The organism is Sporolactobacillus nakayamae, assembly GCF_900113325.1.
Classification (GTDB): domain Bacteria; phylum Bacillota; class Bacilli; order Bacillales; family Sporolactobacillaceae; genus Sporolactobacillus; species Sporolactobacillus nakayamae.
The window spans coordinates 1-52,428 of the sequence record NZ_FOOY01000026.1 but is presented as its reverse complement, the minus strand read 5'-3'; the positions used below and the strand labels follow the sequence as shown (position 1 = coordinate 52,428).

General features: G+C 43.7%; 57 protein-coding genes and 2 pseudogenes. 25 read left to right on the top strand and 34 right to left on the bottom strand.

Going from position 1 to position 52,428, the window contains the following annotated elements:
- Positions 1-310: 310 nt before the first annotated feature.
- Positions 311-1,069 (bottom strand): SDR family oxidoreductase, encoded by a 759-nt coding sequence (locus BM003_RS14955; protein ID WP_093674455.1) that lies wholly within the window; start codon positions 1,067-1,069, stop codon positions 311-313.
- Between the two features lie 107 nt (positions 1,070-1,176).
- On the opposite strand from BM003_RS14955, the gene BM003_RS14950 reads away from it, so the two are divergent.
- From BM003_RS14950 to BM003_RS14935, 4 genes are all read left to right on the top strand, one after another.
- Positions 1,177-1,551 (top strand): MerR family transcriptional regulator, encoded by a 375-nt coding sequence (locus BM003_RS14950; RefSeq protein WP_028983575.1) that lies wholly within the window; start codon positions 1,177-1,179, stop codon positions 1,549-1,551.
- Positions 1,552-1,785: 234 nt separating this feature from the next.
- Positions 1,786-2,094 (top strand): PadR family transcriptional regulator, encoded by a 309-nt coding sequence (locus tag BM003_RS14945; RefSeq protein WP_281242919.1) that lies wholly within the window; start codon positions 1,786-1,788, stop codon positions 2,092-2,094.
- A complete protein-coding gene (locus tag BM003_RS14940; RefSeq protein ID WP_093674454.1) occupies positions 2,091-2,438 on the top strand; it encodes a DUF1048 domain-containing protein in 348 nt (115 codons plus the stop codon). The genes BM003_RS14945 and BM003_RS14940 overlap by 4 nt, the downstream gene beginning before the upstream one ends.
- Before the next feature lie 8 nt (positions 2,439-2,446).
- Positions 2,447-2,797 carry a DUF1048 domain-containing protein gene (locus BM003_RS14935; RefSeq protein WP_093674453.1) on the top strand — a complete coding sequence of 117 codons (351 nt, stop codon included), beginning with the start codon at positions 2,447-2,449 and terminating at the stop codon, positions 2,795-2,797.
- 266 nt (positions 2,798-3,063) lie between these two features.
- On the opposite strand, the gene BM003_RS14930 is transcribed toward BM003_RS14935, so the two are convergent.
- The 4 genes from BM003_RS14930 to BM003_RS14920 form a co-directional block, all read right to left on the bottom strand.
- Entirely contained in the window at positions 3,064-3,414 is a 351-nt protein-coding gene (locus tag BM003_RS14930) for a DUF2200 domain-containing protein (protein WP_093674452.1), read from the bottom strand.
- A 15-nt stretch (positions 3,415-3,429) separates the two neighbouring features.
- A complete protein-coding gene (locus BM003_RS18140) occupies positions 3,430-3,561 on the bottom strand; it encodes a hypothetical protein (protein ID WP_281242917.1) in 132 nt (43 codons plus the stop codon).
- Positions 3,562-3,670: 109 nt separating this feature from the next.
- Positions 3,671-4,339: a type 1 glutamine amidotransferase gene (locus tag BM003_RS14925; protein WP_093674451.1), complete on the bottom strand. Its 669-nt coding sequence runs from the start codon at positions 4,337-4,339 to the stop codon at positions 3,671-3,673.
- A gap of 243 nt (positions 4,340-4,582) precedes the next feature.
- Entirely contained in the window at positions 4,583-5,581 is a 999-nt protein-coding gene (locus BM003_RS14920; protein WP_093674450.1) for a tRNA dihydrouridine synthase, read from the bottom strand.
- A gap of 265 nt (positions 5,582-5,846) precedes the next feature.
- On the opposite strand from BM003_RS14920, the gene BM003_RS14915 reads away from it, so the two are divergent.
- The 3 genes from BM003_RS14915 to BM003_RS14905 all read left to right on the top strand — a co-directional run bounded on the left by BM003_RS14915 (position 5,847) and on the right by BM003_RS14905 (position 7,427).
- Complete coding sequence (locus BM003_RS14915; RefSeq protein WP_093674449.1) at positions 5,847-6,152, top strand: type II toxin-antitoxin system RelB/DinJ family antitoxin; 306 nt, start codon at positions 5,847-5,849, stop codon at positions 6,150-6,152.
- Positions 6,142-6,465 carry a type II toxin-antitoxin system RelE/ParE family toxin gene (locus tag BM003_RS14910; protein ID WP_093674448.1) on the top strand — a complete coding sequence of 108 codons (324 nt, stop codon included), beginning with the start codon at positions 6,142-6,144 and terminating at the stop codon, positions 6,463-6,465. The genes BM003_RS14915 and BM003_RS14910 overlap by 11 nt, the downstream gene beginning before the upstream one ends.
- A 398-nt stretch (positions 6,466-6,863) precedes the next feature.
- A complete protein-coding gene (locus tag BM003_RS14905) occupies positions 6,864-7,427 on the top strand; it encodes a hypothetical protein (protein WP_093674447.1) in 564 nt (187 codons plus the stop codon).
- 368 nt (positions 7,428-7,795) lie between these two features.
- On the opposite strand, the gene BM003_RS14895 is transcribed toward BM003_RS14905, so the two are convergent.
- The 7 genes from BM003_RS14895 to BM003_RS14865 all read right to left on the bottom strand — a co-directional run bounded on the left by BM003_RS14895 (position 7,796) and on the right by BM003_RS14865 (position 13,560).
- The gene (locus BM003_RS14895) at positions 7,796-9,130 is read right to left on the bottom strand and encodes an amino acid permease (RefSeq protein WP_425441057.1); all 1,335 of its coding nucleotides are present in this window, start codon (positions 9,128-9,130) and stop codon (positions 7,796-7,798) included.
- Between the two features lie 267 nt (positions 9,131-9,397).
- Entirely contained in the window at positions 9,398-9,919 is a 522-nt protein-coding gene (locus BM003_RS18135) for a nucleotidyl transferase AbiEii/AbiGii toxin family protein (RefSeq protein ID WP_177184818.1), read from the bottom strand.
- Positions 9,910-10,335: a nucleotidyl transferase AbiEii/AbiGii toxin family protein gene (locus BM003_RS18130; RefSeq protein ID WP_093674443.1), complete on the bottom strand. Its 426-nt coding sequence runs from the start codon at positions 10,333-10,335 to the stop codon at positions 9,910-9,912. The genes BM003_RS18135 and BM003_RS18130 overlap by 10 nt, the downstream gene beginning before the upstream one ends.
- On the bottom strand, positions 10,292-10,957 hold the full coding sequence (locus BM003_RS14880) for a helix-turn-helix domain-containing protein (RefSeq protein ID WP_093674442.1): 666 nt from the start codon (positions 10,955-10,957) through the stop codon (positions 10,292-10,294). The genes BM003_RS18130 and BM003_RS14880 overlap by 44 nt, the downstream gene beginning before the upstream one ends.
- A 366-nt stretch (positions 10,958-11,323) precedes the next feature.
- On the bottom strand, positions 11,324-12,262 hold the full coding sequence (locus BM003_RS14875) for a tetratricopeptide repeat protein (RefSeq protein WP_093674441.1): 939 nt from the start codon (positions 12,260-12,262) through the stop codon (positions 11,324-11,326).
- 104 nt (positions 12,263-12,366) lie between these two features.
- Positions 12,367-12,909 (bottom strand): hypothetical protein, encoded by a 543-nt coding sequence (locus BM003_RS14870; RefSeq protein WP_093674440.1) that lies wholly within the window; start codon positions 12,907-12,909, stop codon positions 12,367-12,369.
- A 312-nt stretch (positions 12,910-13,221) separates the two neighbouring features.
- Positions 13,222-13,560, bottom strand: a complete 339-nt coding sequence (locus BM003_RS14865; RefSeq protein WP_093674439.1) for an SdpI family protein — start codon at positions 13,558-13,560, stop codon at positions 13,222-13,224.
- 771 nt (positions 13,561-14,331) lie between these two features.
- Here BM003_RS14865 and BM003_RS18280 point away from each other — a divergent pair.
- The 3 genes and pseudogenes from BM003_RS18280 to BM003_RS14840 form a co-directional block, all read left to right on the top strand.
- Positions 14,332-14,489: pseudogene (locus BM003_RS18280) on the top strand (IS256 family transposase); the annotation flags it as partial.
- A gap of 794 nt (positions 14,490-15,283) precedes the next feature.
- Entirely contained in the window at positions 15,284-16,228 is a 945-nt protein-coding gene (locus BM003_RS14850) for an SDR family oxidoreductase (RefSeq protein ID WP_093674437.1), read from the top strand.
- Between the two features lie 529 nt (positions 16,229-16,757).
- On the top strand, positions 16,758-18,293 hold the full coding sequence (locus tag BM003_RS14840; RefSeq protein ID WP_093674435.1) for a multicopper oxidase family protein: 1,536 nt from the start codon (positions 16,758-16,760) through the stop codon (positions 18,291-18,293).
- Positions 18,294-18,731: 438 nt separating this feature from the next.
- On the opposite strand, the gene BM003_RS14835 is transcribed toward BM003_RS14840, so the two are convergent.
- From BM003_RS14835 to BM003_RS14825, 3 genes are all read right to left on the bottom strand, one after another.
- Entirely contained in the window at positions 18,732-19,313 is a 582-nt protein-coding gene (locus tag BM003_RS14835; RefSeq protein ID WP_093674434.1) for a DUF4256 domain-containing protein, read from the bottom strand.
- A gap of 560 nt (positions 19,314-19,873) precedes the next feature.
- Positions 19,874-20,680, bottom strand: coding sequence for a DUF3800 domain-containing protein (locus tag BM003_RS14830; RefSeq protein WP_093674433.1), 807 nt, complete (start codon positions 20,678-20,680; stop codon positions 19,874-19,876).
- Positions 20,681-20,918: 238 nt separating this feature from the next.
- Complete coding sequence (locus tag BM003_RS14825; protein ID WP_093674432.1) at positions 20,919-21,416, bottom strand: helix-turn-helix domain-containing protein; 498 nt, start codon at positions 21,414-21,416, stop codon at positions 20,919-20,921.
- A gap of 132 nt (positions 21,417-21,548) precedes the next feature.
- Here BM003_RS14825 and BM003_RS17735 point away from each other — a divergent pair, with 132 nt between their 5' ends.
- Together BM003_RS17735 and BM003_RS14820 are read left to right on the top strand one after the other, a co-directional pair.
- Positions 21,549-21,713 carry a hypothetical protein gene (locus tag BM003_RS17735; protein ID WP_177184817.1) on the top strand — a complete coding sequence of 55 codons (165 nt, stop codon included), beginning with the start codon at positions 21,549-21,551 and terminating at the stop codon, positions 21,711-21,713.
- Positions 21,710-23,296, top strand: a complete 1,587-nt coding sequence (locus tag BM003_RS14820; protein ID WP_093674431.1) for a recombinase family protein — start codon at positions 21,710-21,712, stop codon at positions 23,294-23,296. Before BM003_RS17735 ends, BM003_RS14820 begins: the two co-directional genes overlap by 4 nt.
- On the opposite strand, the gene rlmD is transcribed toward BM003_RS14820, so the two are convergent.
- The 12 genes from rlmD to BM003_RS14760 all read right to left on the bottom strand — a co-directional run bounded on the left by rlmD (position 23,199) and on the right by BM003_RS14760 (position 37,407).
- Positions 23,199-24,572: a 23S rRNA (uracil(1939)-C(5))-methyltransferase RlmD gene (rlmD, locus tag BM003_RS14815; RefSeq protein ID WP_093674429.1), complete on the bottom strand. Its 1,374-nt coding sequence runs from the start codon at positions 24,570-24,572 to the stop codon at positions 23,199-23,201. The two genes, BM003_RS14820 and rlmD, sit on opposite strands and share 98 nt — an antisense overlap.
- 319 nt (positions 24,573-24,891) lie before the next feature.
- A complete protein-coding gene (locus BM003_RS14810) occupies positions 24,892-25,833 on the bottom strand; it encodes a diacylglycerol kinase (protein ID WP_177184816.1) in 942 nt (313 codons plus the stop codon).
- A 292-nt stretch (positions 25,834-26,125) separates the two neighbouring features.
- Positions 26,126-26,413 carry a hypothetical protein gene (locus tag BM003_RS14805; protein WP_093674427.1) on the bottom strand — a complete coding sequence of 96 codons (288 nt, stop codon included), beginning with the start codon at positions 26,411-26,413 and terminating at the stop codon, positions 26,126-26,128.
- A 70-nt stretch (positions 26,414-26,483) separates the two neighbouring features.
- The gene (gatB, locus tag BM003_RS14800) at positions 26,484-27,920 is read right to left on the bottom strand and encodes an Asp-tRNA(Asn)/Glu-tRNA(Gln) amidotransferase subunit GatB (RefSeq protein ID WP_093674425.1); all 1,437 of its coding nucleotides are present in this window, start codon (positions 27,918-27,920) and stop codon (positions 26,484-26,486) included.
- Positions 27,917-29,377, bottom strand: coding sequence for an Asp-tRNA(Asn)/Glu-tRNA(Gln) amidotransferase subunit GatA (gatA, locus tag BM003_RS14795; protein WP_093674423.1), 1,461 nt, complete (start codon positions 29,375-29,377; stop codon positions 27,917-27,919). Before gatA ends, gatB begins: the two co-directional genes overlap by 4 nt.
- 25 nt (positions 29,378-29,402) lie before the next feature.
- Positions 29,403-29,699 (bottom strand): Asp-tRNA(Asn)/Glu-tRNA(Gln) amidotransferase subunit GatC, encoded by a 297-nt coding sequence (gene gatC / locus BM003_RS14790; protein ID WP_093674421.1) that lies wholly within the window; start codon positions 29,697-29,699, stop codon positions 29,403-29,405.
- A 152-nt stretch (positions 29,700-29,851) separates the two neighbouring features.
- The gene (locus tag BM003_RS14785) at positions 29,852-30,463 is read right to left on the bottom strand and encodes a LysE family translocator (protein WP_093674419.1); all 612 of its coding nucleotides are present in this window, start codon (positions 30,461-30,463) and stop codon (positions 29,852-29,854) included.
- Between the two features lie 10 nt (positions 30,464-30,473).
- Positions 30,474-30,935 (bottom strand): Lrp/AsnC family transcriptional regulator, encoded by a 462-nt coding sequence (locus BM003_RS14780; RefSeq protein ID WP_093674417.1) that lies wholly within the window; start codon positions 30,933-30,935, stop codon positions 30,474-30,476.
- A 178-nt stretch (positions 30,936-31,113) separates the two neighbouring features.
- Positions 31,114-32,307, bottom strand: coding sequence for a CamS family sex pheromone protein (locus BM003_RS14775; protein ID WP_093674415.1), 1,194 nt, complete (start codon positions 32,305-32,307; stop codon positions 31,114-31,116).
- Between the two features lie 13 nt (positions 32,308-32,320).
- Positions 32,321-34,324 (bottom strand): NAD-dependent DNA ligase LigA, encoded by a 2,004-nt coding sequence (ligA, locus tag BM003_RS14770; RefSeq protein WP_093674413.1) that lies wholly within the window; start codon positions 34,322-34,324, stop codon positions 32,321-32,323.
- Positions 34,325-34,730: 406 nt separating this feature from the next.
- Positions 34,731-36,959: a DNA helicase PcrA gene (gene pcrA / locus BM003_RS14765; RefSeq protein ID WP_093674411.1), complete on the bottom strand. Its 2,229-nt coding sequence runs from the start codon at positions 36,957-36,959 to the stop codon at positions 34,731-34,733.
- 160 nt (positions 36,960-37,119) lie between these two features.
- A complete protein-coding gene (locus tag BM003_RS14760; protein WP_093674410.1) occupies positions 37,120-37,407 on the bottom strand; it encodes a YerC/YecD family TrpR-related protein in 288 nt (95 codons plus the stop codon).
- Positions 37,408-37,761: 354 nt separating this feature from the next.
- On the opposite strand from BM003_RS14760, the gene BM003_RS14755 reads away from it, so the two are divergent.
- Positions 37,762-38,325, top strand: coding sequence for an HAD-IA family hydrolase (locus BM003_RS14755; protein ID WP_093674457.1), 564 nt, complete (start codon positions 37,762-37,764; stop codon positions 38,323-38,325).
- Here BM003_RS14755 and BM003_RS14750 read toward each other — a convergent pair.
- Both BM003_RS14750 and BM003_RS14745 read right to left on the bottom strand, forming a co-directional pair.
- Positions 38,292-38,504: a hypothetical protein gene (locus tag BM003_RS14750; RefSeq protein ID WP_093674408.1), complete on the bottom strand. Its 213-nt coding sequence runs from the start codon at positions 38,502-38,504 to the stop codon at positions 38,292-38,294. The genes BM003_RS14755 and BM003_RS14750 overlap by 34 nt on opposite strands.
- Before the next feature lie 103 nt (positions 38,505-38,607).
- Positions 38,608-39,588 carry an L-lactate dehydrogenase gene (locus BM003_RS14745; RefSeq protein WP_093674406.1) on the bottom strand — a complete coding sequence of 327 codons (981 nt, stop codon included), beginning with the start codon at positions 39,586-39,588 and terminating at the stop codon, positions 38,608-38,610.
- A gap of 170 nt (positions 39,589-39,758) precedes the next feature.
- Here BM003_RS14745 and BM003_RS14740 point away from each other — a divergent pair, with 170 nt between their 5' ends.
- The 9 genes and pseudogenes from BM003_RS14740 to BM003_RS14700 all read left to right on the top strand — a co-directional run bounded on the left by BM003_RS14740 (position 39,759) and on the right by BM003_RS14700 (position 44,635).
- Positions 39,759-40,229, top strand: a complete 471-nt coding sequence (locus BM003_RS14740; protein ID WP_093674404.1) for a GNAT family N-acetyltransferase — start codon at positions 39,759-39,761, stop codon at positions 40,227-40,229.
- 12 nt (positions 40,230-40,241) lie between these two features.
- Positions 40,242-40,673: a GNAT family N-acetyltransferase gene (locus tag BM003_RS14735; RefSeq protein WP_093674402.1), complete on the top strand. Its 432-nt coding sequence runs from the start codon at positions 40,242-40,244 to the stop codon at positions 40,671-40,673.
- Between the two features lie 30 nt (positions 40,674-40,703).
- Complete coding sequence (locus tag BM003_RS14730) at positions 40,704-41,129, top strand: GNAT family N-acetyltransferase (protein WP_093674400.1); 426 nt, start codon at positions 40,704-40,706, stop codon at positions 41,127-41,129.
- Positions 41,126-41,320: pseudogene (locus tag BM003_RS14725) on the top strand (DNA topology modulation protein FlaR); the annotation flags it as partial. The gene BM003_RS14730 and the pseudogene BM003_RS14725, both read left to right, overlap by 4 nt.
- 744 nt (positions 41,321-42,064) lie before the next feature.
- On the top strand, positions 42,065-42,391 hold the full coding sequence (locus BM003_RS14720; protein ID WP_093674398.1) for a PadR family transcriptional regulator: 327 nt from the start codon (positions 42,065-42,067) through the stop codon (positions 42,389-42,391).
- Positions 42,391-42,738, top strand: coding sequence for a DUF1048 domain-containing protein (locus BM003_RS14715; RefSeq protein WP_093674396.1), 348 nt, complete (start codon positions 42,391-42,393; stop codon positions 42,736-42,738). Before BM003_RS14720 ends, BM003_RS14715 begins: the two co-directional genes overlap by 1 nt.
- A 9-nt stretch (positions 42,739-42,747) precedes the next feature.
- Entirely contained in the window at positions 42,748-43,122 is a 375-nt protein-coding gene (locus BM003_RS14710) for a DUF1048 domain-containing protein (protein WP_093674394.1), read from the top strand.
- Complete coding sequence (locus tag BM003_RS14705; RefSeq protein WP_093674392.1) at positions 43,106-43,864, top strand: ABC transporter ATP-binding protein; 759 nt, start codon at positions 43,106-43,108, stop codon at positions 43,862-43,864. Before BM003_RS14710 ends, BM003_RS14705 begins: the two co-directional genes overlap by 17 nt.
- Complete coding sequence (locus BM003_RS14700) at positions 43,865-44,635, top strand: ABC transporter permease (RefSeq protein ID WP_093674390.1); 771 nt, start codon at positions 43,865-43,867, stop codon at positions 44,633-44,635.
- 520 nt (positions 44,636-45,155) lie between these two features.
- Here BM003_RS14700 and BM003_RS14695 read toward each other — a convergent pair.
- On the bottom strand, positions 45,156-45,695 hold the full coding sequence (locus tag BM003_RS14695) for a phosphoribosylglycinamide synthetase C domain-containing protein (RefSeq protein ID WP_245734301.1): 540 nt from the start codon (positions 45,693-45,695) through the stop codon (positions 45,156-45,158).
- 403 nt (positions 45,696-46,098) lie between these two features.
- Positions 46,099-47,529: a PTS transporter subunit IIC gene (locus BM003_RS14690; RefSeq protein WP_177184814.1), complete on the bottom strand. Its 1,431-nt coding sequence runs from the start codon at positions 47,527-47,529 to the stop codon at positions 46,099-46,101.
- A 179-nt stretch (positions 47,530-47,708) separates the two neighbouring features.
- Between BM003_RS14690 and BM003_RS14685 the strand changes: the two genes are divergently transcribed.
- The 3 genes from BM003_RS14685 (at position 47,709) to BM003_RS14675 (ending at position 50,415) form a co-directional block, all read left to right on the top strand.
- A complete protein-coding gene (locus tag BM003_RS14685; RefSeq protein WP_093674388.1) occupies positions 47,709-48,722 on the top strand; it encodes a LacI family DNA-binding transcriptional regulator in 1,014 nt (337 codons plus the stop codon).
- Positions 48,715-49,374 (top strand): ribulose-phosphate 3-epimerase, encoded by a 660-nt coding sequence (gene rpe / locus BM003_RS14680; protein WP_093674386.1) that lies wholly within the window; start codon positions 48,715-48,717, stop codon positions 49,372-49,374. The genes BM003_RS14685 and rpe overlap by 8 nt, the downstream gene beginning before the upstream one ends.
- Before the next feature lie 117 nt (positions 49,375-49,491).
- A complete protein-coding gene (locus BM003_RS14675) occupies positions 49,492-50,415 on the top strand; it encodes a ribokinase (protein WP_093674384.1) in 924 nt (307 codons plus the stop codon).
- A gap of 216 nt (positions 50,416-50,631) precedes the next feature.
- On the opposite strand, the gene BM003_RS14670 is transcribed toward BM003_RS14675, so the two are convergent.
- From BM003_RS14670 to BM003_RS14660, 3 genes are all read right to left on the bottom strand, one after another.
- The gene (locus BM003_RS14670; protein ID WP_093674382.1) at positions 50,632-51,525 is read right to left on the bottom strand and encodes an AraC family transcriptional regulator; all 894 of its coding nucleotides are present in this window, start codon (positions 51,523-51,525) and stop codon (positions 50,632-50,634) included.
- A 215-nt stretch (positions 51,526-51,740) separates the two neighbouring features.
- On the bottom strand, positions 51,741-52,088 hold the full coding sequence (locus BM003_RS17985; protein ID WP_093674380.1) for a DUF2178 domain-containing protein: 348 nt from the start codon (positions 52,086-52,088) through the stop codon (positions 51,741-51,743).
- Positions 52,089-52,137: 49 nt separating this feature from the next.
- A partial coding sequence (locus BM003_RS14660) for a transposase (RefSeq protein WP_177184813.1) occupies positions 52,138-52,428 on the bottom strand: 291 nt, incomplete at its 5' end.

Below are 52,428 nucleotides of genomic sequence, written 5' to 3'. Positions count from 1 at the left end.
ATCAATTGGTGAAATGACCAAGAAACAAATGGATCTGTACAAAGAGCTTGGCGTGATGATCCCATCATAGGTATAAATTCACGGGAATGTAGGTTTAATGGAGCAAGATGCAAAACCCGCTCATTTAGCGTTATCTGTAGTTGAGCCATCCTATGAATCTCTCCTTTTAGGACTCTATTCTAACTGAGATCATGGGCTCCGGCTCATTTTCTATGGGAATATCAAGGCGAAGGTGCGATTCTGAATTTTTTTCAAAAGCATTAAAAGCTCCAGGATCTCAGCAAAGGGATCCTGGAGCAGTTTATTTATATCAGGCTTGATCCGTCGGCCGAATGACCACTTCGTTGATCGCCATTCGCCGAGGACTCGTCACGATGAAATGAACCGTATTCGCAATATCATCGGCTTGCAGTTCCTCAACCTTGCCAAACATCTTTTCGAATGCTTCATTTTCGCCAACTCGATGGTCAAAAAGTTCGGTTGCAGTTTTCCCTGGTTCAATAACTGTAAAGCGTATATGTTGGCGCGTATATTCTTGTCGCCAAGCTTCTGTAGCAGCAGTTACAGCAAATTTTGTTGCCGAATAAATCGCAACCTGAGAAGCCGCAAAACGCCCGGCAACTGAAGAAATATTGACAACATCACTGACTTTCCTGTCACTCTTTTCGGCACTCTCTTTTAGGTGCGGCAAAGCAGCTTTAGTCAGATACATTAGGCCACGAAGATTAACATTAACCATCGCATCCCAATCCTTCACCGGGGTTTCAATTGAATCTCCGTTAAGCATAACACCTGCAGCATTAACCAAAATATCCAGCGTGCCAAATTTATCAATCGTTTCGTTAACGACCCGGATTGCTTCATCACTGGACGTGAGATCCGCTTCGATGGGCAACGATTGCCCGTTTGCTTTCTCAATTTCAGTCGCTAAGTCATTTAATCTTTGCTTACGACGAGCGACCAGGACAACGTTACTTCCTGCCGCAGCTAAATTCTTAGCAATTGCTCGCCCGATTCCACTGGATGCTCCTGTAACGATTGCAACTGTCTTTTGTAAGTTTTCTACCATTCTAAAATCCTCTTTTCTTTTGTGAACTTAGTTCTTGATTGAATTCAACGTACACCTTAAAGTAAGGTTTAACGCAAGAGAAAAGTTTACTAGAGCGGAGGAACATGATGAACATCAATGAAGCGAGCCAAAAGACGGGATTGCCTAAATCAACGATACGTTACTATGAAAAACTTAATATCGTTCCACCGATTAAGCGCGATAAAAACGAAGTAAGAATATTCGAGGAAACAGATATCGAGTGGCTATTCTTTGCGAAACAAATGAGAGGAGCCAACGTCTCAATCAAAACCTTAGTGCACTATATCTCATTGTTCAAAGAAGGAGAGGGTTCCATTGAAAGCAGAATTGAACTACTCACTAACGAATTGCTAAAGCTTCAAGAACATATTTCCGGCTTACAAGCAGCCGAGCGCAGTTTAAGCGAAAAAATTGAAAAATATCGTACTCATGTGATTCCTGTTGAAAAAAAGTTAATTTAATGCGGCTAATCATTCTATGAAGAATCCGAGATGCTAAATTTATTCAGATTCATAACGACTTATTTTCCAGAATCATTTTGGACAGCTTCTCCCCCCATCCTTTTTCCTATTATGAGAAAGCATGATCGAGTTGACAAAGCAGCTATTGCGTATTACTATATAGTAGTAGTAAGTGATACTTCATACAAGTCATACTAAATAGCGAAGGTGATTATACTGGAAAACCTAACGGAAATGCTCAAGGGCGTGCTTGAAGGCTGTGTTCTTGAAATTATAAACCGCGGAGAAACCTACGGCTACGAAATCACACGGCGGCTGAACGCGCTCGGCTTCACCGATGTTGTGGAAGGAACGGTCTACACCATTTTGGTGCGGCTTGAGAAGAATAAGCTCGTAAATACAGAAAAAAAACGATCTGATGTGGGACCGCCGCGTAAGTTTTTCGTGCTCAATGACGCGGGGCGCGAGAAACTGCGGAGGTTCTGGGAAAAATGGACGTTCGTATCTTCAAAAATGAATGAGTTAAAGGAGAGAAAACAATGAATTTTTTGGAAAAGGTCACCGGCAGCGACATAACTAAAGAAATGAAATCCTTTGAATCACGAGCCAAAAAACTGCCGGCTGATTACCAAGCGGCATGGGAAGAAATTAAGAACAATCTTTGGTCGCACTCCGATTTCACCGGTCGCAACCTAATACCAATTCTTGATGGTGTGCTTGGTCTTCTCGAGGAGACGGCGGTGGACGGTCAAAGCGTTCAAGGGGTTTTGGGTGACGATATCAAAGGGTTCTGTTCAGCACTAGCCGGTGAAGAAGGAGCAAGGTCTTTTCGCGACAAATGGCGTCGGCAACTCAATAATACGATCGCCAAGAAATTAAGAAAGTAGAGGATAAAATGAGCATACAGGATATCATTCAAGGCAAAAAAGAGTGGCGGGCTCACATGGCACGTGTCAAAGTACTCCCGAAAGATTATCAGATTGTTTATAAAGAAATTCAAAAATATCTCTTTAAAGTCGGCCCTGTTGAACTTTCCGACAGTACGGGCTTACTTTCGGGAATTGTCGATCTATTTGAAGAAGGGGCATCCTTAGGGAAAGGTGTGCTCGAAGTAACCGGCAACGATGTCGCGACCTTTTGCGATGATCTGATCAAAGGTTCAAAAACAAACGCTGACATCTATGAGGAAACTGTTAATCAAGAAGTCAGCAAGGCGATGAAAAAGATTACTGACCCAAAAAAGTAAAAGGGGCGATCAGGATGGAAAAGGCAGTCCAAGTAATGGAGCTGCAAAAGTCCTATAAGATACTTCAAAAGGAGATTTTGCGGTAGATAAAAGCAGTATTTTCGCCCCCGTCATATCACACGCAGCATGGACACCATTCTCACAGTCACGATCATGCCGATTGCACGTTCGACTGCTCTTTGGGGGCACTGTCCCGTTCGCGGGAGCAAGTCAGTATATAGCATTGATTTAAGTCCCGGCATTTCTGGTGGCATAGGTACCTCATCTCAGCTTCTCAAAATCTTCTCCATTGGCTTGCCTTTCGCTAATTCGTCAACCAGTTTGTCAAGCCACCTGATTTTCTGCATGAGTGAGTCTTCGATTTCCTCGACACGATACCCACAAATCACCCCTTTGATTTTAGACGCATTGGGGTTGATTTGCGGCGCATCGGCGAAGAACGTTTCAAAATCAGCGTTCTTGTCAATTTGCTGCGCAAGACCTTTATCGTCATAACCCGTCAACCAGCAAATCACGGCATCTACATCGGCTTTGGATCGCCCTTTGCGCTCCGCCTTTTGAATGTAGAGCGGATAAACTCTCGAAAATGCCATTTTGTATACACGCTCGTTTTTCATAAAGTGTCACTCCCTTTACACACTCCATTGTGCGATGCCGATGATGCGTTCATCATCGATCGGCTTGTCGCGCGTAAGCTGAATTGCCCCTTCATAGGTCTTATTCCCTGCGATCCGCTCCGCAAACTCATTGGTAGCTTCAAGCATTGCAAAAGTGATCGTGTTCCGTGATTACTTTTATGGTGTCGCCAGCTTGCTTACCGATTTTCGTTAAAAAGACAACAATAGACCACAATCTTTGAATTGTAGCCTATTTTCAATTGGTAATATAGTCTAATAGCTTAAACATGACTTCCTTATTTTCTTTTGGAACGAGGTGGTTCAAAATATCGTCAGATGATTGTTTTAATAAAGATCCCTTTGTGTACTGGGCGTCGTTCACAACGATCTCACGTACGTCATCCGCTTGTGGTTCGAAATGAAACTGTAATCCTATAACTCGATGATTCATCACAAAGCCCTGATTTTCCAGCAAATCACTTGAAAATAGCAGCTCCGCTTCCTCTGGGATTTCGAACATTTCTTCATGCCAATGCAGCGCAACCAGTTTTTCTGGAAGATCAGGAACAGCATTACTTTTCAGGTATACCGGAGCCCAGCCTACTTCTTTTGCCGGTGCTTTTCCAATCGTGTACCCAAGAGTTTTTGCGATTTGTTGCGCCCCATAGCATGCTCCAAAAATTGGAACGTTCTGATCTAATAACTTTTGAATAAGCGTACGTTCATTCAAAATCCATTCATCGGAATCATTGGGACTCATGGGCCCTCCTAAAATGATAAGCATATCTGTCTGATCAGCAGCTGGCAGAACACCGTCAAACTGATAAGGGTGATAGACATACATCTCATGTCCTCTGCTTATCGACCAATCTTTAATAGAGCCTGGTCCTTCGCTCGGTGTATGTTGTAATACGTTTATTCGCATGTTCTTGCCTCCATTATGTTAAGTATAACAATCATTGAGCCGGAACTATTAGGTACAGTAGCTTATCAGAAAAAGAAATAGACTCGGGTATCAAGCAGCTATTATTACTTTTTCAAGGGACCATTCAATACCGCAGCGGGGATCGATCACCGTTTCGTTGCTGGTCAGCCCGACCTACTCCTCGTTCTGTACCGATTTGACCCGAAAGAAAGGTGAGCCGAGCAAGCGAGCCTGACAATTTGATCAAAGACCCGATTGCGTTCCCAGATCGTCTTTGTCTTGTTGCTGATCAAAGTGATCAAGCAAAGCACGCACTTCATTGGTTGACTTTGTGCTCATCAATTGATTTCTCAATTCACTTGCCCCGCGAAAACCACGGACATAGATCTTAAAAAAGCGATGGAGTGCAGTAAACGGACGCAGCTCTAATTCTTCCGAATACTGATCATAGAGATCCAGATGCAGCCTCAAGAGATCGAGCAGTTCCTGACTACTGTGCTCTTTCGGCTCTTTTTCAAAGGCAAATGGATTCGCAAAAATACCGCGACCAATCATTAGACCATCTACGCCATAGTGTTCAGCAAGCTTCAAGCCGGTTTGACGGTCAGACACATCGCCATTGATCGTCAAAAGTGTATGCGGTGCCACCTGATCGCGAAGTTTCATAATCTCCGGGATGAGTTCCCAGTGTGCATCTACCTTGCTCATTTCCTTTCGTGTACGCAGATGAATGGTAAGATTCGCAATGTCTTGCTTCAATACATGTGTCAACCAGTCCCGCCATTCGTCAACATCCGAGTAACCGAGCCTTGTCTTCACACTTACGGGCAGTCCCCCTGCCTTTGTCGCCTGAATTAAATCGGCTGCGACTTCGGGGCGCAGGATAAGGCCGCTTCCCTTTCCATTCGCCGTCACATTAGGCACCGGGCAGCCCATATTGATATCCACACCGCGAAACCCTTGCTTCGCCAGACCGATACTCATCTGCCGAAAGTGTTCCGGTTTATCCCCCCATATTTGGGCGACAAGCGGCTGTTCATCCTCCGTAAACGTTAAACGCCCACGCACACTTTGAATCCCCTCCGGATGACAATAACTATCCGTGTTTGTAAACTCTGTAAAAAACACATCAGGCCTAGCTGCCGCACTCACGACATGGCGGAAAACAACATCCGTCACCTCTTCCATCGGTGCCAGTATAAAAAAAGGTCGTGGTAAATCACGCCAAAAATTAGTATTCATCGTTAACTTCAAATCCTCACATTATGGGATACTCGTCCAGAATCTGTATCCCCAAGATTGCTTTCTTAACACTTATAGCATGATTAGGCAGTTTAAATCAAATGACATACATTTTGACTCTATAATTTTTAGAAGATGCGAAGGGAAAAGCAGAGGAGAAGTGCCAGCAGGGAGATTCGTAAAACAGAGGACATTTGCTCATTCCGTACTATGATTGCACACTGCAATACAATTGAATATAATTGTGATATAGGAGGTGTCTCAAGTGACAAGAACATCAAACGTTTTCGCCCGTATTGAACCTGAACTTAAGGAGCAGGCTGAGCAGGTTCTGAAGCAGCTCGGGATTCCCATGTCCAACGCGATCAGTCTTTTTCTGCGTCAGGTCGTGCTGCAGCGCGGGATCCCCTTCGATATAAAACTGCCCGAAAACAAGCCGCTCACTTTCGGATCGCTCGATGAAAAATCATTTAACGATGAAATTGAAAAAGGACTGGCCGATCTAAACGCTGGGAGAATTACATCGGCAGAGCGCGTAGCCGAGAAGATGAGGCGGGATTATGGGAAATGAGCAGTGGAAGATTGTATATACCGTGCATGCGGAACGAGATTTAAACAGCATTTACACGTATATCGCCATCTCACTGCTGAATCCTGAAATTGCGAGAAAACAAATTCAACGTATCATGAATGCGGCCTTAAAGCTGGATGAGATGCCGTTTCGTTTTTCCCTTTACGATAAAGAGACATGGCATAGCAAAGGTCTTCGTATCGTACCCGTGGATAACTATCTTGTCTTTTATCTGACCATGGAACCGCTGAAAACCGTGGCAATTGTCCGTATTATGTATAGCAGGCGTGATAATGAAGCGCAGCTGCGGTAAGGTTAAAAAACTGTAAAGGATAACTACGATGTGATCAAACGTATAAGGCGTGTGCATATGAACGCATTTCATTGCGAGTATCCATTCTGTATGCGTTTTAAAACTGATTCACGTTTTTTCCATGCAGTGGCGTCCACCTTACTATCCACAGCACTTCTTATCCTTTGTTCGTTGCCGCAAGGACAAGAATCATTTCGTCTGATTTTGTCACCTTTAATTGGCTGATTACTTGACTAGGTACATGTGCGCTACTCAGGATCTTTTTGTCAATGTATAGACCAATACGATCCTGATGCTTTTAAATCAAAAACATCAGCAGGCCACTTTCAATTTTTCGGTTGATCAATAGTTATCAAATATGTACGATAAATACACATTCATTGAGGTGATTGACCCATATGCGGCCTATCAATCGTCATTATGAAGCAAATAACAGACAACAAGTTTTCTTGAATACCTTTGCCGTGCCCAGCGCTAAAGGAAGGCAGCGTTCGGAGAATTTTAAATGGAGTACAGATACACTTTTCATATTTGTCGATGCATCCGAACTTAATTCCAGTGGCATTTTTGGGCTAGCCTCTTGTTTTGTAGGCCAAGGCGAAGTGATTGTTAAGTCAAGAAAGCATTATGCTCAGCTCTTCAAAAAACAGAATCCCTATGCTGAGTATGCAGCCATTTGGTTTGCAATTCAGACACTATTCGCAGTCATAAAACAAAAGTATCAAAAACCTGAACACGTACTCCTATTCAGCGACTTTGTTCATCCTGAAGACTTAACTATCTCCTCAGTCGAAAAAAATCGTTTGAATCCTATTATTGAGAAAATTATACTCTCAAAAAATACATTTCTCTCATCGTACCCACAAATAGAACTGACTTTTGAACTCATGACAAAGGAAATGAAACACCACAATCCCTATTACCGGGCGGCTCATAATGCCTCAAGAAAAGTGCTGCACTAAGATTAGAGCATTTCAATTAATTCATGTAAAATGTGCCTTATCAGAAGTAGAAATACAATAAGCAATTTCCATGTAAAAACATTATGTTCTCGTGCCTTAGAATAATCCTTCTTCTCTTCAAAGAAAAACAAATCTCCCCAGCCGATATAGCTCCAAGGATTGTCAGGAAAATCATGTACTGACATCTCAGTATCAAAAAAAGGTACCAATCAATGAAAACAGATCCATTGATGGTACCCTTCAGAGTGAAAATGGTATATGTCGTGTGACAAACAGTGCTTCAGCTTCGCAACATCTTCTTCGATCCGCTGTAACATTGCGTGTCATCTTCTGAATCAATCGGATCACTTGTTTGGCGAAGATTACTTTTATTGATTCGATCGTGCTTCATTTTCCGGAGTATTCCGTTTGCCAACTCCGGAAACATAATAGCTAGCGACGACGAGACAAAGGAAAATAATCCCGACAATCAGCGACAGACGTGTATCCGGATTGAACCACATCCCGATTAATACAACGATTAAAAAGACAATCGTCAAATAGTTTGAAAACGGCACAAGCGGCATTCTAAACGGATGTTTCTGCGACTCAGTTTCTTTTATTTTTCTGAACCTGAGATGGCTGATCAAGATGACAAACCAGGGAACCATCCCCGGAAGGACACTCGCACTGTAGACGTACACAAAAATTTTCGGCGGTGCGACAAAGTTCAGCACAACACCGATAGTAAGACCGATGAGCACAGCAATCGTGCCAAAAAGCGGCACTCCGTTCCCGGAGACTTTTTTGAAGCATTTGGGTGCCTGTCCGAATTCACCCAGCGTGTAGAGCATCCGTCCGGCACTGTAAATGCCGCTGTTGCACCCGGACATCGCTGCCGTAATGATGACAAAGTTAATGATCGCGGCTGCAGCGGTAATGCCGATTTTTGCGAACGTAATGACGAACGGGCTGCCTAGTTCATTAAGCTGATTCCACGGATAGACGGTGACAATCACAAAGATCGCGCCAATATAAAAAATAAGGACACGCCAGATGATGCTCTGAATCGCCCGGACAATTGTTTTTTCCGGATGCTTCGCTTCACCGGCAGTGATGCCGATCAGTTCAACCCCCTGGAAAGCTGCAACGACGAGCGACAGCGAAAAGAAAAAGCCTGTCCACCCTTTTGTAAAAAAACCGCCGTTTGCCCAGAGATTCGACAAACCGATCGCTCGTCCTCCATTTCCAAATCCGAAAAAGATCAGTCCGATTCCAGCAATAATCATCAAAATAATCGTAACCACCTTGATCATCGCAAACCAAAATTCAAATTCACCGAACGAACGGACAGAAACCAGGTTCGCCGTACCGAGAATGATCACAACCAGAACACTGGGAATCCAAGCCGGCGTCCCCGGAAACCAGAACTTCATGTAGGTTCCCACGGCGATCACTTCAGACATGCCGACGATAACCCATTGAAACCAGTTGCTCCACGCGGTCAGATAACCAGCGAGCGGATGAATAAACTCGCGTCCGAATGTCGCAAATGATCCGGTGCTCGGCTCAACGTATAACATCTCCCCCATCGCCCGCATAATGAAGAAAATAAACAATCCGCTGATCGCATAAGCAAGCAGCACGGACGGACCCGTCCACTGAATTGTACTCGCTGAGCCCATGAACAAACCAACGCCGATCGTTCCGCCCAGCGCAATCATCTGAATATGGCGCGCACTAAGGCCTCTCTTTAACTTCTCTCTCTTCACCTAACTTCACCTTCTGCTGAATACTTCTTTATTGATTGTGACAACACACAACGAATTCATTTTAACAATGATTCAAGGAAATGTCTCCCTGATGTAGAGATGAGCTTCCCTTTTCAGAATTTCCTGTCTCACCCGTTTGTAGTCCTTTCTACTCTGATCTTACTAAACTTACACATTCAGCATATGGGACAGAATGATTCATTTATTCACTCTCTTCATTCAGTCAATGACTACTGGAACAAGTCCTGACTCAATAATTTTAATGAAAGAATTCTTTACGATCTCATAGCTAATGGGTGAGTCACTTGGAAGAAACAATTGCACATTGCTCGTTCCTTCATAGTCCGCTTTAAAATAATCTTCATTAATTAGTTTTCTGCAAGTCTCAAGCAATTTAAAGTTCTTAACTGCTGAATAAGCATGGTCACTCTTTGAGCGTTCCTCAGCTACCTGTTTAAACAGCGGCCTGATTTTGTCACTGTTGAACCGATTTTTGTACATCTTATAGATCATGTGAAGATCATAAAGATGCCGCGAATTTCTCGTATATTTTCCATCGATAGAGTAATCACAGAGGGCAAATAGTTTATCGATAAACGTGCGTTCAATGCTTTGCACTTGTATACTAAACGCATTTATGTCATATTTTTCGATCAACACATCTTGGCGTTGCTCAATTAAATAGTCGAGAATGTAATTTGTCGCTTGCTTCACATCCGTGGGAAAAGATTTTAGCAGCACATAGGTCTCGACATAGTAACTTTTTGAAGATCTGCTCCTGTTACACTTGGGTAAGCAAATTGGTATCGATTGAAATCCATTCTACTTTTTATCTCGGCTTCATTCTCAAGACTCATGCCGATTTCATTTGCAGAATCAACAATCGCTTGTTTCAACTTGCGTTTTTCTGACCCAGTTGTTTCGATGTCCTGTTGAAAATTAAGATCAATATCTTCCGAAAAACGATGAATCAAGTGGTAACATTTGCTTAAAGATGTACCGCCCTTAAAAACAATTTGTGGATAGTTCGTCTTAATTCGTTCAAGCAGTAAAGATACATAATAATCCTTTTCAACAATGGAGCTTTTGAGCCCGGAATCCTCAGATACGGCGTTAATGACTTCCTCGAAAAGCTCTTTGTTTTGATGCAAGTTCATAAATCAAGTCACTCCTGTATATGGCCAGTTGGTCATGCTCTGAGTAGGCAGACAGATATCTTTTTATTTCTTCCCAGGAAATAGTTAGCCCCTGTAAATAATCGAAGCATTTGCCTATTGATTCTTCAAGTGGTCGTTCGCTGTAATCGTCAAACCTGCTAATCAGATCAAAAATTTGCAGCAATTTATAATTCCGAGCAGTAACCAATAGTTTGGGCTTCATCAAGAAAACGCTGCTTTTGCCATATATAACTTTTCTCGAACTCATTTTTTCCCTGTTGGTAACAATTTCATAGGCTAACGCGTTTTGGGTGGTTAATCCCAGTTCGTTCGCAAACGACAAGCCCGTCACGTACCCTATTCGATGATTCGCTGAGTCAAACAAGTATTTCTTTTTAATAACTGAGTCAAGACTTAATGAAGAACGAAATAACGGTTTTGGGTTCGGACGATAATAAATACCCGCTTTCAAAGCATAACGTGTAATGATCCCACTATCCGCTGCCTTTTTTAAATTTTGACGCAATGTATTTGGATTAATATTCAGTTTATCTCTGAGCTCTTCAGTCAAGATTGGCTCCTCATAGCCAAAATGACACTCCAGATATTTTTGAAAATCCATATCCGTTCACCTCTTCATTACCAGTATAACCGGTTATAACGTTTTTATAAAACAACATTATAATTATGTTACGTAATCCTACACTAATTTTCATCCTCAAATATGGTGAATGAAATTATCTTTTATGTAATCTAAAAGTAACCTAGGATAATCATAAAAAAATTCCCCCACTCAGCTAAAATAAACCCATAGATGATTCACTGGTCTGCTGTGGGGAGATGGGGATAACAATTATTTTGAACCTAAAGCAGGATATTTTATTAAAATACTTCAGAGAGGGGCGATCGCAAAGAGAGATTGCGGGAGAAACAGAAATTGACTCATTTGTTACCAACAATAAGCCACATCCATGTAAAACCAGTATGTTTATCGTTCTTCCTTTAACTCATCTAGCCTCTCTTTTATTGCGTCACTATCCATTTGATCCTTTGCAATGGCTAGACCCTTTTCATATAGATCTTGCGCCTTAGCATAATCTTTCTTTTGTTCAAAGAAAAACAAATCTCCCCAGCCGATATAGCCCCATGGATTGTTCGGAAAATCTTGCACCAACTTCTCAAACTCGGACTCAGCCTTCTCGTATTGGCCTAATTTAGCGTACGATTCCGCAATGGCACGCCGCATATTATGAACGATTAATTCATTTTCTTTGGGAAAATAGTTACAAAAATCACGACAATACTTTATTCTTTTTTCAAAATAAACAGGCTCATCCATACCCGCATTATGAAGTTCTGTTTCCAGATCCTGGCAAAAATTCTTAATAAAAAAACTGCCCTTATAATGCTTGTCCAGATAATCTAAATTTTGGAATTCAGGTTCGATTCTATCCTTTATTCCCTCCCAGACTGTCAACCATGTATCACATGCAGATGTTGAGTCATTTTCATCTACATACTCAAAACCCTTATCAATCAAGTCACCCATTTGTTCCATGGATAATTTTTTCGGTGGAGCCAATCTTTCCCACAAAATCCAGGCCGCCATCCAAGGGAAATCTTCATCTCTACCTCTTGCAGTAACCGTATAGTGATGGAACCAATTCTCCGTAAGATCTTCGGCAGAGTAGAACTTTTCGATATCTTTTAAAAAGGTTTCCTGTTTAAATGGAATACCAAATTTCCGTAACATGAGGATGATTTCATCGGTACTTAATTCGTTCACCTCTTCATAGGTAATAAACCTATTAACGGGATTCCTAACAATTTGTTTTGCCATCAATTGTTTATCTTTGTCCATACAGCATTTTTTGTATTTTTTACCGCTTCCGCAAGGGCATAAATCGTTCCTTCCAATTTTAGGCATGCTTTTTCTCCCCTTATACGATTACTATTACAAATTTAACTTTCATTTTCAAAATATAAAATTTTGTTGTCAGTTAGTATAATTCCCTGTCACTAAAAAGATAATCAAAGCTTTTCTTTTTCGGTTAAAATCGCAAAATTCATTACATCATCCTGCTCTATCAATTGCCCCATTTGATTCTCAATAAAGGTAAAATAACCGGTCGGTCCTAGATGTTTCGTCCAGTGTTTAATGGATTTTTCAATCCTTAACAGGCATTTTATCGGTATCATGAAGTATTTCTTAGTATCGAAAGAATTGGTTTCTTTCATTACTACTTCATGAACTTGTTCATTGGTAAAAGGATCAAACCCCATAAGCAGCCCATGCAATAATGCCTGATTTTCCGAAGTAGCATGACTACTAAAATCATACTCAACTTGTTTAATATATCCATTTACGGTAAGCAATGCCATTCGAATAGCGGTTAATGCTTGTCGACCTGAGCGATTAGATTCTTGACGATGGAGCTTCAGCATGTTGCCTTCCATTACCGAAAGAGGATATGCGTAATACTCTTCATGTCCTTTAGGAATCGTTCCGAAATCTTTCGCCATTCGAGTTGAAACTCTGTCTAATTTATAAGTGTCTACCATGATCTTCTTCATAAATTCTCCAAACTCCTTTACCTATCTAATTGATTTTCACTTCAATCTATTTTCTTTTCTCTTCTATGTACACCCATAATAAGCTTTTGCGAAATCACCCGCCTTCACCCTGCATTCCACCGTTCGAGTTAAAGTAACGTTTTTCAACCGAACACCCGTTTAGGATTTTTTGATTTAATAATAGCCATTTCTTTGCCTGTTTTCACCTGTTTATCACCGTTTTTTCGAAGTTAAACCAAAAATGTTGCACGATAGAAACAAGGGAAAACCGAAATAGGACAAGAGGTGGGCATGATACCTATATTTCCACAATCATTTTCTACTTCCGTCTTTGTTAAAGATCTTTCTTAGATGTACTTCTCCAGCAAATATAATTGCTGCTACTACTGCCAGAATTAAAAGCATAGGTATTATTGATTTATTCAATTTAGGCCAAATAACCTGAATAATACCTCCAATCAGTGCTAAAACAACTCCTCCTACTATAAATGTATTACTGCCGTACCTTTGGGCTTCTGCCCATGTATCCTTATTCTGCATAGCTAACCTTGAACGCCAACCATATATACTATTGATATTCTTTGGGGGAAACAGTTTAAATACCACCCCACCTAATAACGCAAAAATCAACCCAATCTCTATTAATGTCACTTGAATGCTCCTTTATCATCAATCTGTCACATGTTGCTTCACAACTTCTCCTAGGGCATCTTCCTATTGTTGTTGTGAAAAAGTTGGAGTGGTATGAATAATGATGCGTATGTATAAAATCGTCCCACGATTTGATAACTTTATCTTCATCACACAAATCAACTATTTCTATTTCTTCAAACTTCCTGTCTTCCACCGCACCCCATGCTTTTTTCAACATTGCAATAGCTTCTACATCACTTTTTGGTGCGCTATATCCAAAAATAGTAACCATTTTGGTTTATAGGTTTGTGATGCTTTTTCAAAAGTCTTTGCAATATACCAACGCATACAGCTTTCCACTGCGGTGTTTTGTGTTTCATTTGTTACATTCAATGCGATGCTTAATTTCTCGGACACATCTGCATCCACTGTAAAGGTCACGCTCTGGTTCGCTGTTTACTCTATAAAAAATTATATCAGTGATTTGTATTTTGTGAATATTAATAATCTAATTTATACTGACTCATCGCAATAAATATGAAGACACCCTGTATTTCAACAAGGTGTCAGATCCTAATAATATTTAGTTATTCAGTTCAATTTTCAACATCTATACTAATGCCTGACTTGAATTCCACCTCAATTTTGTCATCATGCACTGTAACTGTCCGCAGTAAACAATACTCGATCAAGTGCTGACGTTAACACAGCTCAGACCCTGCTTCACTCTTTTTTGACGGTTACCAGGAGAAAGTCCCACGGATCACAGAGTTTGTCGAGGCGTCATAATATGATGATGTCACCGCAGTGCTTTCCCTGCCCGAACCCTATCGCCGCCGTTTGCGGACAACCAATGGCATGGAACGCCTCGTGAAAAGGTGATTCGTAACTTTCCAAATCAGGATTTGGTCCTCCGTCCGATGGGGGCCATACTCATGGAGCAGAATTAAAAAGTGGCTGAGCAGCCGCCGTTCGCCAGATAATAGAAGTAATCAACAAAACTTCTTTCCTTTACGACTTAAGACGGGAGTTATAAAACGATGGCTGAAACCTACGCTATGAACTACATCGGGAATGAATTCCCGATGTAGTTCATAACTCGCACTCTTTATTGCCGTAATTTATCTAGTGATATCCTTAATCAAAAATTCAAATCAACATTCGAACATCAGCGATCATGCCGAATCGATTTTAAAAGAACGATTTGCCCGAGGCGAAATCATGGAAGATGAGTACAAAAAAATGAAAAAGATTTTACATGATTGATAATGAGATACTCTAAATATATGTTGAGGAAGAAAAGTTGCATGACTTTTCCTCCTCATTTTTTGTTTGCCTATATTTACCGATTCAGGAATTTTGGGGAGTTCTTCAGCCCCTACTTAAACTACTGATGTATCTTTTTAGAGTATGGGATAGGTTTGTACGTAACGAGGATTAGTATAATAGGGTGGTCTGGGTCCTATTAACGGCATTGGCCACGTGTGAGGGTTGTCATCATAGAGCATCTCTACTTTTTCATCTGAAAAATTCACGAGTAATAATTGGACTTCAGGACTATATTGAAACAAGCGAATAACCTCCTCTTAAATTTCTTAATACACCTTATTCAGCAACTTCCTATAAAGAGCCAGTACTTCTTTCATCAAGCTTTAAACAATTGTGGATTGGAACATGCACTGGGTACGCCCATCTAACATAATGTAAAAAAGTCATTTCTATTCATGTAAGGAGGATTCCAATGGAGCAGGATGAGCAAAAAAATCAGAAGGGAATCACCGATGGAAATTATCCAATGTATCCAAATTACGGGGTCATAACCCGCTATGAGGACATTCCGATTAATGTCCCTGAACAACGTCAACTTCGACAGCCTGGTTTTGAAAGACTGATGATCCCCCGGCCTATTATTGAAAATCCAGAGTATAGGGGAAGCGGGAAATTAACAGGGAAAGTTGCCCTCATCACAGGTGGGGACAGCGGGATCGGAGCAGCTGTAGCGATTGCGTTTGCTAAAGAAGGCGCAGATGTTGCTATTTCCTACTTTGATGAACATGAAGATGCAATCAGAACAAAAACACGGATCGAACAACTCGGCCAGCGCTGCATTTTATTGCCAGGTGATGTCCGAGACAAAAATCAATGTATTTCCATCGTGGAACAAACGATCCAATCATTCGGACGATTGGATATTCTAGTGAACCACGTGGGTATCCAGTTCCAGCAGCCAAGTTTACTCGATATTACTGACGAGCAATTCGATGACACCCTTAAAGTTAATATCTATTCTCATTTTTACACAACTCGAGCGGCGCTTCTCTATTTGAAACCAGGCAGCTCAATTATTAATACATCTTCGGTTACGGCTTTTAAAGGACCTTCACAATTGATTGATTACACATCAACGAAGGCAGCGAATATTGGCTTTACTCGTGCTTTGGCCAATAATCTTATAGGTAAGGGAATTCGGGTCAATGCTGTAGCACCAGGATCAACCTGGACTCCGCTCCAGCCGTCAACCTATTCTGCAGATCAGGTCGCTCTATTAGGTTCCGGTAATCCGATGCGGAGAATGGCCCAACCATTTGAGCTTGCGCCAGCGTACGTTTTTCTTGCCTCTGACGATTCCAGATTTGTTACTGGCCAAACCATTCACGTTAATGGTGGCGAGCTGACCTCATCATAAGATACGATTCAACCAGAAATTCCATTAAATAAGTTAATCATTTAGGGTACAACGGTAAGCGTCAAATAATCCCCACCTGTAACCAGATGGGGATTCGTTATATGATTTATTTAGCAGATGAGGGGACGCGACAATCTTCCGGGATGGTTGTTGACCGGAGAAGTTGTTCCATCAGATCCGTGGATGAAAAAGTCAAGACAGATACTTGAAGGTTCAATCCGTTTTCTTTCGCTGTCTCCACAACACTGTAGATAACCGCACTGGCCTGTGCAGAAGGGGTGCGGGATTTGACGCTTACCTGTGCTGAAAGCAAACAACTTTTTACCACTTTTTTTACTATATTTGTCGTGAACAACATAAACATTCTATAGAAGAAAATTATTTCTATAGAAGGTTGCCATGGATCAAAAGGATCAAAGTCACCCATTTAAACGATTTTAAAACGACTTTTATTCAGTCGTCCTCACGATGATTAAACATTTGATACCCATGACTTGCTTTTTGCAGTCTGTTATTAAGGAGATGAATGATGATTCTCTCTAAATTTGTAGACGAACTACCCATCCCACCTATTTTAAAACCTCGATGGAAAGATCAGTTCTATACTTATTACGAAGTAACTATGACTGAATTCCGTCAATCACTTCATCGTCAGTTAAATGACTCAACTGTTTGGGGGTACGAAGATGGCTATCCAGGGCCTACAATTGAAGTCGAACGTGGAGAAAAAGTGTTGATTAAATGGATGAACAATCTTCCTGATAAGCACCTTTTTCCAATCGATTATACGGTTCATGGTGCCCATCGGGACGTGCCTGATGTAAGAACAGTCGTGCACGTACACGGTGCTTGCGTTGAATGGGAAAGCGATGGCTACCCAGAGGCTTGGTTTACAAAGGGCTTCAAACACGTGGGCCCATATTTTAGAAAGCAAATATATCGATATGATAATTGCAATCATGCCTGCACGTTATGGTATCATGACCATACGCTCGGTATTACGCGGCTAAATATTTATGCAGGTTTAGCAGGATTCTATCTTATCAGAGAAAATCGGGAACGTTCATTGAATTTACCGAGTGGGAACTATGAGATTCCTCTTATGATACAAGATCGGACATTTAATAAGGATGGTTCGCTTTACTACCCGAAGCAACCAGAAAAACCGATTCCTGAATTAGAAACGTCGATTACTCCTGAATTTATTGGGGATACGATTCTAGTAAATGGTAAAGTATGGCCTTATTTAAAAGTGGAACCACGTAAATACCGCTTTAGGCTTTTAAACGCATCCAACACGCGTTTCTATAGGATTAAGCTTGATTCTGGACAACTTATGTATCAAATTGCGACTGATGGAGGGTTGTTGGACTATCCAATTGGTATCAAGGAAATCATGTTAGCCCCTGCAGAAAGGGCAGACGTGATCATTGATTTTACCAATTTAGAAGGGAAGAATATTATCATGACAAATGATGCCCCCGCTCCTTTTCCAAGGGGTGACAAACCGGATCCATCTACGGTTGGGCAAGTGATGCAATTTAGAGTAACTCTTCCTTTATCAAGTGTTGACACGAGTACAATTCCAGCTAATATAATACCTGTTCCAAAAATAAAAGAACAGTCAGTTTCGAGGATAAGATACCTAACATTAAATGATACTATGGATCAGTACGGTCGTGAATGGATGCTATTGGATCATAAACCATGGGCAGCACCCATATCAGAAAATCCAAAATTAGGGGCAACCGAGATATGGTACCTCATCAACGTAACTGGTAATTCACACCCAATTCATCTTCACTTAATTGATTTTCAAATACTTGACCGAAGAAATTTCGATGTTGATACGTTTAACAAGGAGAAGGTTATCGACTATACAGGTCCGGCAATGCCGCCGGAACCACAAGAACGAGGATGGAAAGATACCGTTCGAGCTAATCCGAAGCAAGTTACTCGAATCATCATGCAGTTCGGACCATTTACCGGGTTATATATATGGCACTGTCATATCTTGGAGCACGAGGATTATGAGATGATGAGACCTTATCGTATTATCCGATAATAATCGGTGACCTGTCAAAATTAACTTGAAACACCGGGATGGTACTTAATGTTATCCTAATTATTCACAATTTAACTTACCAATATTTTAAAAATATGATCTGGGGTTCAAGCTCCTAACTTTGCTAAAAGTCTTCAGAAAGTTGGTTGAAGGCAAAATCAAGGCAGGGCAAGTGATAGTAGAGAAAGGACCCCGAAATCGGAAAATTTTTTTCACGAAATCAGAGTCGGAATCGGAAATGTTTATTTTGATTCAGAAGTTTATTTTTTAGTTATACATTTACCGATGAAGTTGCACCATGCACTCGACATGCGAAATCACATAACTCTTATACAAATTAACAAAAGAATTTTGATAATCCAACCTTTTGGCGATATCTATCCCCATGAGGTATAAGCCGCCAGCGTCCTTTCACCTGGCTGCGTTTCAAACCAAAATTCAGACCCTTAACGAGCCCCGGAAACCCCTGGCAGCATAGTAGCTCTCTGCTCCATTGTGGTACACAAAGACAGTGTCGTAGCGACGATCACAAAAGATGGCCCCACCGAGTTTTCTAATATTAGAAGGTGTTTTCACCCAGCTCGATGTTTTATTGTCGAAATTTCCAAGTTTCTGCAGCTCCCGGTATTGTTCTTCCGTTAATATCTCAATACCCATGTCAGCAGCCATATCTAAAGCGTTGTTTTCTGGTTTGTGTGCTTTCCTTGATTCCAGTGCCTCACGGTCGTAAAAAAAACTTCTGCGACCTTTAGGGCTTTCCACTGAACAATCATAAAAAATGTATTCATCTGTCTTTATATCGTGACCAACAACATCCGGTTCACCGCCGGTTATTTCCATTTCATTGAGGGACCACAGTTTTTCAGTATTAGTTTCTAGCTTTGCTTGTACTTTAATCCATTCAAGTCCTTTATGACGATTCATGTTTTTCTCAAAACGGGCTTTCAATACACCGAGTATTTCTTCACGTTGTTCTGGTGACAACTTCCTTTTTTCATTATCCACTCCAGAGCTCCTCATTTCCTGTTGTTTAATTACAAATTCCTTTGTAGCAGTGCGACTATCTCAACATGGCTCGAGGGGACAGAATGATATTTCACTATTGCTTTTAGTGGTTAAATGATCAAAGAAAATTGTAAGATTTGATCATTTCATTCCTTGTCCATATTTCTTCGGTACGTTAATTTTATAGAGTTCCGCCCAACAGAAGAAGTTCTCCATTCCATCTTTTGTTGATCTTTAATTGTTGGTAATTCAATAGGCTATGTTACTGATTTTTAATCCTGATAGCCTATTATTACAAATAAATTATTCACTGGAGAAGCTTCTGTAATCCTCAATAGTGGCATGAACTACCTGGATTGATTTTCTCTTAGGATTGAACTGGTGAATCATCTTATTATCCTGACTTTCCCGGAATTTTATAACAATTTGTCCGAAAGTCCACATTAAGTATAGTTTCTTTGCTTAATGTCCCATTCTTTATAGTTGGTCTGTTCTGGCCAGTCTCTGAACTAAACCTGAAAACTTCAATGGTTCGGACCGATCCGTATGGTCGTCCCCCCTGCAGTTGATTCATATCAGTAGGTTTGTCGAATTAAAAACGCGTGAATATAATCCAGAAAATCTATCTGTGTCAATCTGGGATTGCCTCGCCATTCAAAATATTTTAATCCACTTAGTGTTTGAATTAATTTAGTATTTTTGAGTAATTCGGTGGTCAGAGATACTTTAGCCTGCTTAATCTTACTGCTCATTTCGGTAATTTGAGGATTTATAATTATGGTTCTGATTATCCCTAATAGCACATCAATCAGTTCCAAACCAATTTCACTATTTTTGGGCAACATTTCACAATCCTGTGCGTAAAATTTTTCTCCTCTGTACAACGATTGACTGTTAAGAGTTGAGATTAATGTCTCATCCAATTTTAATTTTTCATATTCCGTTGATTTATCGATAAAAATGTTAGCAACAATATGAGTCTCACTGCCGTAACCTCTAATTAGACCATAAATTAATCGTTCGGGAAATTTTGAATAAATTGCTATGTCCCTGTCTTGTTTTGTAAAGGATTGCTGGTCCTTTAGGAATCCATAATGATAATTAATGACATTAAACTTTATGTACTCTTCATATTGAATAAAAAGGTCAATTAACTCAACAATCTTTTCCTTAACGAATGAATTGCCATTGTAATTCTTCCAATGTATTTTAAACTGGTTAGCTCTCAAGGACTCGTTCATGCATTGTATTTCTTTTTGCTCATAGATTTTTTTAGGAATTGAAAGTGACCCTAAGAGATTAGGACGATCACTTTCCTTGCCGGATTCATCAAAAAACACATGTATTTCTTGAGTATGAAACGTATTGAACAAGTGACTCATACCTAAGCACCAATCCTTTCCCCTTGAAATTTAACACGAAACATGTTAAATTAATAATAACATATGGATAGTTAGAATCGTTCTTGCGTATAATATGAATTGCTCTCATTCAATTTGAGTGCGAGCGTTTTTGAAAAAGCAACTCATTCAACATGAATGCGTTGCTTTTTTGTTTTTATTTTAAGCCACTATTTACCTACTTCAAAAATATTTGCGTATTTATTCGACAAATGACTGGCTATAGGAATTCAATGTGAGCGTACTCCTCCATCAGATCATGAACATTATCAAGGTCATACTCCTGATTTTCAATACAAGCGATAATAACTTTATCCCCATCATCAGAGTCATTCAGCAAAAAACCCCTTGTTTTTAACAACCTTGCTGTTTCTTCCAGAGATAGTTCAAGTGCCAAAGCTATTTGAAACAACTTAGATTTTGAGGGATTAATACGTCGATTGAAAATATTACTTATGTATCCCTTCGTTAAATACGACCTCATTGCAAGTTGCTGCTGGGTCATTTCCTTAGCAGCTAAATGTTCGTTTAACATTTCAATCAACGTTTTTTGTTTTTTATTTTGTCTGCTGAATGAGGTTTCAAAATTACTTAGCCTAGAACGGCTAAGTGTATGACCAAAAAAAGGAGAGGGCTCTTCCCCTTTTAGACGTTCATAAAGTGTTTGGAGCTTTTCCTTAAAGTCTACTGTTCTCAAATAGATATTAATCTTACCCATGAAGTTCTCCTCGCAAAAGTATAGATATTATATACCACTTCTGGTACAAAATGTTATTGACTATAGTCAATGGATAACATTCGACGTATCGAATGTCAACATAAAATTGACAACCGGGAGGACTACCCCTCTATGACTATAGAAAGAATTTTCGATAACAGAGCCAACATTGCTGTGGAAGATTTATTGGGTGCAATCGTTGAGGATAAAATTGACACGCTTGTGAACGCGGCCTATTGTAAAGATAAGGTGAATTCCACTGACTCTTCTAACCGAGAAGGGGAAGTGGTGGCTTGACAAAACGATGTGCCGTTTATGTACGCGTATCAACTGATAAGGAGGAACAAAAAAAGTCACTAATAAACCAAAGAGAAATCTTCGAAAACTACATTGCGAATCGTGGTTGGGATCTTTTCAAAATCTATTCAGATGTGCAAAGTGGTACAAAGGCTACGAAGAGACCAGGTTTTCAGCAAATGTTGCGAGATGCGAAGAGTCATAAGTTTGACATTATCCTCGCAAAAGAATTATCCCGTCTTGCCCGAAATGGAGAATTATCTTATAGGGTCTTAAATAGTCTTCAAGAAAACAGTGGGATTGACATAATCACACTCGACGGAGCAATCAACTCATTAGAAAATCAGACTTCTATGTTTGGTTTATACGCGTGGGTTTATGAGAACGAATCACAAACGATGAGTCGGCGGATAAAATACTCATTTGAAGTAAAAGCACGGAATGGCGAGTTCAACGGATCAATCCCACCATATGGCTATACAATTGTTGATAAACAGTTAGTTTTGCGAAACGATTTTACTGTTGAAGTTGTACAGCGGATCTTCAAATGTTATATCGCAGGTCAAGGATTTGACCATATAGCGAGGCAATTGCTGAAAGAGAAGATTCCCACCTCATCTCAGGTAGCCCATAAAAAAAATGCGAGCTCCATTTGGCATGGATCAACCATTAAAGGTATTCTTTCCAATGAACATTATATCGGAAATCTTGTCCAACAACGTGAAACATCCATCAGTGTAACTTCTACGAAACGGAAAAAGAATGTCCCTGATAACGTGATTAGAGTGGAAGGAACACATGAAGCGATCATATCGAAGCAAAACTTCGATTTGGTTCAACAGCTTTTAGTTCAAAGATCCAGAGAGCATGCTCACTCGAAATATCACCTTTTTACGAGCATAGCGTTTTGTTCAGATTGTGGACGAGGCATGCATTATAAAAAAAACAGAAAAGGCTATGTGTGCGGTAGTTTCGATAAACACGGTCATACGCTTTGTTCCGATCATATTATTCGCGAATCTGATCTTGTTGACGTTATAACCAGCGATATCAAGGGTCTCTATACCCGCATCTCATCAAAGAAATTTCGAGACATTCTAGATAAACGTCTTCAGGCATCTGAATCAAAGCGTTTAAAACAAATTCAGCAATTAAAGAATAAAATTGAAACCTTATCAAAGGAAAAAAACGAAGCTCTTCGGTTGAAGATTCGAAGCGAAATTACTGATGAAGCTTACCAAGATCTTGTTGATGAGAACAACACAAATATTTCTCGTTTCATTGCAACCAAAGAAGAGTTAGAAAACGGTTCTACTAATCAAGTTAACGAACAACAATTAAACGAGTTGTTTAGAGAAATTGAGCATTTCATTAAACATCCAACTCTGAACGAAGAAATGCTTCACAGGTTAATCAAAAAAATAGAAATAAAAAAAGATGGTAGTCCGAGAATTTATTACCGATTCTCGGATCCCCATCTATCTTTTATATTTTTTCAAGCGACACACAACATTCAACGTGCATCGTCTGTGGGAACATATCGACTGGCTGCACCTTTTTCACTTGATACCCGCCTGCGGTGAGCAGCTTGAGGTCGCGGGCGAGTGTGGCTGGATTACAGGAAACATAGACAATCCGCTCCGGCTGCATGGCGAGCATCGTATCAAGAAGCGAGGCGTCGCAACCTTTGCGCGGTGGATCGACAACAATGACGTCAGGATCGATCCCTTGATCACGCCATGTTGGAATCACATCTTCCGACTTGCCGACCTCGAACGTGGCATTTGTGATTTTGTTGAGTTCGGCATTTTTCCGTGCATCCTCGATCGCTTCGGGTACGATCTCGACGCCATAGACATGTTTTGCTTCCTTGGCAAGAAACAGGGAAATCGTACCGATGCCGCAGTAGGCGTCAATCACGGTTTCTTTTCCGGTCAGTTCGGCGTACTCTAGTGCTTTGCCGTAGAGCACTTCGGTTTGGGTCGGGTTGACCTGGAAGAAGGAGCGCGCTGAGATGGCGAATGTGACATCGCCGATTTGATCATAGATGACATCGCGCCCCCAGAGTGTTTTGGTTGCGTCACCAAAAATCGCGTTGGTGCGCTTCGTATTAATATTTTGGGCAATCGATTTGATTTGCGGATAGTGTTCGGTCAGTCCTTTGATCAATGTCTTGCGGTGCGGCAGTTCATCGCCGCGCGTCACAAAAACAACCATGACCTCGCCGGTTTTCTTGCCGACACGGGCCATGACATGGCGCAGGACGCCGCGGTGCTTGGTTTCGTCATAGGGCATGATCTTGTTTTCTTCGGCGATATGTCTTGCAGTCTGTACGATTTCATCAATGAGCGGATCTGTGATCATGCAATGATCCATGGTGACGATCTCGTGGCTGCGTTTCTTGTAAAAACCAAAGGCGAACTTTCCATTTTGCTGGGCGACCGGAACCTGTATCTTGTTGCGATAACTCCATGGCTCGTCCATACCGAGAGTTGGTTCGACGGTGATGTCGGTCAAACCACCGATCCGCTCCAATGCGTTCTGGACGATCTCTCGCTTGTAGGCGAGCTGACCCTCTGCGCTAATATGTTGAATCGCGCAACCGCCACATTGTGGATAATACGGACATGGTGGTTCGGCACGACGGTCACTGGTCTCGGTCAGTTCAAGCAAACGGCCGTAACCGTAGCCTTTTTTCGTTTTGGTCACTTGAATTTTTGCTTTTTCTCCAGGCAATCCGCCGGGGATAAAGAGTGTATAGCCATCAACCTTAGCAACGCCGGCGCCGTCCTGGGTTAAGTCGGTGAACGTCACCTCAAGTTGTTGATTTTTCGCTACTGGTACATTGGATTCTGACATTTTTCGAACTCCTAATGGTCATATGGTTAGCCTGCATGCGCTGAATATGGGTGTTGCAGAATTTATCGGTCTGTTTCAACATTTTATCGGTCTGTTTTGGAAGAATATCGGTCTGTTCCGCGAATTTATCGGTCCGTTTCGTAGATTTATCGGTCTCTTTTTGCGTTTTATCGGTCCATTCCGGAAAATCTGCATGTCCTGCAGGTTCATCTCTTTATAAGATAGCGGTAAACACAGGGTAAAACAAGTGCTTCTCACCTCATACGAAATGCCATGAACCTCAAAAAGTTCATGGCACATTTTTGGTCTGAATGTCGCTTTATGATTGAAGCTGCTTGACATCCTGCTCGGACGCAAGGAGGTGCGCATCCTCGGTTTCTTTCGGCACCATAAGATGAAGATGGTGATAGAGATTGACGATCTCGCCAGGCAGATCGCCACCGTATTCGCCGTCAATATTGAGCTGCATTTTTTCTTCAGCTTCGATTTTGATCCGGCTCGCCTGTGCGTAGATGACTTTCGGATCTTTCATATGCTCACCGCGTGTCGCCATGGTTGCAAGGCGAATAAATTCGGCAAGATTTGCCGCCTTCAGAATAATTAGATCAAACAGGCCGTCATTCATCTTGGCATCCGGCGCTAATTTTTCAAATCCGCCGACCGAATTGCTGTTGGAGACGAGGAAAAGCATGATGTCGCCCTCAAAGGTGCGGTCGTCATAATCAATTTTGACTTTGATCGGCCGTATTGATGGGAGCATTTCGATGCCCTTAATAAAATAGGCTAATTGACCGATCATCGTTTTCAGTTTGCTTGGTACGTCGTAGGTCAGCTCCGTCAGCTTACCGCCGCCGGCAATGTTCACGAAATAACGGTCGTTGACTTTTCCAATATCAATGGGCATCTCATGACCGTCGCACAGCACATTGCAGGCTTTGACGATGTCACGCGGTATACCGATAGCCCGGGCAAAATCGTTGGTTGTACCTAAAGGCAAGATTCCGAGCTTCGGGCGGTAGTCCATCTCAGCAAGTCCGCTAATTACTTCATTAATGGTGCCGTCGCCGCCTGCCGCAACAACGAGATCGAATTTCCGTTTGACCGCTTTGCGTGCAGCCTTGGTTGCGTCCCCTTCCCTTTTGGTCGCATAGGCGGACGCTTCGTATCCCGCATCTTCAAGCCGGTCAAGGATATAGGCTATATTTTTTTTCGCAAGCTCCCGTCCTGACGTAGGATTATAAATGATTCTAGCCTTCTTCATGATTATCACCCAATCAATCTCTGTATAAAGATATTCGTGTGTTGCAACACAAAAGGAGCCTACTCATGTCGGCTCAATTCTTATGCCGTATGAATTATTTCACTAGACTAATCTACGATCATTCTCAATCCATTGTTTCCGATTCAGATGATCACTAATCATTATTATCTGATTCAATATATTTGGATGCGTTTACTTTAATGGATTGAGCAGGTGCTCTGAAATACCTAACTTCCTTATTTTATTATATTGTAAACGATTTTTAAAATCAAAATCGATCCTGTGAAAAAATTCATGCATAACCCAGACACATAGATAAAATTGGAAGGCATTTGCGGTGGCAAATGCTTTCCAATTTTATAAGCACACTGACTTTATCGAGCGTTTTTGCGGATTTATCGAGTGGTTTGAAAAATTTATCGAGCGTTTCATAAAGTTTATCGAGCGCTTCTGCAAGTTTATCGAGCGTTTTGAAAAATAGATCGTTCAGTCCGGTTCGTGCGGTCGCTGGGTGACTATCATTTTGGTCATCGGGATCAGTAATCCGGTCCATCCGCACTCGGAACTTGATCTCCGGCATAAATTTTCTCTGCAACCGAAAAAAGCGGGATTCCCATATAATCAGGGAATCCCGCCTTCATCACTTTTAATTACAGCTTATTCACTTCATCAAGAATGATCTTGTTGACCATTTTCGGATTGGCTTTGCCATGCGTCTGTTTCATGACTTGGCCGACAAGGAATCCGAGCGCGCGGTCTTTGCCGTTCTTGTAGTCGATCATGGATTGCTTGTTCGCTTCGAGAATCGGCGCCAGCATATCGCGCAACGCGCCTTCATCGGAGATCTGAACAAGGCCCTTGGCTTTAACAATTTCTTCCGGATCGCCGCCTTTTTCGATCAGGTCTTTGAAGACCTTTTTGGCGATCTTGCTGGAAATCGTACCTTTTTCAATCAGTTTAACCAACTTGGCCAAGTCTTTTGCTTTCATCGGCACTTGGTCAATAGTCATGTACTTGCTGTTCAGGTATGCAGACACGTCGCCCATCAGCCAGTTGGAGACAAGCTTGGCATCGGCACCTTCAGCAACAGCAGCTTGGAAGAAGTCAGACATCGTTTTCGTCTGAGTGAGCACCATCGCGTCGTATTCCGGAAGGCCGAGTTCTTCAACGTAGCGCTTCTGGCGTGCGTCCGGTAATTCCGGAATTTCAGCCTGAATGCGGTCGATCCATTCCTGGTCGATCTTCAGCTTGATAATATCCGGTTCCGGGAAGTAGCGGTAATCGTCGGAGCCTTCTTTTCCACGCATCACCGTCGTCGTCTTGGTTGCGTCATTGTAACGGCGTGTTTCCTGAACAACCTCGCCGCCTGAAAGAAGTACGCGTTCCTGGCGTCTTTCTTCATAGGCGAGTCCTTTTTCAACAAACGTGAATGAGTTTAGGTTCTTCAGTTCCGTCTTAGTGCCAAATGTTGTCTGTCCGTATGGACGAATCGAGATGTTGGCATCGCAGCGAAGCGAGCCTTCCTCCATCTTCACATCGGACACATCAATATATTGCATGATCGCTTTCAGTTTTTCCAAATACGCGTACGCTTCTTTAGGGTCGCGCATATCCGCTTCGGAAACAATTTCGATCAGCGGCGTGCCGACTCGGTTGAAGTCGACAAGTGAACCGGAACCGTCTTCCAAGTGGTTCAGCTTTCCGGCGTCTTCTTCAAGGTGAAGACGGTGCACGCCGATCCGTTTCTTTTCACCGTCGATTTCGATTTCGATGTACCCGTTGCGGCCGATCGGCTGATCAAACTGAGAAATCTGGTATGCTTTCGGATTATCCGGATAGAAGTAGTTTTTCCGGTCGAACTTCGTCTCGCGGGAAATCTCGCAATTTAGAGCAAGAGCGGCTTTAATTGCATAATCGACCGCTTCATGATTCAGAATAGGAAGCACGCCGGGATGTCCGAGACAAATGGGACATGTATTTGTGTTGGGTTCTGAGCCGAACTGGTTTGCGCAGCCGCAGAACGCTTTCGTCTTCGTTTTCAATTCAACATGGACTTCAAGCCCGATGACTGTTTCAAAATTACTCATTTGCTCATCGCCCCTTTGGCAGGCGTTAATGTGAATCCGGCCGTTTGTTCATAAGCATGCGCGGCGCGATACAGCGTCTCTTCGCCGAACGGTCGGCCGATCATCTGCAGACCGACCGGCAGTCCATTCGCGAGTCCGCATGGCAGACTGATTGCCGGAATGCCGGCAAGGTTAACCGGAATGGTCAGAAGGTCGTTCGCGTACATCGTCAACGGATCATCGATGTTTTCGCCGATCTTGAAGGCAGTCGTTGGCGTCGTTGGTCCGACAATGATGTCATGATCCTTGAACACCTTTTCGAAGTCTTGCTTGATCAACGTACGCACTTGCTGCGCTTTTTTATAATAAGCATCGTAGTAACCAGAGCTCAAGGCGAAGGTGCCAAGCATAATCCGGCGCTTCACTTCGTCGCCGAATCCTTCGCTTCTTGATTTCTTGTACATCTCGATCAAATCATTTGTTTCTGCGCGAACGCCATAGCGCACCCCGTCAAAACGAGCGAGATTGGCTGATGCTTCAGATGAAGCAATAATATAGTAAGCAGGAACGGCATATTTAGAATGAGGGAGCGATACTTCGTCAACAACGGCACCTAACGATTCGAGCTGCTTGATCGCAGCGCGGATGTTTGCCTTTACGGATTCATCAATGCCCTCACCCAGATATTCTTTTGGAACAGCTACTCGGAGACCTTTGATGTCACCGGTGAGCGCCGCCGCATAATGCGGTACGGCGACATCGGCGCTCGTTGAATCATGGCGGTCAAGGCCGGCGATGGTTTCAAGCAGATAGGCATTGTCTTCGACGGTCCGAGTAATCGGTCCGGCCTGGTCCAAGGATGAGGCAAACGCTACGAGACCGTAACGTGACACACGGCCATAGGTTGGTTTCATGCCGACTACGCCGCAAAAAGCGGACGGCTGCCGGATCGAACCCCCGGTGTCTGTTCCTAATGCGAACAGCACTTCGCCTGCTGCAACGGCTGCTGCAGAGCCGCCGCTGGATCCGCCCGGAACACGCTGCAGATCCCATGGATTTTTTGTTTTCGCAAAAAATGATGTTTCGGTTGAGGAACCCATGGCGAACTCGTCCATGTTTAATTTTCCAATGGTAATTGCCTTTTGAGCGTTTACTTTCTCAACTACGGTAGCATTATAGAGTGGGTCGTAGTTTTCAAGAATATGGCTGGAACATGTGGTTTTCAGTCCCTTTGTCACCATGTTGTCTTTAAGTCCGATCGGCATGCCTGAAAGAATTTCGTTATCTGCCGTTCCGTTCTCATCAAGAGCCTTCGCTTCGCTGCGGGCAGCCTCTTCATTCAATGTCAGAAACGCCTGCACATCCCCATCGACTTCATGAATACGCGTAAACGCTTCGTCGACAAGATCGGATGCCTTGATTTCTTTGTTATGTAACTTTTGAGATAAAGACACAAGGCCTTCTTCAAAAAGTGGCATCACTGTTATCCTCCTTCTGCTTCTATCAGTCCGCTTCCATAATCAGCGGCACTTTAACTTGTCCGTCTTCTTGAACCGGTGCGTTCTTGAGCGCTTCTTCGCGCGGCAGAGACGGTTCCACAACATCCTCGCGCATTACATTATACATATCAAGGACGTGGGTCGTCGGTTCAATGCCTTGTGTATCCAGCTCATTCAGCTGTTCGGCAAAACCAATGATATCATCCAGCTGCGTTGTAAACGTCTTTATTTCCTGATCAGTAAAAGACAGACGCGCCAAATTAGCCACGTATTTAACCTGATCTTCGTTGATCCTGCTCATCATTTTCACCTCCGCCAATCGGCTTCATTTGCCACCTCTTGGCAAATTCCAACACTGTTCTCATTCTATCAAATTCAGTCCGCACTATGCAATGACTGCACGTCGAAACACATGAAATTGAGTGCAGATGTTTCCCTAGAGCAACTCATGAATTAACTAAACGCCTGCCACAGAACCACGCTGCCGAATCCGCACATGATCGTGGCAGAAACGCGATTCACCCATATCAGAATCTTTGTGTCCATCTTTTCCCGAAAATGGCCGACACATACACTCAGCAGCAGCCACCAGATTGCTGAACCACAAAACACACCAAAAACCAGTGACACAGATGATTTAAAATTGCCTGCAGCTAGTCCCATACCGGCAAAAATGCCTACAAAGGATAAAATCGTCATTGGATTCGTCAGTGTCAAAAAGAGTGTTGTCAGATAAGTGCCGAGAAGCTGCCGTATTTGATCGGCACTGCGTAAAGGCATATCCGAGACCACTGATCGCCACGTCCGAATGCCGAGAAATAAGAGAAAGCAGCCGCCGAATAGTTGCAGCCAGAACTGCTGCCCAAGTAAGAAACGCGACACCACCTTCAATCCAAACGCGGCGATTGTTCCATAGACAGCGTCCGCAGTGGCTGCGCCAATACCCGATAACAATCCGTAGAGCCGTCCCGAAACCAAGGTTCGACGAATACAGAGTACACCGATCGGACCCACAGGTGCCGCAATCGCGAAGCCTAACATGATGCCTCTCAGATAAAGATCCATCAACCGGTCCTCATGAGAAACGATCCGCGTGAATCGGGAGCTGCGCCGTTTCTTTTAGTGAATTCATGACAATGGTTGTCCGTGTTTTCAAGCCCGGCAGCTTTTTCAATTCACTGCTGATGACGCGATCCAGATCTTTGGTGTCACGGGCACGTACCTTAAGCAAATAATCGTAGTCCCCCGCAATATGATGACATTCCTGAACTTCGACCAACTCATGGATCAATTCAAGGAATGCTGCACGCTGTTCGGTTTTTTCTAGTGTCACTGCTATGAAAGCCGTACATGTATTGCCGACAAGTTCCGGATCAATGACCGCTTCGTATGTTTTAATCACGCCTTTTTCTTCCAGACGTCGCACGCGTTCCGCCACAGCGGGCGAGGACATCTCAATTTTGGCAGCAAGATCGGACCAGGTCGCTCGACCATGCTCCATTAATGTGCGAAGTAATTTCAAATCAAGAGTATCCAATCGATCACCGCCTTAATTTTTATAAGTTTTATCTCTATATTATTAATTATACATTGTAATTTAGGATAATTACATTTTATTTGTAATTTTTGTGGGATTAGCAAATGAAAAAGCAAGTTTTTTCTGCCTTTGCATAGAAAAAAACCGCCAATTAGCGGTTTCTCATGGTTAGTCGTATTTACTGTTGAAAGATGTGAACATAGGGTTTGTCCATATCATTTGTTTGTTCGATTAAGGCTTCAGGTGTGTCGCCTGTTGTAATGTAGATATGGATTGGGACACTGCGCGCAAAACGCATTCGATTCTTGACTAGGGATGTCACGTAGTTGGTAAAACCAATCATTTCTGTCTTATCGACAAACTTATTAAAGTTAATTTCGAGCGTCATATCATGCAGCTCTTTATTCTGATAGAAGCCTTTCCCAATCACACCCACATAGTTCGGGTAATACTTTTGCACATCGGTCTTGAATTGATTGAATTTGTCTAAATCATCTTTATAATTGCTCGTTGCGCTGTCCGACGGGAACAGCACATGATGTTCAGCAACATTGGTCCATTTATCAATGGAACTTGAACTCGCGGCGATTTCCGTTTTCGCAAAGAAGTCACCGGGTACATAGGATTGAGGCGCTGCCGTAAGGTATAACGTCATAAAAATCGGCACCTGCTGCAACCCTGGAAGGCTTCTGATCCGTTGCAAAATTTGTTGCGCATGGGCCTTTCCCCATGCCTTGACTTTCGCTTGTTTCAGCTTTTCAGAAACCGGATAAATTTTATCATTATACGTAATATTATCTGCATATACAGAATTCAGCGATACCGCAATTGATACACCGCTTAGTTTATATTGACCTTTACTATTCTTCATCAGATAGTTTTGTTCCAATACATAATTAATATATTTCGGACTGTTCTTTGACTTTTCAACAATCGTCTTGCCTTTTCCAAGTGCCGGATTTAGACCGGGAAGAACTTTAGCCTCACTATCGCTCTTCTTTGGCTCGGACCCTTTGCGGTAAAGAATACCGTTAATATCCGAGTCCTTGAGGTATTGTCCGCTCTGAAAAACGTATTTATCGGGACTGAATACACTTTTTGACAAGTCCATCAATCCGCTCTCGAGCTGATCCATATCCACACGGTTCTTCGGGCCATATTGGATATAGCCTCGTGACGAAGTACCGGACTTGGGTTTGAGCATTTGATAATCCGAATCGTTCCTGCTTGGGATCAGACTGGCATTCTCGCTCTTGCCACTGCCGTTATCCACAACATTATGATTCGAATCGTTGTTAAACCAGCACCCCGAGAGCACGAGCTGTAAGGCGAGAATGACAGAGCCCGCCGCCGCTGTTTTCTTCCATTTCATATTGGAGCATCCCCTATTCCTTGAGCATTTCCACAAAATGCGCCTCATCCCAAACCTCGATCTGAAGATCCTGCGCTTTTTTCAACTTTGATCCGGCAGCTTCCCCTGCAACGACTAGGTCCGTGCTGGCACTGACGCTTCCGGTCACCTTGCCGCCGCGCTGTTCAATCGCTTCTTTTGCCTCAGTTCGTGTCATTTGCGTCAATTTGCCGGTTAACACGACTGTCTTTCCATTAAACGGTGAATCGGATTGAGCGACTGCCTCAGGATCCGGGCCAAGATACGTCATCGTTACGCCAGCGTTTTTCAGTTCATTAATCAATGCGCCAACTTCGGGCTTTGAAAAATACATGATCAACGAATCCGCCATCTTCTCGCCAATCTCATCGACTGCGGTGAGCGCGTCCATATCCGCGGTCGCCAATGCGTGGATGTCTTTAAAGGCTTGCGCTAAAAGTTTGGCCGCCTTGGATCCAATGTAACGGATGCCTAGCCCGAAAAGCAAGTGCTCCAGAGAGTTTTCCTTAGAATGTTCGATGGCCTTTAGTAAATTATCGGTCGACTTTTCACCCATGCGTTCCATGGAGATCAGATCAGCACGATTCAGTTTATACAGATCGGCGACGTCAGCGATCAGCTTCTTATCAAAAAGCTGTGTGATCACCTTTTCGCCTAAGCCGTCAATATTCATGGCACCGCGTGAGACAAAGTGGATGAGTCCTTCTCGAATCAGCGCCGGGCATTTCGGGTTAATGCAGCGAAGCGCGACTTCTTCTTCAAGTCGAACGAGTTCGCTCCCGCATTCCGGGCAAGTCGTCGGCATTGCGTAAGGTACTTCATCACCCGTTCTCTGTTCAGTCAGCACATTAACGACCTCAGGGATTATGTCCCCCGCTTTTCGAATCACGACGCGGTCGCCAATGCGTATATCTTTCTCCTGAATTAAGTCTTCGTTATGAAGTGATGCTCTTTTGACCGTTGTTCCGGCAACGGACACCGGAGTAAGCACAGCTGTTGGCGTTACGGCACCGGTTCGTCCGACACTGACTTCAATAGCCTCGAGTGTTGTCACGACTTCTTCCGCAGGAAATTTATAGGCGATCATCCAGCGCGGCGACTTCACCGTGTTGCCCAGCTGCCGCTGCTGATCCATTGCGTCTACTTTGACCACGATGCCGTCAATGCCATAGGGAAGCGTGTCCCGCTTTTCCGTATATTCCTTGATATAATCAAAGACTTCCTGCATCGTTTTGCAACGTCTTGATTCCGGATTGACCGGAAGTCCCAGCTCGCGAATCGCTTCAAGCAGGCCGTAGTGCGTTTTGATTTTCTCACGGTCAAAACGACCGGAGCTGTACAAAAAAACAGAGAGCCTTCTTTTCGCCGATATTTTCGGATCGAGCTGTCTTAGGGACCCGGCTGCGGCGTTGCGCGGATTGGCAAACAGCGGCTCACCATTTCGGCTTCGTTCGTCATTTAATTTCTCAAATGATCGCTTCGGCATATAGGCCTCTCCGCGCACCTCAATATCAATCGGTTCCGGGAGCACAAGCGGCAGGGAGCGGACGGTCTTTAAATTATTCGTGATGTCTTCTCCGATGGTCCCGTTCCCACGTGTTGCGCCGAGCACAAATTCACCTTTTTCATAGGTGAGCGAAACCGCCAGTCCATCAATTTTCAATTCGCAGACATAAGTGACGTCATCTCCGACTGCCTGCCTGACGCGGCGATCAAAATCCAGCAGTTCCGCTTCGCTGAACACATCGCCGAGGCTGAGCATCGGGAGATCATGCGTCACCTTCGTAAATGCCTTGAGCGGTTCTCCGCCTACTCGCTGAGTTGGTGAATCCGGCGTAATCCACTCCGGGTGCTCCTTCTCCAGGGCGATCAGCTCGTTCATAAGCCGATCATACTCACTGTCGGGTACACTTGGATTGTCCTCCACATAGTACTCGTAGCTATACTGATTTAATTGCTGATGCAGATCCATGACGTGTTGGGGCAGTCGCTCAACCATGATTTGTTGCTCCTTTATACCATTAGTATGAAGAAAAACTGCCTATGACGCGCGTTTCGGCGTGTCCACGGTATTGTTTTCCTAATACGATTCTATTCCACATTTTGTTTACTAATAAATCATTTTGGTCCTTAATTAAGTAACGCGGCCGGAGTAAAATAAGCGGAGATTTTCCGGTTATTTGCATCATGGCGCTTGTTTCTCAGGTAAATAAGGGTAATTTTTCCGGTTATTCACAGAAAAAGCTTCCATTTTCACGTTTTTTGATTCGATAAGCGGAATTTCTCCGTCTATTCAAGCTATTTTTTCGTTCATTCTCTAAATAAGCGGAATTTTTCCGCTTATTTCTCAGACCTCTTTTATACTGTTAAAAAACTTGATTATTATATAACCTATTATGACCCGGTCACACTTTCTCAATCGGAGCAAATGCGCCAAGCAATCGCTTCAACCCAACCGGACTTGGGAAGACAATATCCAGTTCGACGCTGTCTCCGCTTCCCCGAGTCGCCACAATGGTTCCTTGACCCCACTTTTTGTGCGTGACCTTGTCGCCGGCGCTCCACGTTTCATTATGCTGCGCTCTTTTCTGAAGAATTGGCCGTGATTGGGAGACTGGTGCTGCTGATCGCCTGCTGAAAGGTGATCCAGATGCAGACTTCGATGCGAAGCCGCCGGAAATCATCTGTTCTTCAGAGTCTTCCTGCTCAATAAGGTCTTTTGGGATTTCCTTAATAAAACGTGACGCGGGATTAGTGATCGTATTGCCATAAAGCATGCGTACCTGCGCGCTTGTCAAGAACAGCTGCTTCTTCGCCCGCGTAATGCCAACATACGCCAAGCGACGCTCCTCTTCCATTTCCTCCGGATCATCCAAGGAACGCATATGTGGAAAAATACCTTCTTCCATGCCGACAAGAAAGACAATCGGAAATTCCAGTCCCTTGGCCGAGTGAAGGGTCATCAACGTTACCGCGTCTTGTGGGGCTTGATCTTCCTGATCGTCTATATCGGCGTCAAGCGCGAGCTCGGTCAGAAAATTAATGAGGGATTTATCATCATGCGTGCTTTCAAATTCCTTTGTCACCGACAGCAATTCATCCAGATTTTCCAGACGGCTCTGCGCTTCGATCGTCCGTTCTGCTTTGAGCGCGTCACGATAGCCGGATTTGTCCAATACATCGTCAACAAGCTCGGTCACAGACAGGAATTCCTGCATTTTGGACCAATTCATGATCATTTCAGCGAAGGCTTTCATTTTACCTGCTGTTCGCGCCGCAATGCCGGTCTGTTCCACATCATCGATCGCCTGCATCAATGAGAGATCCCCTGAGATCGCATAATCAGCAAGCTTATCCATGGAAGAAGCACCGATGCCTCGCTTCGGTTCGTTAATCACGCGCGCCAAACTGATTTCATCATTCGGATTCGCGATCAGCCGCAGATAAGCGAGTATATCTTTGATTTCTTTGCGGTCGTAGAACTTGATACTGCCGACCATTCGATACGGTATGTTCGACTTGACCAGTGTCTCTTCAATCACACGTGATTGGGCGTTCGTTCTATAGAGCACGGCAAGCTCGGAATATTTGAATCCATCATTAAAGAGCTCCCGCATCTTTCCGGCAACGTAATAGCCTTCTTCACGTTCTGTCGGCGCCCGATAGTACGCGATTTTATTGCCGTCAGCATTTTCCGTCCACAGGTTCTTCGGCTTGCGATCATGGTTGTTCTCGATCACATGGTTCGCAGCGTCAAGAATCATCTTCGTCGATCGATAGTTTTGTTCCAATTTAATCACTTGCGCATTCGGGTAGTCTTCCTCGAATGACAGAATGTTATGAATATCCGCACCGCGCCAGCCATAGATCGATTGATCGGAATCACCGACAACACATAGGTTCTTAAAACGGTCGGCAAGCATGTGCACGAGCAGATATTGGGCACGGTTCGTATCCTGATACTCATCAACATGGATGTACTGAAACTTCTTTTGATAGAATTCAAGAACTTCCGGCACGCGCTGGAACAGGTGCACCGTCGTCATGATTAGATCATCGAAATCAAGTGACTGGTTCTGAAGCAGCTTCTTCTCATAGTCTTTGTAGACATCGCGGACGACCTCTTCGAAGGGGCCCTGAGCTGTCTTTGCAAAGTCTGCAGCTGTCTTCAATTCGTTTTTGGCAGCGCTGATTGCGCCTAAAATGCCACGCGGCGTGAATTTTTTCGGATCCAAATTGTGTTCTTTGAGCGTTTGTTTCACAACCGATAACTGATCGGTGCTGTCTAAGATCGTAAAATTGCGGCTAACCCCCATACGGTCGATGTCACGGCGTAAAATCCGGACGCACATCGAGTGGAAGGTGGACACCCATGTGTCTTCAACGAGTGGTCCCGCGAGACCGGCAAGGCGTTCCCTCATTTCTTTTGCCGCTTTATTCGTGAACGTGATCGCCAGAATATTCCAAGGCGCGATGTCACGCTCAATCATTAAGTATGCCATGCGATGGGTCAGCACGCGTGTCTTACCGCTTCCCGCGCCGGCCATAATCAAAAGCGGGCCCGCGTGGTGCTTGACCGCCTTTAGTTGTTCCGGGTTAAGTCCTTCGAGCAGTTCCTGTGAAAGTCGTTCCATCGCTATCACTTCCTAAAATAGAGTCGCTTAGTAACACATCATGAAAAAATCGCGCGCAAAATGCAAAGTCGGCGCATTCTGTATTCACTATTTCCCCAGAATATCGCCGCCTCAATAGACCATTTTTTACTTGAAACGAGAAGCAACCCGTTTCTTTTTATTATTCCAATCGATTAAGTGCCATTTTATAGCCATCCGCACCAAAGTTGATGCAGCGCTTCACTCTGGAAATAGTCGCCGTGCTGGCTCCTGTCTCTTCTTCAATCTGGTGATAGGTTTGTCCTGTCATCAGCATTCTCGCCACCTCAAGCCGTTGCGACAATGATTGAATCTCGCCCATTGTGCATAGATCATCAAAAAACTGGTAGCATTCCTCACGATCTTTCAATGTCAGGATGGCGTCAAACAGCTGATCAAGAGCTTTGCCTCTTAATTTATCAATTTGCAACCTTATCCATTCCTTTCTCATCAGTAAAATCAATCATTTCATCATCGGTTCTGTTCTCACTTATATCATGCCTTGCCGATCTATTACATAAAATCTACCCGGAGCAGATACATCTTTATCTAGTTAAGTTTGAATGTATAGTGATCTCTCAAACTTGCATAAGCATTCCTTTTAACATAGTACATCAAATAGGCGTAGGGATAAAGTCGAAGCAAAAAATGATTTCATTCTTCACCGCGCGAAATTCATTATTCGGACTACTTCAGCGTGTTAAAATCAAATGTTTACGTTTTCATTGCTATTATGTTAGGCTAAAGATGTTTGCTGATTATTTTTAGTGAGGACGTGATTGATGTGAACATTTTGTGGGATTTTGACGGGACGATACTTGATACATATCCGGTTTACACGAAACTTTTTAAACAAGTACTGAATTCAGATGTTGACGAACAAGCTATTTTCGTTCAACTAAAAATTTCATTTCAGACAGCGTATGCATACTTCCGCATGACCCCCGATCAGATCAGGACTTTTCACCAACTCATTCGTGAATACCCATCTCGTGGGTTCAAGCCATTTCCATCAGTTGAAAAAGTGCTGGTTTCTGCGGATAAAAATGTGATTATGACTCATAACAATCGCGTGGATCTTGTCAGGATTTTACGGCAATACGGTTTAGAAAATTACTTTGCGGAAATGGTCACCTCGGACAACGGATTTCCCAAGAAGCCGGATCCTGCCGCTTATATCTATTTGGACGAGTACCAAGGTTTTGATTTGGCAATCGGTGACCGCACGCTAGATATTATTCCCGCGAAAAAGCTTGGGAAGAAAACGTGCCTATTTCAAAATGATGCGCCGGGTGCGGACTTTTATATTAACAGTTATGATGAGTTCTTTGATCGTGTGTGCCTGTAAGGGGTTGCCGCAGCTTTATCGAGCGTTTTGCCAACTTTATCGAGCGTTTCCACTAATTTATCGAGCGGTTTGCCAATTTTATCGAGCGTTTCCACTAATTTATCGAGCGTTTTGGAAAGTTTATCGAGCATTTCCACTAATTTATCGAGCGTTTTGCCAACTTTATCGAGCGTTTCCACGAATTTATCGAGCGCTTTGGAAAGTTTATCGAGCGTTTTGCCGATTTCAAATTAAAAAAGCCACCTGCGGAGACTGGCGTCTCGGACAGGTGGCTTTTAAGGTTTACTTCGCTGCTGATTCTTCGTGTTCTTCCAAAGTTTGTTTGATATAGCTCTTGATCAATTCGGCTGATGCGTTGAATCCTTCTTGTTCCTTTTCGTTAAGGCGGAATCTGATGATTTTCTCCACGCCGTTGCGGCCGATGATCGTCGGCACGCCAATCGCCAGGTCATGCTGACCGTACTCCCCATTTTGAATGACTGAAGCTGCCGTTACGGTGCGTGCATCGTTGAGGATTGACTTCGCAAAAAAGGCGAGTTCGTTGCCAATTCCAAATTGCGTGTTGCCCTTGCGTTTATGAATTTCCCAACCAAAATGCCGCGCTGCATCTTCCACCTGATCGCGGTCGATTGGACCAAATTCATCAAAATTATCTTCTTCAAATTGATCAAGCGGCTGTCCGCCGACCGTAACCTGCGACCATGCGGCAATTTGAGAATCACCGTGTTCACCAACCATAAACGCATTGATGCTGCGTGGGTCAACGCCGCCGATCACGTTAGACAGTTGACGGCGCAGTCGCATGCTGTCCAGCGCCGTTCCAGTGCCAATCACATGATTTTTTGGCAGCCCGGACAGTCGGTAGAACAGATATGTGATGATATCGCATGGATTGGTTGCGATGACATATTTTCCTTTGAATCCTACTTTGCGCAGCTTGGGTACAATATCATACGTGATCGCCGCGGTGCCTTTCAGGAGTTCAAGACGCGAGCTGCTCGGGATTTCAGACCTTTCCGTTACGGCAACAAGAATAATGTCACACGCAGCAAGTCCTTCAAGCGGTACTTCACTAACCCGCGTTCTTGACGATGTCAGCTCAATACTATCCGCAAAGTCCCAAGCCTCACCCTTTGCGCGTTCGGAATCTATGTCGGAAATGTACAGTTCATCCGCAATATTATTGTGGACAATCGCGGAGGCAGCAGCCTTTCCAACATTTCCGATTCCGACTATACCTACTCTTCTGACTGTTTCGTTCACTTCAATCTCTCCTTCGTTTTCTGAATCATCCTATTTTTTCTATTTTCGTTATTCTACACCTTATCAAAAAGCGGTTCAACAGTTTTTCAACGATTCGCATTAGTAGACAACTTATCTTCTCATATGATGCCGTTTCTGCTATATTCATGTGAAAGAAAGAAGGAAAAGCAATGAAAGAACTCGTATTTCGCATGCTTAGAACCGAAGATATTGACGAATTTGTGGAAATGAGAAAATTGCAGCTGGTCGAAGAAGGGGCGGTGCCGACAACTGATCTCACCGAGCCGCTCAGTGACTACTTCCGTCATGCACTTGAGAATGGCAGCTTTGTCTCCTGGATCGCATTGGATGATGGGAAAATTGTGGCGACAAGCGGCATGTCCTTCAGCCGCCGTCCGCCCTTCTATGGCAATCCATCCGGGTTTGTCGGCACCTTGTCCTGCATGCACACGCTCATGCCGTACCGGCGAAAGGGGATCGCGACTAAGTTGCTCGATGCCGTCGTCAAGGAAGCCAAGCAGCGCCATTGTGGAAAAGTAACAATCACCGCATCCTCAATGGGCAAGTACCTCTATAAAAGTTACGGATTCAAACCGAAAGACAATTATTTAGATTTTGATTTGACGACGAAGAAAGATTGAGGAGCATGCGTGATGAACATTCGCTTATTGAAATTAGAGGATTACACGGAAGTCCATCAACTCTGGGAACATAGCGATGGAATAGGCATGCGCAGCCTCGATGATTCCGTCCAAGGGATTGAAAAGTTCTTAAAGAGAAACCCGAATACAAATTTTATCGCGGTCGCGCATCAAAAAATTGTCGGCGTCATCCTGTGCGGAAACGACGGCCGCAGAGGCTACATCTATCACACAGCAGTCGACCGTAGCTGCCGCCGCCAAGGAATCGGCAAGCAACTGGTGAGCGCCGTCATCGATGCCTTGAAAAAAGAGGGAATTAATAAAGTTGCCCTCGTTGTTTTCTCCACAAATCAAGCAGGAAATGAATTTTGGCAGTCGATCGGTTTCAATGAACGCGAAGACCTCATATACAGAAATTTAACCATTAATGAAAAAAACGACTAAAAAATACTCTGATCTGAGGTGACAATCAAAATGATTCGCTCAGCAACTCCATCCGATACACCGGCGCTCAAGGATCTATGTACACAACTTGGCTATGAAGAAAAGGCAGCCGATATTAAACAGCGGCTTCACTACATCCTGAACAATCCAGACAACGGCTTTTTTGTCTTTGAAGATCAAACAGGCTGCGTCTGCGGATGGGCGCATTGTTTCGGTAAACATTTTCTTGAAGGGGTTTATGCTGAACTCGGCGGTATTGTCGTCGACCGTAGCTGCCGCCGCCAAGGAATCGGCAAACAGCTGCTCGAGACATGCGAGCGCTGGGCAACTGAGCACGGCTATACCGAACTGCGCGTCCGTTCAGGAGGAACCCGGGAACAAGCACATCAATTCTACACGCAGCTCGGGTACGAAAATACAAAATGGCAAAAGGTCTTCAACAGGAGATTGACATGACGCGCGCATTGAAAAGGCCGCTTCCCGATCGCATACCTATTATTGGTTCGGTGGGCAGCGGGAAAACAACCTTAGCCCGAATGTTATCGAAAATCTACACTATACCCTATTATGTGCTGGACAACGTTGTTTGGAACCAAACGTCGTCCGGCGATCTGCGAAGAAGCGATGAGGAGCGCGATCACTATTTATAAGAAAAACCGGGCAAATAGCACTCGATCCGTACTTCCGCAGGATGCGGTGACTTCCGCGTTGTGCACAGGACGTACACGCCTTTAGCGGAAGTTCCTTTTATTCGAAAGTTCCTTTTATTCGAAAGTTCCTTACATACGAAAGCTCCTTTGCTCCAAATGCGGTTTTGAATCATCAAGCTTGTCTTGGATCCTTAATTAAGTAACGCGGCCGGAATAAAATAAGCGGAAATTTTCCGGTTATATGCATCATGGTGCTTGTTTCACAGGTAAATAAGGGTAATTTTTCCGCTTATACACAGAAAAACCCTCCATTTTCACGTTTTTTGATTCGATAAGCGGAATTTCTCCGTCTATTTAAGCGATTTTTTCATTTATTTTCTAATTAAGCGGAATTTTTCCGTTTATTTCTAAGATTGGTCGCTAACCTGATCGCCCAACCGAATCTTATGACCTTATCGTCGTACCGGCAAGGCAAAACGATAAACGTTCTTTACCTGGAACAAATCGTTCGTTCAAAGCGATGGATCATCGAAGGCATTCACGCTCATCACTGAGTGAGCAAAAGTTTTGAAGTTGCTGATTTAACCATTTTTTTAGATCCCCCCTATTTAATGAGAATCTATCGGATTATGAAGTGATTTATCAAGCAATTGCTCTTGACAAATCGTCTACTCAGTGTAACTATATAGTAGTAGTCTGTATTACTGCATACCAGTCATACTAAATAGTAAAGAAGGGATTATGCTGGAAAACCTAACAGAAATGCTGAAAGGCGTGCTCGAAGGCTGTGTCCTTGAACTGATCAGCCGCGGAGAAACATACGGCTATGAGATCACGCGACGGTTGAATGCTCTTGGTTTCAGTGATGTGGTGGAAGGCACTGTCTACACCATTTTGGTACGGCTTGAAAAAAATAGACTCGTGGACACGGAGAAAAAGCCATCCGATATGGGACCACCACGCAAGTTTTTCGTGCTCAACGACGCAGGTCGCGAGAAATTGCGGATGTTTTGGGAGAAATGGGCGTTCATATCATCAAAAATGAATGAGTTAAAGGAGAGAAAATAATGAATTTTTGGGAAAAGGTCACCGGCAGCGACATGACCAAAGAAATGAAAACTTTTGAATCACGTGCCAAAAAACTGCCGGCTGATTATCAGGCAGCATGGGAACAAATTAAGACCAATCTTTGGCCGCACTCAGATTTTACCGGACGCAACCTCATGCCCATTCTTGACGATGTACTTGGTCTGCTCGAAGAAACAGCGACGGACGGTCAGAGCGTTCAAGAGGTTTTGGGTGACGATATCAAAGGCTTCTGTTCAGCACTTGCCGGCGAAGAAGGGGCAAAGTCTTTTCGCGACAAGTGGCGTAGGCAACTCAACAATGCTATTGCAAGAAAATTAGGCAAATAGGAGGATAAAATGAGCATACGAGATATCATCAAGGGCAAAAAAGAGTGGCGGGCGCACATGGCGCGTGTCAAAGCACTCCCGCAAGATTATCAGATTGTTTATAAAGAGATTCAAAAATATTTCTTTAAAGTCGGACCGGTTGAGTTAACCAGCGGGATCGGTTTACTCTCAGGCATTGTCGATCTTTTTGAAGAGGGCGCGGCCTCGGGAAAAGGTGTGCTCGAAATTACAGGCAGTGACGTAGCGGCTTTCTGCGGCGCTCTCATCAAAGATTCAAAAACTTATGCTGACGTCTATCAAGAAGCTGTTGACCGGAAAGTGAACAAGGCTATGAAAAAGATGTCGGACAAAAAAAGGGGGAATCAAGATGGAAAAAGCAATTGAGGTAAAAAATTTGCGAAAGTCTTTCAAGAGCGCAGCAGTCCTGAAAGGCGTCGATTTCGACGTAAAGCGAGGTGAGATTTTCGCCCTGCTTGGCTCCAATGGCGCGGGCAAGACAACGATTATCAAAATACTTGCTACGCTGCTCAAACCAGATGGGGGAACCGCTATCGTTAACGGTTTTGATGTTGCGGCACATTCCGAACACGTGCGGCAGTCGATCAGCCTGACCGGACAATTCGCCGCCGTGGACGAGATTTTGACCGGACGAGAAAATCTGATTATGATCGCCAAGCTGCGCCATCTGAAAAATCCGCGTCAGGTAGCCGATGATTTACTCAAGCGCTTTGGGTTGGTCGATGCCGCCGATCGCAGAGCCTCAACCTACTCAGGCGGTATGCGCCGCAGACTCGACATTGCCATGAGCCTAATTGGGAAACCGCAACTCATCTTCCTCGATGAGCCGACCACCGGGCTGGATCCCGAGGCACGCATCGAGGTTTGGAATGTTGTCAAAGAACTTGCGAACAGTGGCACAACGGTATTCCTGACCACGCAATATTTAGAGGAAGCCGAGCAGCTTGCGGATCAGATCGCCATTCTGCATGAGGGAAGGATCATTGTGAGCGGCACGCTTGAGGAACTGAAAAAGCTGTTCCCGCCCGCGAAGGTAGAGTATGTAGAAAAACAGCCAAGCCTAGAGGAACTATTCCTCGCTCTCATCGGCAAGAAGGAGGCAAAGTAAATGGTAACGACAAAGAAACACTTTTTCAGTGACATAAGGGTTATGCTCGGACGTTCCATGCGCCATATTACCCGCAGCATGGACACCATCATCACGGTCTGCATCACTCCGATTGCGATGATGCTGCTGTTTATCTACGTATTGGGCGGCGCAATTCAAGCCGGCACGGACAATTATGTAAATTATCTGCTGCCCGGCATCCTGCTGATGGCGATTGCGAGCGGCATCGCCTATACAGCTTTCCGCCTGTTCATGGATATGCAGAGCGGCATCTTCGAACGGTTCCACTCCATGCCGATTGCGCGTTCCGCCGTGCTGTGGGGGCATGTGCTGACCTCACTAGTTTCCAACGCGATTTCGGTCATCGTCATCATTCTCGTAGCGCTGATTATGGGCTTTCGTTCGTCAGCAGGGATCGTGTCATGGCTTGCCGTGGCCGGTATCCTCGCGCTGGTTACACTGGCCCTGACCTGGATCGCGGTGATTCCTGGATTGACCGCAAAATCGATAGACGGCGCAAGTGCCTTCTCCTATCCGCTTATTTTTCTTCCGTTTATCAGTTCGGCCTTTGTGCCCACCGACTCGATGCCGACGGTTGTTCGCGCTTTTGCCGAAAACCAGCCGGTGACTTCAATAGTGGACGCCATCCGAACGTTGCTGTCAAATCAGCCCGTCGGCAGCGAGATCTGGATTGCGCTCGCATGGTGCCTGGGTATCCTCATTGTTGCCTACCTGCTTGCAATGCTGGTTTACAAACGCAAAGCATTATGAGCTACGATCAGCAATTTGTTGGGAACACGATGCGCGATTAACGTCTGCAACAAAAATTCATGGATCCTGCTGTTTTTGAAAGCTTAATAGACCGATTCTTCGGATGGACGCTGATATTTTTGCTTGAACAATGTAGATTGCCTGTCTCTTTTCCTCACGCATTTTTTTGGTGTGCAGTATTGATGACCACGGTACACAAAAAAAGTAAAAAGGATACCCTCAACCCGAGGTATCCTTTTTCCGCATCGAACTCAATCGCATTCTTTCTTACTATAACAATTTTATTATCTCGTTTTAAAATAAAAAAGCTCTTCATACTTATTATCTTATGTAACCATATTCGCTATTCTCGTTTATTGGCTGATCATTCGTAAGAAATATTAATCTCTCAAAACACTTTGTGAACCCCCGGCATTACAAGCGCTGTTCACTAATTCTTACTGCCAACCCATTTTCAACACAAACATGTAAAAAAACTGCCTTCACCTTTTTAGCAAAGACAGTTTATCGTACTTATCGATTATTCCGTAGCTTCCAACGCATGATGCCCGATATCTTTGCGGAAGAATACGGCATCGGTTTTGATGCGATCTAAATCGTTATTAACCGCATCGCGAGCCGAGCGAAGATCATCGCCGAGCCGTGTGACGAGCAGCACACGGCCGCCATTGGTCAGCCAGTCCGTACCGGATTTTTTTGTTCCGGCGTGGAAAAGCAGTGCGTACTCCGGTAGCGCGGCGAGGTCGCCAAGTTTCCCGGCCTTTTTCGTAGCTGCCCGGATTCCGCTTGACGCGAGGACAACGCCGACCGCTGTTTTTTCGTTCCATGCGAGCTTGGGTTGCTTGCCGTCCAACACGTCGAGTACGGTTTGAACAAAATCAGATTCCATCCGTGGCAGAACGACCTGCGTCTCCGGATCACCGAAGCGGCAGTTGAATTCGATCACCTTTGGATCGGCGGTGGTTAGGATCAAGCCGGCATAAAGTACCCCTGTAAACGTGAAGCCTTCGGACACCATACCGTCAGCAGTTGGTTGGAGAATCGTTTTCACAAAGGCCATACAGTTGTCAAGCAGACAAGGCCAATTGTCCATTCAGCTCAATAAGGATCGCTGTGAAATTGGCGGACAGGCCGTTACTATTCTATCCGGCAACCTATAAAAAAAATATGAAGCACTTTGTTTGCTTATCTCAAAAAAATATCCCTGTTGCTGCGCGTTGATTAGATTCAAAAAGCCGCCTGTATCGTTCAATCGATACCGGCGGCTTTTTCATTCAATGTCTTCCAACCATAAAAACAAGTTAAGCATGAAACAGATAGTTTAGTTATACTTGTCCTTCATTCAATACACCTTTTTCTACGGATACGTTTAAACAGACACACCTGGTGCACATAATGTCTGTAGATTAATTTTCCTTTTATTGTCTGACAGCTGGTTGGCTCTAACCAACTTTCACTGCACTTTATTGAGCTACTATATTTTCCGCTGCAGATCGTTCATCTGAATGATCCACTTTCGAACTTTCTTTCTTCATCTGTCTAAAGTACCAGATAAACATTAGAATATAGCTGCCCATAGCAAGAAGAGCAAACAGAATCATTTTCAGATCAAGCGTTGCCGCCGCCTTTCCGACAAGAACCGTCAGCATTTTCTCAAGCGGATCTGAGTCGACAGAAGAAAAAAGTGAGCCTTTAGCAAGGCCAGTTGGAAAATTGCCCATTGCTTTTGATGTTGAAGTCAAGAATTCAGCAATCATTGTGGCAGCCCATAGGAACAGCGGAATCATCACGGTGCCAATGATGGTCATGCGCACCACACGTCCTTTAGTGATGATAAGCAGAGCCGGAGCCAGTACAGTCATCAAGATGCCGCCAAGCGGCAGGACATGGTTGCCCGGCAGAATCAAAGCGACAATTAGAAGAATTGGCGCCAGAATATTAGCGACAGCCCAGATTTCAGCACGCGGAGCCAAAATCGGCCAGTCGATTCCAATATAGACTTTCCGCCCGCGTAACCGTTTACTCATAAACGTAGTAATCCCTTGCGAAAGCGGTTCAATAGCCGGGCCAAACCAACCGCCAACATACGCAAATAGTTCTAGAGAAACACCAGCGATAAACACCAACCGAAAAATCTCACTAGGCGACTGACGAGCAAGCAGACCAATGAAAACACCAAGGTAGGCCCCAATCGCAAATTTGCTGCCCCAAAAACCAATTTTTCGGTTCAAGGTCTCAGCATTAAAATCAAATTTATCGATAAACGGTAGAAACCGATCGATAAGCTTGTTGAAAATCATCACAACCGGGGCAATGAGTAGTTCGGGATGTGCAGTCGTTGTGATATTGGTTTTCTCATAGTTTAACAGCTCGTTGATTGTCGGCTTCATAACATCAGCGTTAATCAGAGCCAAAGTATAAACAAACGCTACAAAAACCGTTGTCAGGATAATATTATTTCCTGAATAATGAAGAATGAGTAACCCAATAATTGAAATATTCCAGATGTTGAACAAATCAACGTTCAAGGTCTTTGTCACAGAAAATATCAACAGAATAAAGTTAAGCAAGAAACAAACAAACGCAAAATAAAGCGTATACATTGAACCCCAAGTAATAACCGCTAAAGGCGCCCAGCCAAGGTCTGTTATCTCAAGCGTAGCTCCAGTTTCTTCAACAAAGCTGTTCAACGCCGGACCAAAAGCGCTGGTCAACAGAGAAATAACCGCACTCATCCCTGTTAAAGCAACTGCCATTCGGATGCCGCCTTCAAGTGCCTTTGAAATGGAGACTCCAACAATCAGTGAAAGAAGGGTGATAATAATGAACATCATAGCAGGGGCTCCTAAGTTGATAAAAAATTGGAACCCCTGGTTAAGTTTTTCTACAATCATAACGAATCCTCCTAGTCATTACTAAAACCTCGTAACCGGTTACGTAATTGCAGAAAAGGATCACACATAATATAATCCATTCTCAATATTTTTGCAAGCGGATTCAGAAAGCGTTTGACAAAAAGAAATCTTTGGTGTAAGTTAACTACGTAACCGGTTACGTAAAGGAGTTTATGCTGATGGCAACGATTCGTGACGTCGCAAAAACAGCAGGGGTCTCAGTCGCCACTGTCTCAAGGATCATTAATAACAAAGGCGAAGCCAGTCCCGAAACGATTGCTCGCGTACAGCAGGTCATACAAAAATTACATTACAGGCCAAATTCAATTGCTAAAAGTTTATCCAAAAGACGCTCCAATTTGATCGCACTACTGATTCCGACACTAAAGAACCCATTCTTCCCGGAATTAGTTCGCGAAATTGAGGCTTCTGCCAATCAGAAAGGCTATCATATTTTTCTGTGCAACACAGATGATGATCGTAATAAAGTCAAGTATTATTTAGACTCGATACTTAGCCATTATGCTTGTGCAGCAATTATCAATTCACTTTATGTGGAAAGTAAAGATCTCGAAATGCTGGAATCACATGGGATACTAACTCTGACGATTGATCGTGCGCAATTCAACCATCCCTACTCCGCCATTTCCGTTGACCACAAAACAGGAGCGAGTAAGGCGGTCAGCCATCTGCTTGACCAGGGATGCCGAAAGATCATCCATCTATCTGGGCCAAAAGATCAGATGAGTTCAATAGACCGGTTAAGCGGTTATCAGGAAGCCTTAAATGCTTTTAATCCGGATCTCCCGCAGAAAGTCATTTATGCAAATTTTGATCTCTTCAGTGGTTATCAATCGATTCAATCATTGATCCAGAGCAGTTTTTTATTTGACGGAATTTTTTGCTCCAATGATGCTTTGGCACTTGGTGCAATGCGTGCATGCTTAGAGGCAGGATTCAAAATTCCCGATCAAGTGAAAATTGTCGGTTATGATAATATCCTTTTTTCTCGCTACGTAACGCCGTCTCTGTCAACAATTAGTCAACATATGAAAGAAATGGGAACTCTCGCAATTACAGAAATTATTAGTCTGATGCAGCAGCCAAATGCTAAACCGAGAAAGATTCGTATACAACCTAATCTCGTGATCAGAGAATCATCAACTCAATTGAGGAGGAATCATCATGAATAAAATAGGTCCGTCATTAATGTGTGCCGATCTGGCTCACCTGGCCGATGACATTAGTCAGTTGGATGAAGCAGGGGTTGATTTTTATCATCTGGATGTCATGGACGGCCAATTTGTCCCCAACTTTACCATTGGCCCTGATTTAATTAAAACCATTCGCTCACTGACAAACAAACCACTTGACGCACACCTGATGATTCAAAATCCAGAGCGTTATATTGACTTGTTCGCCGGCTGCGGAGTCGATATGCTGTCCATTCATGCAGAAGCAACAGATAATATCCAGGGAACGCTTGCAAAAATTAAGCAGTTAGGTATGAAAGCTGGTCTGGCGCTGAACCCAGCAACACCGCTTACAGTTCTCGACTATGTCTACGATGTAGTGGATTATGTCGTAATCATGACCGTCAATCCCGGATTTTCTGGTCAGAAATTTATTCCGGCAACCTATCAAAAAATTGCGCAACTTCATGAACGGATTCAGAAACTAGAACGGACTATTGAAATTGAAGTAGACGGAAATATTGGCAAAGCTACTATTCCCGCCTGTAAAGAAAATGGAGCGACACTCTACATCTGCGGAACAAGCAGCATCTTTCATAATCGTGGAACGCGTCAGGAAAATGTAGCCCAGACCCGAAAATGGCTGAACTGACTAGAGCTGACTCTGAATCGACATTTAATGCCTAAGCTACTTTGATATTCGATCTCATGTATAAAGATTTAAATCAATAAATGAAAAAACATACAAAATTTTAAGGAGGAAGTTATCATGAACTATGATATTGCAGTAGTCGGAAGCATCAATATGGACGTTGTTGCTAAGTGCGGCAAGTATCCAAAATATGGAGAGACCACATTTGCTCATTCTGTAGAAATGCTGCCGGGAGGTAAAGGGTCCAATCAGGCAGTCAGTGCTGCCCGTCTTGGAAAGAGAACCTGCTTCATCGGTGCCGTTGGAAAAGATAGTGCCGGTGATCAGCTCATAAATAATTTTCGTGATAAAAATGTGGATGTCACCCACCTCATTCGTAAAGAAAAATTTGGGACAGGTACATTCGTCGCAATCATTGACCAATCTGGCGAAAATACGATGGTCGGCTCCAAAGGGGCAAACGAAGCATTAACTGCGCAAGATATTGAAAGGGCTTTCGGTGCTATTGAAGCGAAAATCCTACTGATTCAAATGGAAACGAGCACCGACTCCATCCTGACTGCTATGAAAATAGCTAAACAAAAAGGCATGTTTGTCATTCTCGATCCAGCACCCGCTGATGGAATTGTCCCTGAAGCCTTCCAGTATGCTGACTTAACATTGCCTAATGCTCAGGAAACCGAACGCATCACTGGCATTAAAGTAACCGATGAAGAAAGCGCGCAACAAGCTGCCCAGAAGATCAAAACACTCGGTGTCCCAAATGTCATTGTCAAAATGGGCAGTCAAGGTTGTCTTGTTTGTCAAAATGGTCGATCTACGTTAGTCGACTCGCTTAAAGTGAAAGCGCTCGATACGGTTGGAGCTGGCGATTGCTATGCTGGGGCGATCGCTGATGCGTTAGTCGATTCTGATGATCTCGTTGCAGCTGCTAAATTTGCCACTGTCGCTGCTGGCATTAAAGTTTCCCGGACGGGCGGACAAAATGCAATCCCAACCTTGCAGGAAGTGGAAAACTATCGAATGGCAAATAGTCTTTGATCAACAAATGACTCGCTTCCATACTTATCAATAAACATAGTGCAAAACAACCAACATTTGGCTGCCTGTGTAATCTATATAAAAAGAAAAACCCAATTGAAAAAGGCTACCACTGTCTATTGGTTCGACTTAAGCGACAAAAGGAAGTACAAGTACACAAAAAGGATACCTTCAACCGAGGTATCCTTTTTGTGCGTGTTTCATTTTTATCCTACTTTAGTTTTTCTTTTTCACGATGGGAATATAGATCTCGCATACCTTTCCAACGTCCGACATGCAGCGGTCATCGTAGCGTTCAAAGTCGACGCAATCCGGTGCGTACTCGTATCCTGATTTTGGAAACCATTCGCTGAAGATGTAGTTCCACGTTCCTTGAATTGCAGATACAAAGTGTTCGGCATTGCTTGGCGGCGTCGAGAACACAGCATAGGAAGCAGGCGGAATGGCGCATGTATGATAGCCGTCTGGTACTGCTTCGCCCTCCTTTCGTTCAACACCGATCACATAATCAAACGCGCCGTTCTGCGGATCTTCAGGAAAGCAGACTCCGTATTCATCATGTGCCTTGACAAAGCGCTCGGCATGGAGCTTATCCATTCGCCCATCCGTCATATAGGCCTGCCAGAATGCCGGAATGGTTTTACTGTTCTCTCCATCAGATGAGGTTGTTTTAATCACATAGCCTGCAAGTTTAACAGCAGGAAGCGTCACAAATATTGGTTCCAAAATAATTCCTCCAGTCAAATAATCGTTTGTACGCGGAAGGCTCGGCGGGTTCGGGCGACCGCCGCGTGCATGCAACCGATATGTTGCCGGGCTGCAGCCAAAATAACGGCGAAAAGCCTTGCTGAACCCTGAGTGCGTGTCAAATCGGTACTTCAGCGAAATGTCGAGAATCCGCTTGCCCGAAGCAAGTTCGCATGCAGCAAAAGCAAGGCGGCGTTTTCGTACGTAAGCCATCACTGTATAACCGACACCCCATTGAAAGACTCGGCAAAAATGCCAGGTCGAAAATCCGGCTTGCGCCGCTAAACATTCAGGGGTGATGTCGTCTGTAATATGTTCGTCAACATAGTCCAGCGTTTGTTGCAAGATCACGATCGTGTCCATGAAGCATTCCCTCCAACCGTACGGTAAACCCAGTATATCAACCGCCATAGAAAGATGCTGTTCCAAAATTGCTCAGATGAATGCAAAAAAAGCGACTCGCTCAAATAACAAGCAAATCGCCACCAATCATCATGCTAGATTATTTTCCTTTCTTTAAGAGCTTTTAAAACGACAGAGCCACAAGATTTCCTTTACCAATCTTCCTGTTTCGCTCTTTAGTTAAAAAAATCTTTTTTATAGCGAACAGCTAGATATATTCCTGAAGCGAGGAATGTAAGAGAATATTTAAATAAGAAGAAAATTTGCCACATATAGTCTTTCGGGAAAATTATGTCGCACAAAATGATTACACATAACATAATGAGCGCACTTTTTAAAGCTATTTGCATTGTTCTTTCGTCAGTTTTACCTATTTTTTTCTGAAAGACGCACGTTAGAATCACTCCAACCAAAAGCAATATAAAACCGCTACCAATGAGCATATTCCAATTTCCCGTAGATTGTTCAGCCCAAGACTTTAAAGAGTGAAATATTGCATCGTGAATGTCTGAGATAAACTTAATTGATCAAGTCCTTTTTTATGTGTAAATTCATCTCAGCTGGAATAGGGCGTTAGTTTTGGTAAATAGATGTCACTTTCGATTTTTGATTCTGTTTTTGGAGCTTCTGTGCCTTCCACTCCGCATAATTTGTCATGTCCAAATAACGGCGGCCCTCCAGCCATTTTTCATTCATTTCCATGAGGACAGAACCCATGAGGCGGATCACAGACTCCCGGTTGGGGAATATCCGGATGACGCGCTCCCTGCGGCGGAATTCCTCATTCAGGCGCTCCATCCCGTTGGTCGTGCGCAGACGGTGCCTGTAGGCTTCAGGAAAGGGAAGCACAGCCGTCACGTCATC

What these genes read in the sequence shown, in the direction of transcription:
- BM003_RS14955 (WP_093674455.1), bottom strand. Translation starts at nt 1,069, where the DNA reads ATGGTAGAAAACTTACAAAAGACAGTTGCAATCGTTACAGGAGCATCC.
- BM003_RS14950 (WP_028983575.1), top strand. Translation starts at nt 1,177, where the DNA reads ATGAACATCAATGAAGCGAGCCAAAAGACGGGATTGCCTAAATCAACG.
- BM003_RS14945 (WP_281242919.1), top strand. Translation starts at nt 1,786, where the DNA reads ATGCTCAAGGGCGTGCTTGAAGGCTGTGTTCTTGAAATTATAAACCGC.
- BM003_RS14940 (WP_093674454.1), top strand. Translation starts at nt 2,091, where the DNA reads ATGAATTTTTTGGAAAAGGTCACCGGCAGCGACATAACTAAAGAAATG.
- BM003_RS14935 (WP_093674453.1), top strand. Translation starts at nt 2,447, where the DNA reads ATGAGCATACAGGATATCATTCAAGGCAAAAAAGAGTGGCGGGCTCAC.
- BM003_RS14930 (WP_093674452.1), bottom strand. Translation starts at nt 3,414, where the DNA reads ATGAAAAACGAGCGTGTATACAAAATGGCATTTTCGAGAGTTTATCCG.
- BM003_RS18140 (WP_281242917.1), bottom strand. Translation starts at nt 3,561, where the DNA reads ATGCTTGAAGCTACCAATGAGTTTGCGGAGCGGATCGCAGGGAATAAG.
- BM003_RS14925 (WP_093674451.1), bottom strand. Translation starts at nt 4,339, where the DNA reads ATGCGAATAAACGTATTACAACATACACCGAGCGAAGGACCAGGCTCT.
- BM003_RS14920 (WP_093674450.1), bottom strand. Translation starts at nt 5,581, where the DNA reads ATGAATACTAATTTTTGGCGTGATTTACCACGACCTTTTTTTATACTG.
- BM003_RS14910 (WP_093674448.1), top strand. Translation starts at nt 6,142, where the DNA reads ATGGGAAATGAGCAGTGGAAGATTGTATATACCGTGCATGCGGAACGA.
- BM003_RS14905 (WP_093674447.1), top strand. Translation starts at nt 6,864, where the DNA reads ATGCGGCCTATCAATCGTCATTATGAAGCAAATAACAGACAACAAGTT.
- BM003_RS14895 (WP_425441057.1), bottom strand. Translation starts at nt 9,130, where the DNA reads ATGATTGCGCTGGGCGGAACGATCGGCGTTGGTTTGTTCATGGGCTCA.
- BM003_RS18130 (WP_093674443.1), bottom strand. Translation starts at nt 10,335, where the DNA reads ATGAACTTGCATCAAAACAAAGAGCTTTTCGAGGAAGTCATTAACGCC.
- BM003_RS14880 (WP_093674442.1), bottom strand. Translation starts at nt 10,957, where the DNA reads ATGGATTTTCAAAAATATCTGGAGTGTCATTTTGGCTATGAGGAGCCA.
- BM003_RS14875 (WP_093674441.1), bottom strand. Translation starts at nt 12,262, where the DNA reads ATGCCTAAAATTGGAAGGAACGATTTATGCCCTTGCGGAAGCGGTAAA.
- BM003_RS14870 (WP_093674440.1), bottom strand. Translation starts at nt 12,909, where the DNA reads ATGAAGAAGATCATGGTAGACACTTATAAATTAGACAGAGTTTCAACT.
- BM003_RS14850 (WP_093674437.1), top strand. Translation starts at nt 15,284, where the DNA reads ATGGAGCAGGATGAGCAAAAAAATCAGAAGGGAATCACCGATGGAAAT.
- BM003_RS14840 (WP_093674435.1), top strand. Translation starts at nt 16,758, where the DNA reads ATGATTCTCTCTAAATTTGTAGACGAACTACCCATCCCACCTATTTTA.
- BM003_RS14835 (WP_093674434.1), bottom strand. Translation starts at nt 19,313, where the DNA reads ATGAGGAGCTCTGGAGTGGATAATGAAAAAAGGAAGTTGTCACCAGAA.
- BM003_RS14830 (WP_093674433.1), bottom strand. Translation starts at nt 20,680, where the DNA reads ATGAGTCACTTGTTCAATACGTTTCATACTCAAGAAATACATGTGTTT.
- BM003_RS14825 (WP_093674432.1), bottom strand. Translation starts at nt 21,416, where the DNA reads ATGGGTAAGATTAATATCTATTTGAGAACAGTAGACTTTAAGGAAAAG.
- BM003_RS17735 (WP_177184817.1), top strand. Translation starts at nt 21,549, where the DNA reads ATGACTATAGAAAGAATTTTCGATAACAGAGCCAACATTGCTGTGGAA.
- rlmD (WP_093674429.1), bottom strand. Translation starts at nt 24,572, where the DNA reads ATGTCAGAATCCAATGTACCAGTAGCGAAAAATCAACAACTTGAGGTG.
- BM003_RS14810 (WP_177184816.1), bottom strand. Translation starts at nt 25,833, where the DNA reads ATGAAGAAGGCTAGAATCATTTATAATCCTACGTCAGGACGGGAGCTT.
- BM003_RS14805 (WP_093674427.1), bottom strand. Translation starts at nt 26,413, where the DNA reads ATGCCGGAGATCAAGTTCCGAGTGCGGATGGACCGGATTACTGATCCC.
- gatB (WP_093674425.1), bottom strand. Translation starts at nt 27,920, where the DNA reads ATGAGTAATTTTGAAACAGTCATCGGGCTTGAAGTCCATGTTGAATTG.
- gatA (WP_093674423.1), bottom strand. Translation starts at nt 29,377, where the DNA reads ATGCCACTTTTTGAAGAAGGCCTTGTGTCTTTATCTCAAAAGTTACAT.
- gatC (WP_093674421.1), bottom strand. Translation starts at nt 29,699, where the DNA reads ATGAGCAGGATCAACGAAGATCAGGTTAAATACGTGGCTAATTTGGCG.
- BM003_RS14785 (WP_093674419.1), bottom strand. Translation starts at nt 30,463, where the DNA reads ATGGATCTTTATCTGAGAGGCATCATGTTAGGCTTCGCGATTGCGGCA.
- BM003_RS14775 (WP_093674415.1), bottom strand. Translation starts at nt 32,307, where the DNA reads ATGAAATGGAAGAAAACAGCGGCGGCGGGCTCTGTCATTCTCGCCTTA.
- ligA (WP_093674413.1), bottom strand. Translation starts at nt 34,324, where the DNA reads ATGGTTGAGCGACTGCCCCAACACGTCATGGATCTGCATCAGCAATTA.
- pcrA (WP_093674411.1), bottom strand. Translation starts at nt 36,959, where the DNA reads ATGGAACGACTTTCACAGGAACTGCTCGAAGGACTTAACCCGGAACAA.
- BM003_RS14740 (WP_093674404.1), top strand. Translation starts at nt 39,759, where the DNA reads ATGAAAGAACTCGTATTTCGCATGCTTAGAACCGAAGATATTGACGAA.
- BM003_RS14735 (WP_093674402.1), top strand. Translation starts at nt 40,242, where the DNA reads ATGAACATTCGCTTATTGAAATTAGAGGATTACACGGAAGTCCATCAA.
- BM003_RS14730 (WP_093674400.1), top strand. Translation starts at nt 40,704, where the DNA reads ATGATTCGCTCAGCAACTCCATCCGATACACCGGCGCTCAAGGATCTA.
- BM003_RS14720 (WP_093674398.1), top strand. Translation starts at nt 42,065, where the DNA reads ATGCTGGAAAACCTAACAGAAATGCTGAAAGGCGTGCTCGAAGGCTGT.
- BM003_RS14715 (WP_093674396.1), top strand. Translation starts at nt 42,391, where the DNA reads ATGAATTTTTGGGAAAAGGTCACCGGCAGCGACATGACCAAAGAAATG.
- BM003_RS14710 (WP_093674394.1), top strand. Translation starts at nt 42,748, where the DNA reads ATGAGCATACGAGATATCATCAAGGGCAAAAAAGAGTGGCGGGCGCAC.
- BM003_RS14705 (WP_093674392.1), top strand. Translation starts at nt 43,106, where the DNA reads ATGGAAAAAGCAATTGAGGTAAAAAATTTGCGAAAGTCTTTCAAGAGC.
- BM003_RS14700 (WP_093674390.1), top strand. Translation starts at nt 43,865, where the DNA reads ATGGTAACGACAAAGAAACACTTTTTCAGTGACATAAGGGTTATGCTC.
- BM003_RS14695 (WP_245734301.1), bottom strand. Translation starts at nt 45,695, where the DNA reads ATGGCCTTTGTGAAAACGATTCTCCAACCAACTGCTGACGGTATGGTG.
- BM003_RS14690 (WP_177184814.1), bottom strand. Translation starts at nt 47,529, where the DNA reads ATGATTGTAGAAAAACTTAACCAGGGGTTCCAATTTTTTATCAACTTA.
- BM003_RS14685 (WP_093674388.1), top strand. Translation starts at nt 47,709, where the DNA reads ATGGCAACGATTCGTGACGTCGCAAAAACAGCAGGGGTCTCAGTCGCC.
- rpe (WP_093674386.1), top strand. Translation starts at nt 48,715, where the DNA reads ATGAATAAAATAGGTCCGTCATTAATGTGTGCCGATCTGGCTCACCTG.
- BM003_RS14675 (WP_093674384.1), top strand. Translation starts at nt 49,492, where the DNA reads ATGAACTATGATATTGCAGTAGTCGGAAGCATCAATATGGACGTTGTT.
- BM003_RS14670 (WP_093674382.1), bottom strand. Translation starts at nt 51,525, where the DNA reads ATGGACACGATCGTGATCTTGCAACAAACGCTGGACTATGTTGACGAA.